At 71.2% G+C, this 57,671-nt stretch carries 44 protein-coding genes, 6 tRNA genes, 2 pseudogenes and 1 riboswitch (1 of these 53 running past the window's edge); of the genes and pseudogenes, 24 read left to right on the forward strand and 28 right to left on the reverse strand.

Annotated elements, in window-relative coordinates:
• Nucleotides 1-414 precede the first annotated feature (414 nt).
• Nucleotides 415-981 (reverse strand): MarR family winged helix-turn-helix transcriptional regulator, encoded by a 567-nt coding sequence (locus ACIOJD_RS33300; RefSeq protein WP_401920072.1) that lies wholly within the window; start codon nt 979-981, stop codon nt 415-417.
• Nucleotides 982-1,136: 155 nt separating this feature from the next.
• Between ACIOJD_RS33300 and ACIOJD_RS33305 the strand changes: the two genes are divergently transcribed.
• Nucleotides 1,137-2,450 carry an MFS transporter gene (locus tag ACIOJD_RS33305; RefSeq protein ID WP_401920168.1) on the forward strand — a complete coding sequence of 438 codons (1,314 nt, stop codon included), beginning with the start codon at nt 1,137-1,139 and terminating at the stop codon, nt 2,448-2,450.
• Between the two features lie 21 nt (nt 2,451-2,471).
• Here the strand turns inward: ACIOJD_RS33305 and ACIOJD_RS33310 are convergent, their stop codons facing one another.
• On the reverse strand, nt 2,472-4,166 hold the full coding sequence (locus ACIOJD_RS33310; RefSeq protein ID WP_401920074.1) for a SpoIIE family protein phosphatase: 1,695 nt from the start codon (nt 4,164-4,166) through the stop codon (nt 2,472-2,474).
• Nucleotides 4,167-4,503: 337 nt separating this feature from the next.
• Nucleotides 4,504-5,883, reverse strand: a complete 1,380-nt coding sequence (locus tag ACIOJD_RS33315; protein WP_401920076.1) for an NAD(P)/FAD-dependent oxidoreductase — start codon at nt 5,881-5,883, stop codon at nt 4,504-4,506.
• A gap of 340 nt (nt 5,884-6,223) precedes the next feature.
• Here ACIOJD_RS33315 and ACIOJD_RS33320 point away from each other — a divergent pair, with 340 nt between their 5' ends.
• Nucleotides 6,224-7,084, forward strand: coding sequence for a TetR/AcrR family transcriptional regulator (locus tag ACIOJD_RS33320; RefSeq protein ID WP_401920077.1), 861 nt, complete (start codon nt 6,224-6,226; stop codon nt 7,082-7,084).
• Between the two features lie 254 nt (nt 7,085-7,338).
• Nucleotides 7,339-9,561 (forward strand): sigma-70 family RNA polymerase sigma factor, encoded by a 2,223-nt coding sequence (locus ACIOJD_RS33325; protein WP_401920080.1) that lies wholly within the window; start codon nt 7,339-7,341, stop codon nt 9,559-9,561.
• 111 nt (nt 9,562-9,672) lie between these two features.
• On the opposite strand, the gene ACIOJD_RS33330 is transcribed toward ACIOJD_RS33325, so the two are convergent.
• Nucleotides 9,673-11,802: an asparagine synthase-related protein gene (locus ACIOJD_RS33330; RefSeq protein ID WP_401920082.1), complete on the reverse strand. Its 2,130-nt coding sequence runs from the start codon at nt 11,800-11,802 to the stop codon at nt 9,673-9,675.
• Between the two features lie 583 nt (nt 11,803-12,385).
• Here ACIOJD_RS33330 and ACIOJD_RS33335 point away from each other — a divergent pair.
• The 8 genes and pseudogenes from ACIOJD_RS33335 to ACIOJD_RS33370 all read left to right on the forward strand — a co-directional run bounded on the left by ACIOJD_RS33335 (nt 12,386) and on the right by ACIOJD_RS33370 (nt 21,832).
• Entirely contained in the window at nt 12,386-13,900 is a 1,515-nt protein-coding gene (locus tag ACIOJD_RS33335; RefSeq protein WP_401920084.1) for an MFS transporter, read from the forward strand.
• A gap of 415 nt (nt 13,901-14,315) precedes the next feature.
• Nucleotides 14,316-15,533, forward strand: coding sequence for an L-2-hydroxyglutarate oxidase (gene lhgO, locus ACIOJD_RS33340; RefSeq protein WP_401920087.1), 1,218 nt, complete (start codon nt 14,316-14,318; stop codon nt 15,531-15,533).
• Nucleotides 15,534-16,206: 673 nt separating this feature from the next.
• Nucleotides 16,207-16,944, forward strand: coding sequence for a tRNA (guanosine(46)-N7)-methyltransferase TrmB (gene trmB / locus ACIOJD_RS33345; RefSeq protein WP_401920171.1), 738 nt, complete (start codon nt 16,207-16,209; stop codon nt 16,942-16,944).
• A 112-nt stretch (nt 16,945-17,056) separates the two neighbouring features.
• Nucleotides 17,057-18,400 (forward strand): PrsW family intramembrane metalloprotease, encoded by a 1,344-nt coding sequence (locus tag ACIOJD_RS33350; protein ID WP_401920089.1) that lies wholly within the window; start codon nt 17,057-17,059, stop codon nt 18,398-18,400.
• Between the two features lie 129 nt (nt 18,401-18,529).
• Nucleotides 18,530-18,813, forward strand: a pseudogene (locus tag ACIOJD_RS33355) (CopG family transcriptional regulator).
• Nucleotides 18,771-18,940, forward strand: a pseudogene (locus tag ACIOJD_RS33360) (VapC toxin family PIN domain ribonuclease); the annotation flags it as partial. The pseudogenes ACIOJD_RS33355 and ACIOJD_RS33360, both read left to right, overlap by 43 nt.
• Nucleotides 18,941-19,421: 481 nt before the next feature.
• Nucleotides 19,422-19,820 (forward strand): hypothetical protein, encoded by a 399-nt coding sequence (locus ACIOJD_RS33365; protein ID WP_401920091.1) that lies wholly within the window; start codon nt 19,422-19,424, stop codon nt 19,818-19,820.
• The gene (locus ACIOJD_RS33370; protein WP_401920093.1) at nt 19,817-21,832 is read left to right on the forward strand and encodes a tetratricopeptide repeat protein; all 2,016 of its coding nucleotides are present in this window, start codon (nt 19,817-19,819) and stop codon (nt 21,830-21,832) included. The genes ACIOJD_RS33365 and ACIOJD_RS33370 overlap by 4 nt, the downstream gene beginning before the upstream one ends.
• Before the next feature lie 58 nt (nt 21,833-21,890).
• On the opposite strand, the gene ACIOJD_RS33375 is transcribed toward ACIOJD_RS33370, so the two are convergent.
• From ACIOJD_RS33375 to ACIOJD_RS33390, 4 genes are all read right to left on the reverse strand, one after another.
• A complete protein-coding gene (locus tag ACIOJD_RS33375) occupies nt 21,891-22,922 on the reverse strand; it encodes a M23 family metallopeptidase (RefSeq protein WP_401920096.1) in 1,032 nt (343 codons plus the stop codon).
• Between the two features lie 11 nt (nt 22,923-22,933).
• Nucleotides 22,934-23,088: riboswitch (cyclic di-AMP (ydaO/yuaA leader) on the reverse strand.
• Nucleotides 23,089-23,436: 348 nt separating this feature from the next.
• On the reverse strand, nt 23,437-24,582 hold the full coding sequence (locus ACIOJD_RS33380) for a PP2C family protein-serine/threonine phosphatase (RefSeq protein ID WP_401920173.1): 1,146 nt from the start codon (nt 24,580-24,582) through the stop codon (nt 23,437-23,439).
• Nucleotides 24,583-24,947: 365 nt separating this feature from the next.
• Nucleotides 24,948-25,021, reverse strand: a tRNA-Met gene (locus tag ACIOJD_RS33385).
• Nucleotides 25,022-25,083: 62 nt separating this feature from the next.
• Nucleotides 25,084-25,275: a hypothetical protein gene (locus tag ACIOJD_RS33390; protein WP_401920098.1), complete on the reverse strand. Its 192-nt coding sequence runs from the start codon at nt 25,273-25,275 to the stop codon at nt 25,084-25,086.
• A 65-nt stretch (nt 25,276-25,340) separates the two neighbouring features.
• Here ACIOJD_RS33390 and ACIOJD_RS33395 point away from each other — a divergent pair, with 65 nt between their 5' ends.
• Nucleotides 25,341-26,087 carry an HAD family hydrolase gene (locus tag ACIOJD_RS33395; protein ID WP_401920176.1) on the forward strand — a complete coding sequence of 249 codons (747 nt, stop codon included), beginning with the start codon at nt 25,341-25,343 and terminating at the stop codon, nt 26,085-26,087.
• A 164-nt stretch (nt 26,088-26,251) separates the two neighbouring features.
• On the opposite strand, the gene ACIOJD_RS33400 is transcribed toward ACIOJD_RS33395, so the two are convergent.
• The 3 genes from ACIOJD_RS33400 to ACIOJD_RS33410 form a co-directional block, all read right to left on the reverse strand.
• On the reverse strand, nt 26,252-26,464 hold the full coding sequence (locus tag ACIOJD_RS33400) for a hypothetical protein (RefSeq protein ID WP_401890309.1): 213 nt from the start codon (nt 26,462-26,464) through the stop codon (nt 26,252-26,254).
• Nucleotides 26,465-26,561: 97 nt separating this feature from the next.
• Complete coding sequence (locus ACIOJD_RS33405; protein ID WP_401920101.1) at nt 26,562-29,636, reverse strand: SpoIIE family protein phosphatase; 3,075 nt, start codon at nt 29,634-29,636, stop codon at nt 26,562-26,564.
• Nucleotides 29,637-30,319: 683 nt separating this feature from the next.
• Nucleotides 30,320-30,928 (reverse strand): hypothetical protein, encoded by a 609-nt coding sequence (locus ACIOJD_RS33410; RefSeq protein ID WP_401920104.1) that lies wholly within the window; start codon nt 30,926-30,928, stop codon nt 30,320-30,322.
• A gap of 318 nt (nt 30,929-31,246) precedes the next feature.
• Here ACIOJD_RS33410 and ACIOJD_RS33415 point away from each other — a divergent pair, with 318 nt between their 5' ends.
• Together ACIOJD_RS33415 and ACIOJD_RS33420 are read left to right on the forward strand one after the other, a co-directional pair.
• On the forward strand, nt 31,247-32,077 hold the full coding sequence (locus ACIOJD_RS33415) for a hypothetical protein (RefSeq protein ID WP_401920106.1): 831 nt from the start codon (nt 31,247-31,249) through the stop codon (nt 32,075-32,077).
• Complete coding sequence (locus ACIOJD_RS33420) at nt 32,043-32,486, forward strand: GNAT family N-acetyltransferase (RefSeq protein ID WP_401920108.1); 444 nt, start codon at nt 32,043-32,045, stop codon at nt 32,484-32,486. Before ACIOJD_RS33415 ends, ACIOJD_RS33420 begins: the two co-directional genes overlap by 35 nt.
• A 138-nt stretch (nt 32,487-32,624) precedes the next feature.
• On the opposite strand, the gene ACIOJD_RS33425 is transcribed toward ACIOJD_RS33420, so the two are convergent.
• From ACIOJD_RS33425 to ACIOJD_RS33445, 5 genes are all read right to left on the reverse strand, one after another.
• A tRNA-Lys gene (locus tag ACIOJD_RS33425) sits at nt 32,625-32,697 on the reverse strand.
• 235 nt (nt 32,698-32,932) lie between these two features.
• A complete protein-coding gene (locus tag ACIOJD_RS33430; RefSeq protein ID WP_401920111.1) occupies nt 32,933-35,059 on the reverse strand; it encodes a DEAD/DEAH box helicase in 2,127 nt (708 codons plus the stop codon).
• Nucleotides 35,060-35,347: 288 nt separating this feature from the next.
• On the reverse strand, nt 35,348-35,932 hold the full coding sequence (locus tag ACIOJD_RS33435; RefSeq protein WP_401920113.1) for a hypothetical protein: 585 nt from the start codon (nt 35,930-35,932) through the stop codon (nt 35,348-35,350).
• Between the two features lie 177 nt (nt 35,933-36,109).
• Nucleotides 36,110-36,472 carry a fluoride efflux transporter CrcB gene (crcB, locus tag ACIOJD_RS33440; protein WP_401920116.1) on the reverse strand — a complete coding sequence of 121 codons (363 nt, stop codon included), beginning with the start codon at nt 36,470-36,472 and terminating at the stop codon, nt 36,110-36,112.
• Nucleotides 36,469-37,020: a fluoride efflux transporter FluC gene (locus ACIOJD_RS33445; protein WP_401920118.1), complete on the reverse strand. Its 552-nt coding sequence runs from the start codon at nt 37,018-37,020 to the stop codon at nt 36,469-36,471. Before ACIOJD_RS33445 ends, crcB begins: the two co-directional genes overlap by 4 nt.
• Nucleotides 37,021-37,130: 110 nt before the next feature.
• On the opposite strand from ACIOJD_RS33445, the gene ACIOJD_RS33450 reads away from it, so the two are divergent.
• From ACIOJD_RS33450 to ACIOJD_RS33470, 5 genes are all read left to right on the forward strand, one after another.
• The gene (locus ACIOJD_RS33450) at nt 37,131-37,481 is read left to right on the forward strand and encodes a metallopeptidase family protein (RefSeq protein ID WP_401890358.1); all 351 of its coding nucleotides are present in this window, start codon (nt 37,131-37,133) and stop codon (nt 37,479-37,481) included.
• Between the two features lie 142 nt (nt 37,482-37,623).
• The gene (locus ACIOJD_RS33455; protein WP_401920121.1) at nt 37,624-39,234 is read left to right on the forward strand and encodes a metallophosphoesterase; all 1,611 of its coding nucleotides are present in this window, start codon (nt 37,624-37,626) and stop codon (nt 39,232-39,234) included.
• Nucleotides 39,235-39,314: 80 nt separating this feature from the next.
• A tRNA-Glu gene (locus ACIOJD_RS33460) sits at nt 39,315-39,387 on the forward strand.
• Nucleotides 39,388-39,426: 39 nt separating this feature from the next.
• Nucleotides 39,427-39,501 (forward strand) — tRNA-Asp (locus ACIOJD_RS33465).
• Nucleotides 39,502-39,522: 21 nt separating this feature from the next.
• Nucleotides 39,523-39,599: transfer RNA gene (locus ACIOJD_RS33470), tRNA-Phe, on the forward strand.
• Nucleotides 39,600-39,650: 51 nt separating this feature from the next.
• On the opposite strand, the gene ACIOJD_RS33475 is transcribed toward ACIOJD_RS33470, so the two are convergent.
• The 3 genes from ACIOJD_RS33475 to ACIOJD_RS33485 form a co-directional block, all read right to left on the reverse strand.
• Entirely contained in the window at nt 39,651-40,565 is a 915-nt protein-coding gene (locus ACIOJD_RS33475; protein ID WP_401920124.1) for a cytochrome c biogenesis CcdA family protein, read from the reverse strand.
• Nucleotides 40,562-41,452 (reverse strand): DsbA family protein, encoded by an 891-nt coding sequence (locus ACIOJD_RS33480; protein ID WP_401920127.1) that lies wholly within the window; start codon nt 41,450-41,452, stop codon nt 40,562-40,564. The genes ACIOJD_RS33475 and ACIOJD_RS33480 overlap by 4 nt, the downstream gene beginning before the upstream one ends.
• Nucleotides 41,453-41,515: 63 nt before the next feature.
• Nucleotides 41,516-41,890, reverse strand: coding sequence for a hypothetical protein (locus ACIOJD_RS33485; RefSeq protein WP_401920129.1), 375 nt, complete (start codon nt 41,888-41,890; stop codon nt 41,516-41,518).
• 244 nt (nt 41,891-42,134) lie between these two features.
• Between ACIOJD_RS33485 and hrpA the strand changes: the two genes are divergently transcribed.
• The 3 genes from hrpA (at nt 42,135) to ACIOJD_RS33500 (ending at nt 46,883) form a co-directional block, all read left to right on the forward strand.
• Nucleotides 42,135-46,172 carry an ATP-dependent RNA helicase HrpA gene (gene hrpA, locus ACIOJD_RS33490; protein WP_401920131.1) on the forward strand — a complete coding sequence of 1,346 codons (4,038 nt, stop codon included), beginning with the start codon at nt 42,135-42,137 and terminating at the stop codon, nt 46,170-46,172.
• A 115-nt stretch (nt 46,173-46,287) separates the two neighbouring features.
• Nucleotides 46,288-46,362: transfer RNA gene (locus tag ACIOJD_RS33495), tRNA-Asp, on the forward strand.
• Between the two features lie 320 nt (nt 46,363-46,682).
• The gene (locus ACIOJD_RS33500; RefSeq protein ID WP_401920134.1) at nt 46,683-46,883 is read left to right on the forward strand and encodes a DUF6274 family protein; all 201 of its coding nucleotides are present in this window, start codon (nt 46,683-46,685) and stop codon (nt 46,881-46,883) included.
• Between the two features lie 489 nt (nt 46,884-47,372).
• On the opposite strand, the gene bldC is transcribed toward ACIOJD_RS33500, so the two are convergent.
• Both bldC and ACIOJD_RS33510 read right to left on the reverse strand, forming a co-directional pair.
• Nucleotides 47,373-47,579: a developmental transcriptional regulator BldC gene (gene bldC / locus ACIOJD_RS33505; protein ID WP_030743960.1), complete on the reverse strand. Its 207-nt coding sequence runs from the start codon at nt 47,577-47,579 to the stop codon at nt 47,373-47,375.
• A gap of 587 nt (nt 47,580-48,166) precedes the next feature.
• Nucleotides 48,167-49,045 carry a hypothetical protein gene (locus tag ACIOJD_RS33510; protein ID WP_401920137.1) on the reverse strand — a complete coding sequence of 293 codons (879 nt, stop codon included), beginning with the start codon at nt 49,043-49,045 and terminating at the stop codon, nt 48,167-48,169.
• A gap of 175 nt (nt 49,046-49,220) precedes the next feature.
• Here ACIOJD_RS33510 and ACIOJD_RS33515 point away from each other — a divergent pair, with 175 nt between their 5' ends.
• Nucleotides 49,221-50,303: a Leu/Phe/Val dehydrogenase gene (locus ACIOJD_RS33515; protein WP_401920140.1), complete on the forward strand. Its 1,083-nt coding sequence runs from the start codon at nt 49,221-49,223 to the stop codon at nt 50,301-50,303.
• Between the two features lie 420 nt (nt 50,304-50,723).
• The gene (locus ACIOJD_RS33520) at nt 50,724-50,978 is read left to right on the forward strand and encodes a DUF3073 domain-containing protein (protein WP_401890385.1); all 255 of its coding nucleotides are present in this window, start codon (nt 50,724-50,726) and stop codon (nt 50,976-50,978) included.
• A gap of 211 nt (nt 50,979-51,189) precedes the next feature.
• On the opposite strand, the gene purM is transcribed toward ACIOJD_RS33520, so the two are convergent.
• The 7 genes from purM to purL form a co-directional block, all read right to left on the reverse strand.
• Nucleotides 51,190-52,260, reverse strand: coding sequence for a phosphoribosylformylglycinamidine cyclo-ligase (gene purM / locus ACIOJD_RS33525; RefSeq protein ID WP_401920142.1), 1,071 nt, complete (start codon nt 52,258-52,260; stop codon nt 51,190-51,192).
• 163 nt (nt 52,261-52,423) lie between these two features.
• Nucleotides 52,424-53,947 carry an amidophosphoribosyltransferase gene (gene purF, locus ACIOJD_RS33530; RefSeq protein ID WP_401920144.1) on the reverse strand — a complete coding sequence of 508 codons (1,524 nt, stop codon included), beginning with the start codon at nt 53,945-53,947 and terminating at the stop codon, nt 52,424-52,426.
• A 155-nt stretch (nt 53,948-54,102) separates the two neighbouring features.
• On the reverse strand, nt 54,103-55,005 hold the full coding sequence (locus ACIOJD_RS33535; protein ID WP_401920146.1) for an META domain-containing protein: 903 nt from the start codon (nt 55,003-55,005) through the stop codon (nt 54,103-54,105).
• 79 nt (nt 55,006-55,084) lie between these two features.
• Nucleotides 55,085-55,900 carry a sterol carrier family protein gene (locus tag ACIOJD_RS33540; protein WP_401920147.1) on the reverse strand — a complete coding sequence of 272 codons (816 nt, stop codon included), beginning with the start codon at nt 55,898-55,900 and terminating at the stop codon, nt 55,085-55,087.
• Between the two features lie 54 nt (nt 55,901-55,954).
• Nucleotides 55,955-56,863, reverse strand: coding sequence for a M23 family metallopeptidase (locus tag ACIOJD_RS33545; protein WP_401920149.1), 909 nt, complete (start codon nt 56,861-56,863; stop codon nt 55,955-55,957).
• Nucleotides 56,864-56,925: 62 nt separating this feature from the next.
• Nucleotides 56,926-57,453 carry an ArsR/SmtB family transcription factor gene (locus tag ACIOJD_RS33550; protein WP_401920152.1) on the reverse strand — a complete coding sequence of 176 codons (528 nt, stop codon included), beginning with the start codon at nt 57,451-57,453 and terminating at the stop codon, nt 56,926-56,928.
• 137 nt (nt 57,454-57,590) lie between these two features.
• Nucleotides 57,591-57,671: the end of a phosphoribosylformylglycinamidine synthase subunit PurL gene (gene purL, locus ACIOJD_RS33555; protein ID WP_401920154.1), read on the reverse strand. 2,178 nt of this gene lie beyond the right edge of the window; 81 of the gene's 2,259 nt are visible here — the last part of the coding sequence; its start codon lies off the right edge, out of view — the gene reads right to left on this strand; its stop codon occupies nt 57,591-57,593.

Consider the following 57,671-nt stretch of genomic DNA (forward strand, 5'->3'; position numbering starts at 1 on the left):
GTCTTGCGTTTCCGACTCTATCAGACTCTTTCGTGTCCGATTCCCCGTCGGAGCGGGGCTTGCTTTCCAGTTCTTCGCTTTCGCGTTTCCCTTTCTAGCGGTTCCGACTCTATCAGATCCTTTCGGGCCTGATTCCCAGTCAGCGGGCGGGTGTCTTCCCGGCTGTTGGGCCGTTCCGACGTTCCAAACTCTAGCGGATTCCGCAGGTGACTCATAATCGAGTCTTCGAAATGAATTTCGGCATGCGAAATTCTTCCCGACTGGGAGTCGTGCTGAGTTTTGGGTGCCGCTGCTGCGGCGTGAGTGGTTGTCGCTGAACCGTACCGGCCCCGTGACAACTCGAAGAACCTTACGGATCGGCCGGGGGTGTGTCAAACGAACCGTAAGAGGTCCCCAAGCCCCGCCCGGACTCCCCTAGTTCAGGTCGGTCAGGCGTCCGCCGGCGTCCGGCTGGGCGTGTTCCACGCGGCGCAGGAGGCGGATCAGCATCTCGCCGAGCACTCCTCGTTCCTCCTCGGAGAGGTCCTGGAGCAGCTCCTCCTCGAAGTCCGAGGCCATCGTCATCGCCGCCAGCCATTTCGTACGGCCCTCGTCCGTCAGCTCCACGATGACGCGCACCCGGTTGTTCTCGTCACGGTCCCGTGTGACGAGGCCTTCGCCCGCCATGCGGTCGATGCGGTGGGTCATGGCGGCCGGGGTGAGTCCGAGGCGCTTGGCGAGTTCGCCGGGGCCCAGGCGGTAGGGGGCTCCTGAGAGGACGAGGGTCTTGAGGACCTCCCACTCGGTGTTGCTGATGCCGAGGTCGGCGACCTGGCGGCCGTACGCGACGTTCATACGGCGGTTCAGCCGGCCGAGTGCCGAGACGACCTGCTCGACCTGGGGGTCGAGATCGCGGAACTCGCGCTGATACGCGGCGATCTGCTCGTCGAGGCTCGGCTCCTGGAGTCCCCGGTGGGTGGGTTTCTCGGGGGTGTCGGACATCGGGGCAGTATGCCACGCAGGCCACATGGCGTTGAAGTCCTTCCATGTGTATTGTTCAACTTCTAACTTTAGCTTTGAAGTCTTCAGGCTTGAGTTCTTCTTGAGCTGTTCGGTCTTCCTTCGATCTTCTGAGGCAGGTGAGTGTGACCAGGGCGATGGGCGCGGCGATGCGCCGGATCCAGGCAGGGAACGCGCTGAGTGCGTTCGGACTCGGGTTCACGGTTCCGTATCTCTATGTGTATGTGGCCCAGGTGCGGGACCTGGGCGCGGGTACGGCCGGTGCCGTGCTGGCGGTCTTCGCCATGGCCGCGCTGTTCGTGCTGCCGTTCACCGGACGGGCCATCGACCGGCGTGGTCCGCTGCCCGTGCTGGTGGGGAGCTCCGCGCTGGCATCCGTCGGGGCGCTCTTCATGGGGCTGGCCGGGAACGTCCCGGCGGTCGTGGTGTCCGCCGCGCTGCTCGGCGCCGGGACCGCCGTGCTTCAGCCGGCGCTGGGCACGCTGATCGTCTGGTGCTCGACGCCGTCGACCCGCACCCGGGCGTTCGCGACGCAGTTCTTCCTGGCGAACCTCGGACTCGGCGTCGGCGGGCTGATCGGCGGGCAGATCGTCGACGAGAGCCGGCCGGGCAGCTTCACGTTGCTGTTCTCCGTCGAGGCCGTGATGTTCCTCGTCCTGGCGGGCGTGGCCGTCACCATCCGGTTGCCCCGGCCCGCGGCGCTCACCACCGGACTCGACCTGCCCCAGGACACCGGCGCCCGGAGCGGCGGCGGGCCGCGGGCGCTGCTCGGCCATCGGGCCATGGTGCAGCTGTGCGTGCTGGGGTTCGTGGTGTTCTTCGCCTGCTACGGGCAGTTCGAGTCGGGGCTGGCGGCGTACGGCACGGAGGCCGCGGGCATCGGCCCGGCGACGCTCGGGATGGCGCTGGCCGCCAATACGGCGATGATCGTGATCGCGCAGTTCGCGGTGTTGCGACTGGTCGAGCGGCGTCGGCGCAGCCGGGTGATCGCGGCGGTCGGGCTGATCTGGACCGTCGCCTGGCTCGTCGCGGGGTACGCGGGGCTGGGGCACGGCAGCGAGACGATGGCGACGGCCGCGTTCATCTCGACGTACGCCCTGTTCGGGCTCGGTGAGTCGATGCTGTCACCGACCGTCGCGCCGCTGGTGGCCGATCTGGCGCCGCCGTCGATGATCGGTCAGTACAACTCCGTGTTCGCCCTGGTCAAGCAGCTCGCGCTGGCGGTCGGCCCGGCTGTGGGCGGGCCGATGGGGGCCGCGCTGCACGGCCCGTACATCGTGACGTTCGTCCTGTTCTCGCTGGGCGTGAGCGTTCTGGCGCTGCGGCTGGGCAGGCAGCTCACTCCCGTACAGGACCGGCCGGCGCTTCTGCCGGCCTCCCGGGTGGTCGTCCAGCACATGCCCGAGGAGTCCGAGGAATCGGATGTGCCGGAGCGGAAGTCCGTCGGCTGAAGCGGCCGGTGTCCTCCCTGCTCAGTTGGGCAGCGCGAATTCGCACCACACGGCCTTGCCTCCGCCCGGTGTGCGGCGGGATCCCCAGGACGAGGCGATCGTCGCGATGATCGAGATACCGCGGCCCGCCTCGTCCACCGGTTCGGCGCGGCGGCGGCGCGGCAGGTGGTCGTCGCCGTCCGTCACCTCGATGATCAGCCGGCGGTCGGTGCGGCGGAGTCTGAGGCGCATGGGCGGGGTGCCGTGCTGGAGGGAGTTCGCCACCAGTTCGCTGGTGGCGAGCACGCCCAGGTCGCGCAGTTCGACAGGGAAGCGCCAGGAGGCGAGCACCCCCGTCGCGAACGCGCGGGCGCGCGGGGCGGCCTCGATACCGCCGAGCAGGTCGAGCGCGGCGTTGTGGAACAGCTCCGCGTCCGGTCCCGTACGGGAAGGGTGCTGGAGGACGAGCACCGCGACGTCGTCATCGTGGTCGGCGGCGATACCGAGGGAGCGGATCAGCCGGTCGCAGACGACCTGGGGTGAGCCCTGGGCGCCGGAGAGGGCTCGCTCCAGGGAGGCGACACCTTCGTCGATGTCCTCGCCGCGGCGCTCGACCAGGCCGTCCGTATAGAGGACGGCGGTGGAGCCGGGCGGCAGCGGGATCGAGCCCGAGGTGTGGAGCCAGCCGCCGGTGCCGAGCGGCGGGCCCGTCGGGTCCTCGGCGCGCTGGACCGTACCGTCCTCGGCGCGCACCAGGATCGGCAGATGGCCGGCGGAGGCGTAGATCAGCCGGCCCTCGTTGGGGTCGTGGACGGCGTAGGCGCAGGTGGCGATCTGGCTGGCGTCGATCTCGGCGGCGAGGCCGTCGAGCAGCTGGAGGACTTCGTGCGGCGGCAGGTCGAGCCGGGCGTAGGCGCGCACGGCGGTGCGCAGCTGGCCCATGACGGCGGCGGCACGCACGCCCCGGCCCATGACATCGCCGATGACCAGGGCCGTACGCCCGGCGCCGAGCGTGATCACGTCGTACCAGTCCCCGCCGACCGCCGCGTCCCCTCCGCCGGGCTGGTAGGTGGCGGCGACCCGTAGGTCGTCGGGCTGCTCCAGCTCCTGCGGGAGGAGGGAACGCTGGAGGGTGACGGCGGTCTGGCGGTGTCTGCGTTCGCTGGTGCGCAGGCGCTCGGCCGCTTCGGCGTGGTCGGTGACATCGGCGGCGAAGACGAGAACGCCGCCGGTGCCCCGGCAGTCGACGGGGGTGCAGGTGATCGTGTACGAGCGTTCGCCGCGCGGGGCCGGGCCCGGGGGCGTCGCGCTCTTCTGGTCCGCGGTGGTCTCCTCCGTCTCCCGCTGTGCGTCCGGGGTCTCGACCTTGCGGGACTTGACCGTACGGGGCTTGCCGCTGCGCAGCACCTGGTCCAGCAGCGGGAGCAGACCCAGCTCGGCCAGCTCCGGGCAGCTCTCGGCCGCGGTGGCGCCGACGGGACGCGGGCCGAACGTGGTGGCGTACGCCTCGTTGACGTAGGCGACGCGGTGCTCGGGGCCGTACACGAGAGCGGCCAGGGCGGGCAGAGCGCCGAGGATTTCCCGTACGGAGAGGTCTTCGAGGGCGGGGATGTCCGTCACGGGGTCGGGCTGCTGCTCGTACTCACCACGGGCCGCGGGCACGGACCCGCGGTCGGAGCGCGCGGCGGCGCGGCGCTGTGTTCCGGGGAGCCGGGCGCTCCAACGCGTGAAATTCACGGATTCTCAGGCCTCATGGTGTCGTGTCGCTGTTCGTCTTGGCCGGGCCGGCCCGACTCTTCGGGCCGGGTATGTCGGACTGGTCGGAACGGGCTGGTCGGGCCGGGCGGGTCGTCGGGGCCGGGTGCGCCGAGCTGGCCGGATCACTCTGTGCAGATGTGAGTCCACCTATGGTCACACGTCCAGTGTGACCGACCGCGCTGACAGGACATCGGTTGTCCACAGGCTGTGCGTCCCGCACGGGCCGCGCGTGGAGCGGCGGCCTCGGCCGGTCCTGTGGCTGGTGGGCTCATATGTCGCGTGGGTGGTGGGCTCGAGTGTCCGGTGAGCAGTGGACTCAGGGCTTCTTGGGGCGTTCGGCTCCCGCGGCGAACTCGAATTCGGCGCGCGGGTGTTCCAGCGATCCGAGGGAGACGATCTCTCGTTTGAAGAGTCCGGAAAGGGTCCATTCCGCGAGGACGCGGGCCTTCCTGTTGAAGGTGGGGACACGGCTGAGGTGGTACACGCGGTGCATCAGCCAGGCCGGGTAGCCCTTGAGCTTCCGGCCGTAGACATGCGCGACACCCTTGTGGAGGCCGAGCGAGGCGACCGAACCGGCATATGCGTGACGGTAGTCCTGAAGGGGCTCACCGCGCAGGGAAGCCAGGATGTTTTCGGCCAGAACTCTTGCTTGCCTTACGGCGTGCTGGGCGTTGGGCGCGCATTCCTTGCCGGGCTCGCCTGCGGTCACATCGGGTACGGCCGCCGCGTCGCCGGCCGCCCAGGCGTGCTCGGCGCCGTCGACGGAGAGCTTCGTCGTACAGCGCAGACGCCCTCGTCCGTCGAGGGGAAGGTCGCTGGCGGCGAGGACCGGATGCGGCTTGACGCCGGCGGTCCAGACGACCGTGCGCGTGGGGAAGCGGGTGCCGTCGCTCAGTACGGCGACCCGGTCCTCGCAGGAGTCCAGGCGGGTGTCGAGCCGTACGTCGATATTGCGGGCGCGCAGCTCACGCACCGCGTACCTGCCCATCTCCTCCCCGACCTCGGGGAGGATCCGCCCGGTGGCCTCGACGAGGATCCATTTCAGGTCGTCGGCCTTGATGTTGTGGTAGTAGCGCGAGGCGTAGCGGGCCATGTCCTCCAGTTCGGCGAGCGCTTCGACGCCCGCGAAGCCGCCGCCGACGAAGACGAAGGTCAGCGCGGCGTCCCGGATCGCCGGGTCGCGGGTGGAGGAGGCGATGTCCATCTGCTCGATGACATGGTTGCGCAGGCCGATGGCCTCCTCGACGCTCTTGAAGCCGACGCCGTGTTCGGCCAGACCGGGGACGGGGAGCGTGCGGGAGACGGAGCCCGGGGCGAGGACGAGTTCGTCGTAGGTGAGATCGACGGTGCCCGTTCCCTCCTCCTCGGAGCCGAGGGTCCGGAGGGTGGCGGTGCGCGTGGCGTGGTCGATGGCCGTGGCCTCACCGATGAGGATCTTGCAGCCGGGCAGCACGCGGCGGAGCGGGACCACGACATGGCGGGGCGAGATGTTCCCGGCGGCCGCCTCCGGCAGGAACGGCTGATAGGTCATGTACGGGTCGGGTGATACCACGACGACCTCGCCCTCACCGCTCTTCAGCTTCCGCTGGAGGCGCAGCGCGGTGTACATGCCGACGTAGCCACCGCCGACGACGAGAATGCGCGGACCGGACGTGGGTGCGGGGGTCGTCTCCCCGGGGATCTCAGCCTTCACCATCCCATGACGCATCGGGCCCCGGTGTTTGTCCACAGCCGCGACAGATTGTGTGACCGGAGGCCGTCAGCGGCCCCGGGTGTGCAAAAGTGCGGGAATCGACGGAGGGACGCAGGTCAGCGGGTACGTGGAGGAGGGGGGCCCGGAGGCGAATCGGGCACGTTCCGGTCCTTGCTCCGATCGGGGGACGCGCCGGGCGGAACTACCCCCTTCTGAATTGACCCGGGCTCAACTATGTTCGTACTCCGTCGCAGTGTCGGCCAGGGGCTGGCCCGTGCACTCGGCTGTCAGGGCTCAGGGTGGGGAGTCTCCGGGGGGAGACATCATTTCCGGGGGAACAGTTATGCACATTCACGGTTTACAGGGGCAAGCTGCCGTCGGCGCGGAGAGCGACGGACGGACAGGTCCGGGGGGTACGCCGGGTATCGCGGGCGCCGCGGGTGCGAGTGCCGCGGGGACGATCGGTGCCGGCGCGCTCGGTGCGGGAGGTACCGGCGGGGCCGGGCGTCCGGCGCCGCTCCGGGTGGACGCACAGCGCAATCTGGAGCACGTACTGCGCGCGGCTCGCGAGGTCTTCGGCGAGCTGGGGTACGGAGCGCCGATGGAGGACGTGGCGCGGCGCGCCCGGGTCGGGGTGGGCACGGTCTACCGCCGGTTCCCGAGCAAGGACGTGCTCGTACGGCGAATAGCCGAGGAGGAGACGTCCCGGCTGACCGCCCAGGCGCGTACGGCGCTGGGGCAGGAGGACGAGCCGTGGTCGGCGCTCTCGCGGTTCCTGCGCACCTCGGTGGCGTCGGGTGCGGGACGGCTGCTGCCTCCGCAGGTGCTGCGCGTGGGTGTGGACGACGACGTGACATCGGCGTCCGCGGCCTCGGTGTCCACGTCGGTGGCGCGCGGCGGGCAGGACGAGGCGCGGGTACCGCAGCAGCGGCAGGCCGGGCAGCCGGATCTGCGGGTGGTCGTACAGCGGCCGCCGGACGAGGACCTGGACACGCCGGGCGCCATCGAGCTGCTGGAGGTCGTCGGACAGCTGGTGGAGCGGGCGCGGGCGGCGGGTGAGCTGCGGCGTGATGTGACCGTGGCCGATGTCCTGCTGGTGATCGCCACGGCCGCGCCTTCGCTGCCGGACGCGGTGCAGCAGGCGGCGGCTTCCGCGCGGCTGCTGGACATCCTTCTGGAAGGGCTGCGGTCGCGGCCGTTGTGAGCGACTGCCCGTCGCCACGGCTCCTGTAGTGCCTTTCGCTACGGCTCCTGTCACAGCCGCCGGCACGGATTGCGTCGAACTGGCTTACTCCTGAACGGCGTTGATCCTTCCCCGAACGAGTGAAGGTTATGACCGCACTCCGGGAAACGTGCCCGGATGAGTGGTTGACGGGCCGGAAGGTCCGGGCGGCGTGGCGCGCTGTGACACTCTGACCCGGTGTTTCGGGTCAGAGGGTGCGTACGGGGGCTTCCGCGATGAGCGGCGACGGACGGGACAGGCCGCTCGGCGGCGGCACGGACGGCAGGACGGGCGGCGGTGCGGGACCCGGCGGGTTGTCTTCCCCGCAGGTCCCGAGTCAGGGCGGGCCCGGTGGCTCGGGGAGGCCGGGCGGTGACGGCGGGTCCGGTGTGTCCGATGGATCCGGAGCGCCCGGTGGACCGGGCACATCCCGTGGCGCCGGCACGCCCGGTGGAGCCGGCGGCTCCGGCGGTTCGCGGGCGCCGCGCCGCTCGGCCGCCGGTGCGGCCGGCCGGTCGGCGGACGCGGACGGCAGCGTACCGACGCAGCGTGTGAGCGGGACCGCGAGTGGGACTGGGTTCGGCACCAACTCCGGGAAGAGCGGCGGGGACGGGAACAGCGGCGGGCCTTTCGGCGAGCCGTCGGCGGACGAGGCGCCGCTGTCCGCACCGTCCACGCCGGACGTCGATCTGATCCAGCGGATGCGGGGCGGCGACAACAGCGCGTACGAGGAGCTGTTCCGCAGGCACTCGGACGCGGTGCGCCGTTACGCCCGTACCTGCTGCCGCGACGCGCACACCGCCGACGACCTGACGGCCGAGGTGTTCGCCCGTACGTTGCAGGCGGTACGCGGCGGCGCCGGGCCCGAGCACGCGGTGCGGGCGTACCTGCTGACGACCGTACGACGAGTCGCCGCCACCTGGACGAAGTCCGCGAAACGGGAGCAACTGGTCGAGGATTTCGCGGTGTTCGCGGCGCAGGCCGTGCACACCTCCGAGGTCTCCGAAGCACAGACCCTCGATCTCGGCGCGGACGTCCTGGCGATGCACGAGGCCGAACAGTCCATGGCCATGCAGGCCTTCCGCAGCCTGCCCGAGCGCTGGCAGGCGGTGCTCTGGCACACCACGGTCGAGGAGGAGTCGCCGAGCGAGGTCGCGCCGCTCTTCGGCCTGTCCGCCAACGCCACGGCGGTACTGGCCCGTCGGGCGCGCGAAGGGCTCAAGCAGGCCTATTTGCAGGCCCATGTGAACGCCGCGCTCACCTCGGGCGGTGACTGCGCCCGGTATGCCGACCGGTTGGGGGCGTACGCCCGCGGAGGGCTGCGGATGCGCGCCGAGCGCGGGCTGCGCAAACACCTGGAGGAGTGCGCCGAGTGCCGTCGCGCGGCGGGCGAACTGGCGCAGGTCAACAACGGGATCCCGGCCCTGGTTCCGGTCGCGGTCATCGGCTGGTTCGCCGCCGGTTTTTCGCTCAAGGCGGCCGGGATCGTGGCGGGCGGCGCGGCGGGAGCGGCCGGAGCGGGTGCCGCCGCGGCGGCGACCGGTGCGACCGGTGCGACCGGTGGCGCCACGGGCGGGGCCTCCGGCGGCGGTTCGGTCGGCGCGGCCGCCGCGTCCGAGGGAGCCGCCGCCCCGGTGAAGGCCGGGATCGCGGCGCTGGTGGCCATCGCGGCGACCGCCGGTCTGGTGTACGCGCTCGTACGTGACTCCCAGCCCGAGCCGAAGCCCGAGGCGAAACCGCCGGCCGCACAGCCCGTCGTACCGCGGGCCCCGGCCCCTTCGCCCGAGCCCCCGGCACCGCCCGCGCCGAAGCCGTCGCCTCCGGAGAAGTCCGCGCCGGCCGCGACTCCCCCCGCGAAGCCGGAGCGCACTCCGGCGCGCACGCCCAAGCCCACACCCAGTTCGGCGCCCGCGAAGCCCGAACCGCCGGCGCCGCCCGCGCCGAAGCCGACACCGAGCCCGACGCCGAGCCCGACGCCTCCTCCGGAGCCGAGCCCCAGCCCCGAGCCGCCGACTGTCCCGGCCGTCTATCAGGTGAACGAGTTGCCGTACGACGTGCCCGGCGACGGTCCCGACTCCGGGCCGGAAGTACGGCTCGGCGGCAGCAATTGGCTCTGGCAGCGTTCGTCGATGTCGATCGGCGGCACCCACTACGGCCACGGCGTGAGCACACACGCCTCGTCCTCGGTGACCATCGACCTCAACCGCGACTGCTCCAGCTACGCGGCCATGGCCGGGGTGGACGACATGACGCTCGGCCTGGGTGCCGTGCGCTTCTCCGTGTACGGCGACGGGGGGCGGCTCTGGCGCTCGCCGGTGGTGCACGGTGGCGACGCGGCCGTACCCGTACAGGTGGGGATCGCCGGGCAGCGGACGATCCGGCTGGTGGTGGAGCCGCATACGCCGTTCGGCCGGGTGGCGCTCGCCGACTGGGCGCGGTCGCGGATCAGCTGCGGCTGACGCGGCTGACGACGCCCTTGGGGCGGGCGGCTGTTACGGATGTCCGGCGCGTGACGGCGCCCGCGCCTTGTGCTCCGGCGCGTAGCGCACGGCGCCTGCGCCCGCGCCCTGCTACTTCTGAAGCGTCCGCCTGCCGGACGGGACCACGCCGCCCGCCACCGCCCGCTGCCTCGGTGCCGCCGTCCCCGTCCAGCAGGTGCCCCGGCGGGAGAGCAGCCGCCGCAGCCACAACTCCGTGGAGACCAGATCCGCGAGACCGTCCAGCGGTACCGGCTCGCCCTCGGCCGCCGCGCGCAGGGCCTTGCGTACGACACGGGCCTCCACCAGGCCCGCGTCGGCCAGCAGGGGCGCGTCGAAGAGGGTGATCAGCTCGCCGACGGCCGCGCGCAGACCCACGCGGGTGGCGGCGGCCGAGCCGGCCCGGGACGTCGCGCCCCAGCCCGGCGGAAGGTCGTGGGCCCCGGCCCCCGCGAGGACGGTACGGAGCACCTCCGCGCGGGCACCCGGCTGCACCCGCAGCGCCTCGGGGAGCTCGCGGCAGGCCCGTACGACCTGGTTGTCGAGAAAGGGGGCGTGCAGCCGCTGGCTGCGGATCTCGGCGGCCTGTTCGAAGACGCGGTGGTCCGCCGCGTAGCGGGCGAGGGCGGCGCGGGCGCGGGCCTCGCCGGGGCGCTGGACGGAGGTGGGCCGGGTCGCCGCGCCCAGCAGCCGAACCGATACTTCGGCGAGCGCCTCCCCGGTGAGCCAGCGCGCGGCGGGCCCGGGTCTGGACCAGGTGAGGGCGGCGAGTGAGGCGCTCAGCGGGCTGTTCGGCGCGGCGGACGGCGTGGCCCGGCCCGCCCGGTTGGCCCGGTTGGCCTCGGGGAGAAGCGCTGCGGCCTGTTCGAGGCCGGTGCGGTACGGCGTACGGGCCAGGCGGCGGGCGGCCCGGTACACGGTCAGCGGGATGAACAGCGAGGACGGCGAGGGGCCTTCGGCCCTGGCGAGCGCGGTGACCGGGTGCAGCAGGTGGCGTCTGCGCCGGTCGAGCAGAAGGTCGGCCAGGCGCGCCGGATGCGCGTCGAGCACCTCGCGCGCCCCCGCGCCGGTGAAGTGGTCGGCGCTGCCGGCGGCGAGTCTGCGGCGGTGCCGTTCGGCCGTGACGAGGGACGGGCCCGGCTCGTCGGTGAGCGGGCCCTCCAACTCGGCGTACGGCAGGGCCTCTTCGCCCGCCGCGACGACGACATGGTGCAGCCGGGGGTTGGCGGCGATGGCGCGGGCCCGTTCCAGTTCGGCCTCGTCGCGGCCGCCGGCGGACAGGTCGTTGAAGGTGACGGCCAGCAGCCGCTCCCCCGCGCCGGTGCCGTGCCCGAGGACCGTGCCGGGCGCCCCCGGCAGCCCCGCGGCGAGCAGCGCGAGGGTGCCGGACGCGCTGCCGCCCGACAGGTCGGCGCCGATCCCGGGGACCGGCGCCCCGCGGGCGGCGCGTCGCTCGGCGGGCCCCATGCCGGGGACCGGGCCCGGGTCGGGCGGCAGGGTCTCGGGGGCGTGGCGCGGGGCCAGCAGTCGCGCGCGTACGGATTCGACGAGTGCGTCCCGTATGCCCTCGACGGCCCGCTCAGGGTCCTTCTGGGGGCCGGCGACGGCGAGGGAGGCGACCGGTTCGTACCCGGTGATCTCCCGCGATCCCTCGCGCAGGACCAGCGCGTGGCCGGGCGGGATGCGTTTGACGCCGTCGTACGGAGTGGAGTCGCGCAGCGCCTCCGGGGTCTCGGGGCAGGCGAGGAGCGCGGCCAGGTGCCCGATGTCCAGCTGGGCCTCGATGAGGTCGGCGAGGGGCAGGGCGGCGGTGGCGTACGCCGTACCGCTCGCCCAGGGCGTGTAGAAGACGGGGCGCGCCCCGGCCAGATCGCCGGCGACGGTGATCCGGCGGCCGATCTGGGCGACGGCCGTGTAACTGCCTGGCCAGGCGGTGAGATGGCGCAGGGCGCCGCCGCGCGCGGCGAACAGCCCGACCCGCAGTTCGTCGTCGGTGGCCCCGCAGCAGCCGAGCACGGCGAGCCGGGTGAAGGGGTCGACGGTCACGACGCGGACCTCGTCGGGCCGCCAGTCGCCGACGGCCCAGAGCGGATCCGGGTCGCCCCACAGGAGTTGGGAGCCGACGGGGTGCACGCTGCCGCCGTCGGAGTCGCCGACGGGCCCGACGGCACCGGCCGTGCCGAAACGCGCGGCGATACTGCTCCAACCCACCAACCAGCGCATCGCCGCCTCCACAGCCTGTGGACAAGTTGAGCCACGATCAAACCGAAGCTCGAACCGAAGCCGTTCGGGGACATGCTGCCATGACAACAGCGCACAGGAGGGTCCGCGGAAGCGCGAGCGGGAAGACGAATGCGCCCCTGGCATTCGCCATTTGGCGAAGATGCGGCCTTTCGCGGATAGGCAGCATTCAGCCAATCTCCGGACCGGGTACGGCTCTTCGGTACCGGCTCGCGTTCAGTCCGGGAGGCGGAAAACGCCTCCCGGACTGATCCACCGCCCGCGGGGATTGGGGCGGCGGTATCCCCCAGCCCACTGGTTCCAGTACGCAGCGGGCCGACCCACGCAGGACTCATGGAAGCGCTCCCGCTTCCGCGGGGCCAAGAGCGCACGGCCGGGCGCACGGCCACACGGGTGGAGCACGGCCGACCGCCCGGGACCCGCGGAGCCCTTCCCCGCACGGACAACAATCCCGCCATACGGAAGTCCGCCCCTTAACGGTCGGGATGTGTCGAACTACGCTGGGTTTACGAATGCCGCGCGCCTATGCCGCGACGCGGCGGCCGTCTGTGTCGAGGGGTGGCGCATGTCCAGAGAGCTACGCGGGCCGAACGAGAAGCTCGGCACCGTTCTCGCCCTCGCGGGAATCAGCAACGCCGGTCTCGCCCGGCGGGTCAACGACCTCGGGGCGCAGCGTGGTCTGACACTTCGCTACGACAAAACCTCGGTGGCGCGATGGGTGTCCAAGGGGATGGTTCCGCAGGGTGCGGCGCCCCATCTCATCGCCTCCGCCATCGGGGCCAAGCTGGGACGCCCGGTCCCGCTGCACGAGATCGGTCTGGCGGACGCGGATCCGGCCCCCGAGGTCGGGCTCGCCTTCCCGCGCGACGTGGGTGCGGCGGTGCACGCGGCGACGGAGTTGTACCGGCTGGACCTGGCGGGCCGCCGGGCGGGCAGCGGGGGCATCTGGCAGTCGCTGGCCGGATCTTTCGCAGTGAGCGCTTACGCGACCCCCGCGTCCCGGTGGCTGATAACACCCGCCGACTCCTCGGTCGCCCGTGACGCGGCGGTCGCGGAGGCGGCGCAGGGAGCGCACGGAGGGGGCGGACAGGGATCCGGGCCGGCCGGAGCCGCGGGCTCTCCGACCGGTGGCCAGGGGACGGACGGCACCGGGGAGATATCCCTGCGCGTGGGCCACAGCGACGTGGCCAAGCTGCGGGAGGCCGCGTCCGACGCCCGGCGCTGGGACTCCAAGTACGGCGGCGGGGACTGGCGTTCATCGATGGTGCCGGAGTGTCTGCGGGTCGACGCGGCACCGCTGCTCCTCGGCGCGTACAGCGACGAGGTGGGCCGGGGGCTCTTCGGAGCGACCGCCGAACTGACCCGGCTGGCCGGCTGGATGGCCTTCGACACCGGGCAGCAGGAGGCCGCTCAGCGCTACTACATCCAGGCGCTGCGGCTGGCCCGCGCGGCGGCCGACGTACCGCTCGGCGGCTATGTCCTGGCCTCCATGTCGCTCCAGGCGATCTACCGGGGCTTCGCGGACGAGGGGGTGGACCTCGCGCAGGCGGCGCTGGAGCGCAATCGCGGGCTCGCCACCGCCCGCACGATGAGTTTCTTCCGGCTGGTGGAGGCGCGGGCGCACGCGAAGGCGGGCGACGGGGTGGCGGCCGGGGCGGCGCTGAAGGCGGCGGAGGGGTGGCTGGAGCGCTCGCGCGACGGCGACGCCGATCCGTCGTGGCTGGGCTTCTACTCGTACGACCGGTTCGCGGCCGACGCGGCCGAGTGCTACCGCGACCTGAAGGCACCGCGGCAGGCACGGCAGTTCACGGAGCAGGCGCTGTCGAAGCCGACGGAGGAGTTCGTACGCTCGCACGGCCTGCGGCTGGTGGTGAGCGCGGTAGCCGAGCTGGAGTCGGGCAATCTGGACGCGGCATGCGCGGCGGGCACGCGCGCGGTGGAGGTCGCCGGGCGGATCTCGTCGGCGCGGACGACCGAGTACGTACGGGATCTGCTGCACCGCCTGGAGCCGTACGGCGACGAGCCGCGCGTGATGGAACTGCGGGAGCGGGCGCGACCGCTGCTGGTGGCGCAGGCGTAGCCGGGGGCAGGGGCCGGGGCGGGTACTGGGGCTGGTACTGGCTCGGGCGGCTTCGGGGGCTGGTCCTGCTCGGGCGGCTTCGGGGGCTGGTCCTGCTCGGGCGGCTTCGGGGGCTGGTCCGGCTCGAAGACCTTCGTACGGCGCTCGACGGTCGGCGCCCGGAGCGCGGAGCGCGGCGCCCAAGGCGCGGTGGAGTGCGCCGGTCGCGCAGGAGACCACCGGTCCGCGTCGCGATGCGCCGGTCCGCGCCGCGCGTCCGGAGTCCGCCGGTCCGCGTCGCAAATGCGCCGGTCCGCGTCGGAGTGCACCGGCCCGCGTGCGCGTGCGCCGGAGTCTGCCGGTCCGTTGTTCGGTGCTCGGGTTTAAGCGCGTTGTCAGCGGGCCAGTGCACTATCGGGGTGGGAGGTGAGACGCGATGCGCGGACGCGCTGGATTCGACTGCGATGTGCTGGTGATCGGCGGCGGGATCGTCGGTCTGTCGACGGCGTACGCGATCACGCGCACCGCCCCCGGCACCCGGGTGGTGGTGCTGGAGAAGGAGCCGGGCCCCGCGCGCCACCAGACGGGCCGCAACAGCGGCGTGATCCACAGCGGGGTCTACTACCGCCCTGGTTCGCTCAAGGCGCGGTTCGCGGTGCGCGGAGCCGCCGAGATGGTCAAGTTCTGCGCGGAGTACGGCATCGCGCACCGGGTCACCGGCAAGCTGATCGTCGCGACGCGACGGGACGAGCTGCCCCGGCTGCACGCCCTGGTCCAGCGCGGCAGGGAGAACGGCATTCCGGTGCGGGAGCTGGGCCCGGCGCAGATCACGGAGTACGAACCGATGGCGCGGGGCCTGGCGGCGATCCACGTCGGTACGACCGGGGTGTGCGACTTCTCCGCCGTCGCCGGGCAGCTCGCCGAGTCGGCGACCGCCGCGGGGGCGTCCCTCCGGTACGGAGCGGAGGTCACCGCCGTCGACCGCCGCGCCTGGGGCGTCGCGGTCCGTACGGCGTCCGGGGAGACCGTCAGGGCGCGGACGCTGGTGAACTGCGCCGGTCTGCACTGCGACCGGGTGGCACGGCTGGCGGGCGACGACCCGGGCATGCGGATCGTGCCCTTCCGGGGGGAGTACTACGAACTGGCCCGGCCCGGTCTCGTACGGGGGCTGATCTATCCGGTCCCCGACCCGGCGTTCCCGTTCCTCGGGGTGCATCTGACCCGGGGCATCGACGGCGGGGTCCATGTCGGGCCCAATGCCGTCCTGGCGCTGGCCCGTGAGGGGTACGCGTGGTCGGACGTACGCCTCGCCGAGCTGGCCGGCACCCTCGGCTGGCCGGGCTCCTGGCGGACCGCGCGCGAGCACTGGCGGTACGGCGCCGGTGAGCTGCACCGCTCCCTGTCGAAGCGCGCCTTCGCGACGGCGGTACGGCGGCTGCTCCCCGCGGTCACGGACGCGGACCTGCGCCCGGCACCGTCCGGCGTACGGGCCCAGGCGGTGCTGCGGGACGGCACGCTGGCCGACGACTTCCTGATCCGGCAGACCTCCCGCACGGTCCATGTGCTGAACGCCCCGTCCCCGGCGGCGACCGCGTCCCTGCCCATCGGCCGGGAGATCGCGAGACGGGCGCTGGCGGTGCTGGCGGAGGACTAGGGCCTCTCGTTTGGATCTTGCCGGGCTCGCGTGCCCCGGCACCGCGCCTCGCCGCGTTGCCGTCACTCCACGACTCCCCCACTGCCTCAAGGGCGTGGGAGGTGCCCCCGCCGCGTCGCCTCACTCCTCCGCCTTGCGATCCACGGCACCAGACCCCGCTCCCTGATCCGGCCTGATCCAAACGAAAGACCCCAGGCCCCGTCCGCGATCTTCGCCGGGCCCGGAACGCCCCAGCGACATCAGCCGCCACCGCGGCGGGCGCCACATCGCCGCATTGCCGAAACGCCCGCAGGAAACCACCCTGCGGGCGCCCCGGCGCCTTGCGAACCACGGCGCCGGACGCCCCGGGCCGATCCGACAAGATCGACCGGACAGGACCTAAGGCCCGGTCCGGGCACCGAAAACGGGGGGCGCGGCCCGGCTCCGTAGAATCGGAGCCATTGTGGCCGAGCGCGAGAAGACCGAGATGACCGAGATGGCCGAGATCACCGACGTGGGCACGACAGTCGGAACAGCCGGGATAGCCGGAACAGCCGTGACGGCAGTGACGGCCAGGACCACCGACACGGCTGATACGACTGACGCGGCCGAGGCGGCCGACGCGGCGGCCGAGACCGCCACCGGGCCGGGCGACCGCACCGCGCCCGTGTCGGGGGCCCGCACCGCGAGCCGGATGTTCCCGGACGGCACCGGCCCCGCCGCCGACCCCGCCGGATCCCACTTCGAGCGGCGCATCCGCAGCTTCCAGCCCCGCCGGAGCCGGGTGACCATCGGCCAGGGCGACGCCCTGCGGCGGCTGTGGCCCGACTGGGGTCTGGACATCGACGGCCAACGCGTCATCGACCTGGACGAGATGTTCGGCGGCCTTCCGGTCGTCCTGGAGATCGGGTTCGGGATGGGCGAGGCCACCGCGCGGATGGCCGCCGACGATCCCGCCACCGGAATCCTCGCCGTCGACGTGCACACCCCGGGCCAGGGCAATCTGCTCCGCCTCGCGGAGGCGGACGGCCTGTCCAACATCCGGGTGGCCAATGGCGACGCGATCATCCTGCTCCGGGAGATGCTGCCGTCCGGCTCCCTCGCCGGGCTGCGGGTCTACTTCCCCGACCCCTGGCCCAAGAAGCGGCATCACAAGCGGCGGCTGATCCAGCCGGAGTTCCTCACGCTGGCGGCACAGAGGCTGAGGCCCGGGGCCGTACTGCACTGCGCGACGGACTGGGAGCCGTACGCCGAGCAGATGCTGGCGGAGCTGACCGCGCACCCCGGATTCGAGAACACCCAGCGCGATGGCGGCTATGCGCCACGGCCGGCCTTCCGTCCGCTGACCCGGTTCGAGGGACAGGGGCTGGACAAGGGGCATGTCGTGCATGACCTGCTGTTCGGCCGCGTACGAGAACCGCTCCCCGTCTAGGGCGAGTCACGACCGAGCTTCCCGCGTACACGGCCGGCGGGCGCGACTGCCGTACCCACAGTCACGCACAGGCACCATCGCCAGTGTCAGTGGCCCTCGTTAGGGTCAATGCGTGTCAGAACCGCGCCCGCAACGCCTCGATCCGAGTCCGGCGATCCCCGTCTACGAGCAGCAGGAGCGGCTCGGCGACCTGTGGACCGCCGTGCCGGAGCCTGCCCGCAGGCGCTACCGCCCGCGCCGCGCGTTCTGGCGTCACCGGGCGCTCCGGGCCGGGGCCGTGTTCACGCTGCTCGCGCTCTGCGGCCTGGTGATCCTCGCGCTCGTCCGGGACCAGACCGGCACCCAGGGCTTCCTGGTCGGCCTCGGTCTGGCCGTCCTGCCGGTGCCGCTCCTCATGGCGGCCTTCCGCTGGCTGGACCGGGTCGAGCCGGGCCCCTGGGCGAATCTGTGGTTCTCCTTCGCGTGGGGCGCCTGTGCGGCCGCCCTCGTCGCGATCATCGCGAACTCCTTCGCGACCGAGTGGCTGGCCACCGCGACCGCCGACCCGGCGAGCGCGGAATCCCTGGGTGCCACGGTCATAGCGCCGGTCGTCGAGGAGAGCGCCAAGGCCACGGCGATCCTGCTGATCTTCCTCTTCCGCAGACGGGACTTCACCGGTCTGGTCGACGGTGTCGTGGTCGCGGGCTTCACCGCCACCGGCTTCGCGTTCACCGAGAACATCCTGTATCTCGGCAGCGCGTTCGGTGAGGACCAGAACATGGGCAGCTCCGGCTTCGCCTCCGTCACGGCCGCGACCTTCTTCGTACGGATCGTCATGTCGCCGTTCGCGCATCCGCTGTTCACCGTACTGACGGGCATCGGCTTCGGCCTGGCCGCGATGGCGCCCCGGCGCCACCGGATCCGCCGGTTCCTCTACCCGCTGCTCGGCCTGGCCCTGTCGATGGGCATGCACGCGCTGTGGAACGGCTCGTCGGCGCTCTTCGGCCCGTACGGCTTCTACGTGGTGTACGCGGCGTTCATGGTCCCGCTCTTCGCCCTGCTGACCTGGCTGGCGATATGGACCCGGCAGCGCGAACTGCGCACGATCTCGGCCGAGCTGCCCGCGTACGCCGAGGCGGGCTGGCTGACCCCGGCCGCGCCGCAGGCGCTCTCCTCGATGCGGGCGCGCACGATGGCGCGCCATTTCGCGGGTCGTACGTTCGGATCGGGGGCGGCCAGATCGGTCGGAGAGTACGAGGCGTTCGCGACGTCCCTGGCATTCCTGCGCCACCGGGCCCACCGCGACCCGGTGGGCCCGGACTTCATCGAGCGCGAGCGGGAACTGCTGCATCACCTGTGGCAGCGCAAGGACATAGCGGGGCCCGCGCTGACATTCGCGGCGCGGGCCACCGGCCGGGTGCGGGTGCCGCCGCCGTACGTCGACTACGACGGCTACAACCCGTACCGGCAGTACTGAGTGTCCTGACTCCGCACGAGGAGAGCGTTTCCGGATCCTTCCCTCCTGGTGTCGGTCGGGCACTGGCTCGGCCGCCGAGGGTGGCTCTACGGACGTACGTCATTCCGATACATGGACCATCCTCGGCACATGTCCATGAAGCGCATCAATGTCTACGTCGCCCGGAGGACCTGGCGATCATCAAGGAGGCCGCCAGGCGTCGTGGGACAAGCGAGGCCGAGATCATCCGGAAGGGGATCCACCTCGCGGCGATGGCGAACCGTATCCGGGACGAGCCGTTGTTCTCACGCACCTTCGAAGGGCCGGGCCGTACGCCGCCCAAGCCGGAGGTCCGCGACACGGTCTCGGACGCTGTCCGCCGCGCCCCGGACTCCGCTACGGCGCGCTCGACCTGGACCTCGCCGACGCGGTGAATGTGGCACTCGCCGCCGACTACGACACCGAGGCGCGATCCTCACCTTCGACCGACGCGACTTCCGGGCCGTACGCCCGTTGGGTCGGCACAAGGCGTTCCGGGTACTGCCCGACGACCTCCCGCTCCGACCCGAGATGTGCTGCGGCCAAACGCCTCCGCCCGCAAGCGACTTGGCCCCTTCCGTTCGCGACATGCGGTGCGTGTCCCGCACCGTGCGGGATGGGCGGGCCGAGTGCGCTCACCGCGCGATCCTGCCGATGGCTGAGGTGAAGTCACAGGCCTGCGCCGTGCTGCGAATCGTCCCATTCCTCGAAGTGGGGCCGCGTGAGCCGGTCATGTCCGGTACGGAGCAGCACGGCTACGGACAGCGAGGCCGCTTCCGGGGCGCGGGCCGCCAAGATCGGTGATGCGCTCCATCACGACTCCCTGAGCCTCCTGGATGGACCGGACCCGCACGCTTGATTCACCCACGGCCACCGTGCAGCCGCTCATCGCGCTCACGCTACCGTTGCTCCGCTCCGCATCGATTCCGGCCCTCCCACCAACCGGACCACCGGGCCGGGACGGCAGTGGCATGCTCGGGTGAGCCGACAGAGGGGGAAAACCGTGGACGCCTTGACCGTCGCCAACGAGGTGGCGCCGTACGTCACTGCCGCCGTCACCGCCTACGGGACGGCCGTGGTCACCCGGACCGCCGAAACGGCCGTCGACGCGACGGCCGGTCTGGGCCAGCGCATCGTGCAACGGCTGTGGAGCCGGGAGGAGAACCGGGACGGGCTGGAGCAGGCCATCGAGGAGGTGGCCGAGGACCCGCGGGACGCCGACGCCCAGGCCGCCCTGCGTGTCCAGGTGCGCCGCATCCTGCGGCAGGACGCCGAGCTGGTCGCGGAACTGGCCCGGCTCCTGCCCGCCCGCGCCTTCACCGCCTCGGGTGATGGCGCCGTCGCGGTCGAGACGAACAGCGGCGTCATCAGCACCGGCGACGGCGCCACGATCCAGCGGTGAGCGAGAGGCCCCGCATCGAGGCCTCCGGCGAGCAGGCGGTGGCCGTCGGCACCAACAGCGGTGTCGTCTCGACCGGCGACCACGCCACGATCGACGCCCGCACGGTCCACCTGCCGGCCGACGCCGTCCGACAACCCGCGCAAGTGCAGGCCCCTCGGGGGACCAGCAACCTGCCCGCGCCGGCCAACCCCGACTTCGTCGACCGCGTCGAACCGCTGGCCCGCTTGGAGGCCGTACTGGACGCCGCCTGTCCGACGTTGCCGCCGGTCGTGCACGGCCTGGGCGGGACAGGCAAGAGTGCCTTGGCTCTCCAGGTCGCACACCGGCACCGGCACCGGTTCAACCCGGTGTGGTGGCTCAGCGCGGACTCCGCCTCCAGCCTCACCCACGGGCTCGCCGACCTTGCCACCCGGTTGGCTCCCCATCAGCACCTGGCCACCGCGACCAGCACCGAGCGCGCCGAGTGGGCCCTGAGCTGGCTGCAGACTCACCAGGACTGGCTCCTCGTGCTGGATGACGCCGCCTCCCCGCATGACCTGGCCCCTGTGCTGGGCATGACCACAGGGCGGCACATCATCACCAGTCGGCGGACCACCGGCTGGCGCCGCTTGGCCCAGCCTCTGCCGCTGCAATCCCTGCCGTCCGACGCCGCGGTGGAGCTGCTCATGCGCATCGTCGAGCCGGAGGGGCCCGACGACGAGCGGGTCCTTGTCCGCCTCGCCGACGAACTGGGACATCTCCCCCTGGCCCTGGAGCAGGCCGCCGCCTACATCGAGTCGACCGCCATCAGTCCGGCCGCCTACCTCGACCGTCTCCGTCGCTATCCGGGCCGCATGTTCGCCGCCGTGGCAAGCGGTCAGGAGGCCGACAACCAGCGCACCATCGCCCGGATCTGGCGACTGTCCCTCCAGGCGATCACCAACCGGCAGCCGTTGGCGGGGGATCTGCTGCGGCTGTTCGCCTGGTTCGCTCCCGCTCCGCTGCCGCGCGACATCCTCGAAGGCCTTCACGAGAGCCTGGGAGAGGACCCGTTCGCCGTCGATGAGGCCCTGGCCCTCCTCCACGGCTACAGCATGATCACGCTGACCCGGCAGACCGTGGAGGTCCACCGCCTGGTCCAGGGCGTGGCACGCGTCGCCGACCCCGCCGACCCCCATCGCAGCGTCCAGGCCATCGCGACCGCCCGCGAACGAGCCACCCTGCTACTGGAGCAGGTACTGCCGGAGAACCCGCTGTTCAACGTCCCCGGGTGGCCCCGGTGGCGCGAACTCCTGCCGCACCTGCTGGCCCTGACCGACCGGACTCCGGCGGAGGAGGACCTGCACACCGCCGGCCTGCTCATGGCCGCCTCCGGATACCTTCAGGGCGACGGTCACACCAGCACGGCCATAGCCTGCGCGCGGCGCGCGGTGGAGATCAACACCCGGCTCCAGGGCTCCGGCCATCCGGCCACCTTCGCCGCCCGCAGCTTCCTCGCCAGTGCCCACCGGGCCGCCGGCGACCTTGAGACAGCCACCCCTCTGCACCAGCAGAACCTGGCCGACCACGAGCGCGTACACGGCGCCGATCACCCCGACACCCTCGTCGCCCGCGCCAATCTCGCCTACCTCTACGCCCTGCGAGGCGAGCCGGCGCGAGCGCGGGACCTGCACCAGCGGAACCTGACGGACATGCGGCGCCTTCACGGACCCGACCATCCGCACACCATCAACGCCCTTGCCAACCTGGCCAGTTCCTACCGCGACATGGGCGACCTGGAGAGGGCCATCGACCTCCACCGCAGCGCCCTTGCCGACTACGAACGGGTCCACGGGCCGGACCACTCCGAGACCGTCACCGCCCGCAGCAACCTCGCCTACGCCCACAAGCTCGCCGGCGACGTCGACGCGGCCACCGCCCTCTTCGAGAGGGTGCTTGCCGACCGCGAACGCCTCTACGGCCCCGACCATCCCCTCACCGAACTCGCCCACCAGTTCCTTGAAGACACCCGCGAGGCTCACGGCCGGGAATAGAGACTCACGGCCACGCATGGGCGGACGGAAGGGCGAGCGCCGACGAGGACCGCAGCCGTCAGGGGTTGATGCCGTTGCCGCGCAGCCAGCTCATCGGGTCGATGCCCGAGCCGCCCGGCGTGTGGACTTCGAGGTGCAGGTGCGCGCCGGTCACGTTGCCGGTCGCGCCGACCCGGCCGATGACCTCGCCGCTGCTGACCTTCTGGCCGGCGCTCACGGTCATCGAGGACTGGTGGGCGTACCAGATCTCCGTACCGTCATCCAGCTCCAGCACCGTGCGGTAGCCGTACGAGCCCGACCAGCCGGCCGACTTGATGGTGCCGCTGTGCACGGCCTTGACCGGCGTACCCGTCGGGGCGGCGAAGTCCAGGCCGGTGTGCTGGCCGGAGGACCACAGGGAACCGGCCTCACCGTAGGTGGAGGTGAGTGTGTACGAGGAGGTGGGGAGGGAGTAGCTGGCGGCAAGCTTGGCGAGGCGCTCCGCCTCCGCCTTGGCCTTGGCCTCCGCCTCGGCCTTCTTCTTCGCCGCCTCGATCTTCTTCTCGGCGTCGGTCTGCCGGGCCTTGGCCTGCGAGGCGGCCTTCTCGGCCGCCGCCGTCTCCGTGGCCGCCTTCTGCACGGCGTCGGCGGCGCCCTGCTGCTGCTCCGCCTGCTGGAGGATGCGGGCGCGGAGGGCCTCGCCCGCGTTGGCGCCCTGTTCGGTGTCCGCGACCGTGAGACCGGCGGAGGTGAGCGGAGCGCTGGCCAGGACGTCCGTCTCGGAGTCGTCCGATGCCAGGGAGCCCATACCGGGCAGCGACTTGGAGTCCGGAAGGTTGTCCGCGACCACGTCGGGCAGGGATATGGAGACCGCGGGCTTGTCCTGCGCGGTGGCGATGCCGCCCGCGCCGACGGCGGCGATGACGCCGACACCGAGGACCGTGGAGCTGCGGGCCAGCCCGTTGTTGCGCTTGGCGGCCACGCGGTGTCTGCCGCGTACGGGGCGGACGGACTCCTCGGTGGGATTCCATTCTCCCCAGCCCGGTTCCGGCTCCTTGCCGTAGGAGAGAGTTTCGAAGGGGGCTGCCGGGGCAGGCTTGTTGGACGCCACGGGGGCGCGCTCCTTTCCTTCCTTCTCGCCTACCGGGTTAGCTGACGGGTTCGGAGCAGGAAGGTCTCCTACGGGCGCTTCTGCCGCACGGAGGCAGCAAAGAACGTCCGATTCACCCCAATTGGTGGTTCCCCGGTTCCCTCGCGGAATTCGGCGCTGCGCACGGTGCCATCTCTGGCGACGGCTGGGACGACCGCGCTGCGTTATCGAACGTTAATAGAGAGCAGGGCCTTATTCCAAGCTGTTCCTGATGATCGTTAACAACTTCGCAACGGACACATCAGGGCACACGTGAGCGCAATGGGGCGAGTTGACAGCGATTCAGGGTGCCCGTCGATTCTGACGGTACGTCAATTGCTATGCGGAGGGGCACCTGTTGACTACCCACAGTGGCCGACGCCGGTGAAGGCACCGTGAAGGGCTCCATGAAGGCTCCACGAGGACCCGCCGACGGGCTCCGAGGGGCCGCACAGGCCTCGCGCTCCGACAGGCCGGGAGGGCCCCGGGGGCGGCGTCACGGAACGGCCGGCGTGCCCCTGCGCCGTTCCGGCTCCCCCTCCGCGGGCCGGTTGACCGCCAGCAGCGCCATGTCGTCCTGGCTCCCGCCGCCCGTATGCACCCGTACGTCGTCGATCAGCGCCTGGAGCAGCTCGTCGGGCCCCTGGAAGATCCGCCCGTCGAGCCGTTCGCGCGGAAGGTAGAAGACCCCCCGGCCGTCGCGCGCCTCGGTGAGCCCGTCCGTGTAGAAGAGCAGCGTCGCGCCGGCGGGGTACGCGGACTGCTCGGCGCGGTCCGGCCACGCGCCCAGCTCGCTCATCCCCAGCGGCAGCGCGGGGTCGCTGGGAGCCAGCATCCGTACGGCGCCGTCGCCGTTCATCAGCAGCGGCTCGGGATGCCCCCGGTTGACCAGCCGCACCACGTTCTCCCCGTGCGGGATCTCGGCGAGCACGGCCGTCGTGAACCCCTCGAAGGTGTCGAGCCCGCCCCGCCGCGTGCCCTCCCGCGTCAGGGCGCGCTCCAGCCGCTGTGCGACCGCCTCCAGCGAGCTCTCCTGCTCGGCGGCCTCCCGGAACGACCCGATGATCACCGCCACCGCTTCGACCGCGTCGAGCCCCTTCCCCCGTACGTCCCCGACCACCAGACGCACCCCGTACGGCGTGTCCTGTACGGCGAACAGGTCCCCGCCGATGTACGCGCCCTCCTGCGCCGCCTCGTACCGCGCCGCGACACGCAGCCCGCCGATCCGCTCCGCGGGTCTGGGCAGCACGGCGCGCTGGGCGGTCTCGGCGATGATGCGGGCGGAGGCAAGCCGTTGACCGCTGCGGCGCACGACCGCGTTGATGTACAGCGCGAGCAGGGAGACGACCACCACCGTCAGCAGCTCACTGCTCGCCTCGACCGTGAACAGCGATTCGCTGCTCAGGCGCAGCGCCAGCTCGGCGGCCAGCGAGGCGAGGGCGACCAGGGACGTGCCGAGCATCGAGTAGAACGGGGCGGCGACCAGGGGGGCCGCCGCGAAGAGGGGGCCGGAGGTGACGCGCGCGGGCGTCGTGAGGTCGAGTATCACCCCGACCACGATGACCAGGGAGGGCAGATAGCGCACCATCCGGCGTCCGGTACGGACACCCCGGCCGGTCCGCCGGGCGTGGCCGCCCACCATCCGCGGGGCATCGCCGACCACCCAGAACCCCCGCCCGTCACCGGGGAGAGCGTCCCGAGCGGCCCGGCGACGCCTGCCGCCGATGCGCTCCGTGAGCTTCCTCAGCTTGCCCACCAGTGGTCTCCTGCCCGGTCAGCCCGCGGCGGCGGACCGTACGGCGCCCCGCCTACCCAGGCTGGCCGCTGTCGGGCCGGGTGGCGAGTCAGCCGTCCGCCGAGTGGGCTACGCGTCCGAGGGGTGGACCAGTCGGACGAACCCCACGCGGTACGGCAGACCAACACCACGTGGTGCGGCAAAGCGGAGGCGGCGGCAAGCACGACGAAGGCCCGGATTCACAAGGAATCCGGGCCTTCGTTTTCTTCCAGTAGCGGGGACAGGATTTGAACCTGCGACCTCTGGGTTATGAGCCCAGCGAGCTACCGAGCTGCTCCACCCCGCGCCGTTGAATGCAACTCTACGCCATTCGGAGCAAGATCAAAACCACCTGCCCCACGGAGCGGATCAGGCCGCCTCGACCACATCGGCCCGCACCGCCGCGGCCCACTCCACCAGAAGCCGCTGGTAACGCTCCTGCTCAGCGGGGGAGAGCGTGCTCCCGGCCCGCCCCCAGAGGGCACGGATCTCGGAATTGACGACAGCGGCGGACCGAACGGAACCACGGGCACCGGAAGATTCGGGCGAGGAAGCGAACATAAGCCCAAGGCTACGGCCAGCCACTGACAATCGGCAGAGCGTGTCCCCCTACGCTTGGACCGGTGATCGAAACCATCGTGTTCGACGTCGGGGAGACCCTCGTCCGCGACGACCGTTACTGGGCCTCCTGGGCCGATTGGCTGGGGATTCCCCGCCACACCATTTCCGCTCTCGTCGGCGCCGCCACCGTCCAGAACCGGGACAACGCCGACGCCCTCCGCCTGATCAAGCCCGGCATGGACGTCGGCGAGGCCTACCGGGCCAGAGAGGCCGCCGGGCGCGGCGAACACCTCGACGAGTCCGACCTCTATCCCGACGTCCGGCCCGCCCTGGCCGGCCTCCGGGCGCTCGGCCTGCGTGTCGTCATCGCGGGCAACCAGACCGTCAAGGCCGGTGAACTGCTGCGCGGCCTCGACCTGCCCGCCGATCTCGTCGCCACCTCCGGCGAGTGGGGCACCGCCAAGCCGTCCCCCGAGTTCTTCGCCCACGTCGTCGAGGCGGCGCGGACCACGCCCGAGCGGACGGTGTACGTCGGCGACCATCCCGCGTACGACCTGTTCCCCGCCCGGGAGGCGGGCCTGCGCACGATCCATCTGCGGCGCGGGCCCTGGGGCTATCTGTGGGCGGACGACCCGGATGTGGCCGAGGCGGCGGACTGGCGGATCGACAGACTCACGCAGCTCGCGTCGATCGCGGCGGAGTGGACGGCGGCGAGCACGGACGTACGGGACGAGGAGGCGGGCGTACGGGACGAGGAGGCGGGCGTACGGGACGAGGAGGCGGGCGTACGGGACGAGGCCATACAGGACTGAGACGTACGCCACCGCGACAGACGTGGCCGACGGCACCGGGACCGGCGCAGGGGGCAGGGGAGCCCCCGGGGGGGACCCAGGACCCGACGCGACCCGACGGCCCCCGGCCGGACACGCCCCACTCACACCCCGCCCCACGGCTCACTCGTACCGCCGCCCCTCCCTCACACCACCCCGTACTCGTGCGCGGGACCGCCCTGCCACTCCACCCAGTTCGGGTCGTCCAGCAGATCCCAGGCATCGGGCAGACCGGCCAGGCGCAGGAACTCGATCAGATGGTCGTCGCTGTGCGCGAGGCCCATGATCCGTCCGCGGACGGTGACTCGCCGCCCGCCCGTCCCGGACGCCCGGTGTACGACGATCGGTACATCACTCATACGCTCAAGCGTGCGACCTTCCCGCCCGGTCCGCAGCCTCTGGTACGTGTGTCTCTTCTCCCGCGGTCCGCCTCGGGCGCGCCCCCGGCGCGCCGCCTCAGCGCTGGGCGCCCGCGCCCGGCAGGTCCTCCTCCGTGAAGGGAAGCGCGTCCAGGTCACCGTCGAACTTCCCGAGACCCAGCGCCGTCAGCTCCGCCTGATCGGACGGCGGACCGTGACCGCCCGTACCGTCCGGGCCGGGCAGCGCCTGCTCGGTCCAGATGCATTTTCCGGTCGACGTGAAGCGGGTGCCCCACCGCTGGGAGAGCGCGGTGACGAGTTGCAGCCCCCGCCCGCCCTCGTCCGTCTCCAGCGCACGGCGTATACGCGGCGTGGTGAGACTGCCGTCGGAGACCTCGCAGACCAGATCCGCGCTGTGCAGCAGCCGCAGCCGTACCGGGCCCTTCGCGTGCCGCACGACGTTCCCGACCAGCTCGCTGGCCAGCAGTTCCGTGGTGGTCGCCAGGTCGTCCAGGCCCCAGGTGGAGAGCTGCTCCCGGACGTGCCTGCGCGCCTCGCCGGCGGCCTGCGGATTCTCGGGGAGCGGCCAGGAGGCCATCTGGTCGGCGGTCAGCGCGTGGAGGCGGGCGACGAGGAGGGCGGCGTCGTCGGTGGTCTGCTGCTCGGCGGGAAGCAGACGGGCCGTGAGGGAGTCGCAGAGCGGCCCCAAGTCCTCCTCGCTTTCCGCATGTTCACGCTCTTTCCCGCTGCCGCCCGCTCCACCGTCCGCCCGGCCGTAGCCGACGGCGGTACGCAGGAGCCGCGCGAGGTCCGCCATGCCCGCGTCGATCTCGCGCGTGGCCGACTCGACCAGGCCGTCGGTGTACATCACGAGAAGGCTCTCCGCGGGCACCTCCAACTCGACGGTTTCGAACGGCGGTTCCGCCGCGCCCAGCGGCGGGTCCGGGACCTGGTCCGGGAAGTACACCGTGCCGTCGGGGTGGACCACGGCCGGTGGCGGATGCCCGGCGCGTGCGACGGCGCAGACGCCGGTGGTGGAGTCGTACAGCGCGTACAGGCAGGTGGCGTACGAGTCCTCCCCCAGGCCGCCGACGATCTCGTTGAGGTGGCTCATGATCTCGTCGGGAGGCAGTTCGAGGTGGGCCAGGGTGTGGACGGCGGTACGCAGCCGCCCCATGGTCGCCGCCTCGGACAGGCCGTGCCCCATCACGTCCCCGATGACGAGCGCGACCCGGCCGGCGGAGAGCGGGATGATGTCGTACCAGTCCCCGCCCACGTCCATCCCCTGCCCGGCGGGGAGGTAGCGGGCGGCGGCCGTGCACGCGGGCACCTCGGGCAGCCCGCGCGGGAGCAGGCCGCGCTGCAACTCTCGGGAGCGGTCGTACTCGGCGTCGTAGAGCCGGGCCCGTTCCAGCGCGTGCGCGAAGAGCGCGCTGATCGCCGTCAGGAGGGTGCGCTCCTCGCCGGTGAGCCGGCGCGGCCGGTCGAAGGCGATGACGCACACACCGAAGGTGTGCCCGGAGGCGGTCAACGGCAGAAACGCCCAGGCCGACTTGCCGGCCGCCGCGGGCCGGTCGGCCAGATCCGGGTAGCGCGCCGCGTACTTCTCCCTCGACGGGATGAACAGCGGTGCCCCGGTCCGGATCGCGTCCCAGAGCGGGTCGCGTGCCCTGCGCAGCTGGCCGTCGAGGGTTTCGAGGAAGCCGGGCGGGTATCCGACGGCCCCGACGTTGTACGCGCGGTCGCCCTCGATGGCCTGCACCACCAGACCGGTGGCGCCGAACGGCGGCAGCACCCGCCGTGCGACCGCGTCCACCACGTCCTGTGAGGTCGTCGCCGCGGCGAGCGCCTCGGTCAGCTCCGCGATCCGCGCGGCCCGCTCGGAATCGGCCCGAGCGGCGGCGGCCCGCTCGGCCTCGTGCCGCCGCCGCTCCGTGACGTCGGTGAAGTAGAGGATCACACCGTCGGGGACGGGAACGAACCGCAGGTGGTAGCCGCGCCCGGTGTCCGGCATCCACACGTCGAAGCCGACGGGGGCGTCCTCGGCGGCGGCCTCCCGGCAGCGGGCCTCCAGGTCGGGAACCTGCCGTACGGAGGACAGCTCCCACAGGACGCGGCCGAACAGCTCCTCCTCGGAGGAGCCCAGCATGCGCTCGGCCTCCAGGTTGACGAACGTGATCCGCCAGTGGTCGTCCACCGAGAGGAAGGCGTCGCTCATGTGCCGCAGGGCGCGGCTGAGGGCGTCGCGGGCGGAGCGGGACTCGTTGCTGTCCCACCCCATGCCGACCATCCTGAGCGGGTCGCCGTTCTCGTCGAGCACCACCTTGCCGCGCGCCTGCGTCCAGCCGTACGTACCGTCCAGGCGCCGCACCCGGTACTCGGCCTCGAACAGGCTCCGGTCCCGGATCGCCCGCTCGGCCGCGGCCAGCGTCCACGCCAGGTCGTCGGGGTGGACGATCTTCATCCAGCTCGCGATCACGGGCACGAAGTCGGCGGGTTCGGTGCCGTAGAGCGCCATGGCGTCCTCGTCCCAGTCCAGCGCGCCGGTCTGGATGTTCCAGTCCCACGAGCCGACCTGGACCTCTTTCAGCGCCTGCCGCAGCCGGCCGCCGCCGAACTCCTTCTGGGCCGGCGCGGCGGGCGGCGGCGCCTGACTCATCCGCTCCTCGGCCCAGGTGACCACGGCCCGCAGAAAGTCCCACTGCTCCTGGGCCGGCTCGCCCCGGTCGCCCATCAGCACGGTGAGCGCGCCAATCGTACGGTCCCCACTGGACACGGGCACGGACGCCAGCCCGGTCCCGGGCCACGCGACGACGGGGGGCAGGGCGGGGTCCCGCGACGGGGGCGGAGCGGGGTACGGGAAAGGCGGCGGGCGCTCGCTCCCCGCCGGGCCGGGGCCGGCTTCAAGGCCCACCCACACGCCACTCCCCTGCCGCACGGCGCGGGCCGGGGCCAACGGCCCGTCCTGGTCGACGATCTCCCAGGTCCGGCTGAGCGCGGGAGGCAGCCCGGTCGCCGACACCAGACGCAGCGCGGACATGGGCCCACGCAGATGCACCATTCCCCCCAGGCCGCCCAGCTCTCCGACGGCATGCTGGAGGGCCAGCCGGAACACTTCGCTCTCCGTGACGCCCTGTTCCACTGTGTCGAGCAAAGCCAACCGTACGTTCACCATGCAATCGTACATTTCCCCCATATCTGGCGGGCTTCCGCAAGCTCCACAGGCATGACAACGAAGGCGTGACAGCGCCTCGGGGCGAGCGCGAGGGCGCGTGAATCCCAGGCCGCCTACGACGTGCCGCTCACGGATACCCGCGGAGAGCCCATCCCGCATACCGTTCCGATTCCGGCGCTGCGCGCCTGCACCCAGCCCACGAACACGCTCGGCGCGAGCAGCTGGTCGTCCGCGCCCTGCCGCTGGTACTGCGAAGCCCATCGGAGAAGGCACGCGCCACCCGGCGACGATTCGCGGAACGGGGGCGCACGGCTGGAGGCTCTCACACTCCGTCCGGTCTGTCGGGGAGAGGTATCCGGCCGGGGCAGATCAGGGAGGAGCCCCGGCCGGCGTCGACGAGGGACGACGGCCGACCGGAGCGGTCGCACCCGCCCGCCGCTGTGCGACAGCGACGAGCGGGGGTCGGAGGCGTGGTTCCACGAGTACGAGCCCGAGACTGTCGGAGGGGTGCTCGGCCAGGGGCAGGAGGCGGCGCGCTGTACGGCATGGCGGGCAGGCGCGCATGGTTCGTCCGGGGCCGCTCGCCGAGTGGACGACTCCGACGACGATGAGCGTGTCGTGGGCGTGCCCGCAGTAGTCGCACAGAGGCGACGGGATCAGAGCGGCGGCCCGGACACTGTTCACTGGCGGGCCTCTCGCTCCGCTTTACGCAGCCGCGTGCCGACGGCGCAGGGCGAGGTGGCCGTGGCGCACGCAGTGCACTCTTCCGTGTGCTCCAGGACAGCGACGTACGCCGCCGAGTGGCCCCCGCCAGCTGCCCCTTCACATCGCTCGCGTCCAACGCGCAGCAACTCGCTCACGGCCGCCGGCGTGCACAACCGGTCGATCCGCTCCACAGGCACGGCCCAGTAGGGATCGACCGGCGCGGGCTCCGTACGGTCCACCCTCGGGATCGCGAGCCACCCGCCCCGGCCACGAGCCGCAGCCACCGGGGACCGCCACACCTCACACGTCCCGGGCGGCACCAACGCGTAGTACCAATGCCCCGGGTGACACACCACGGGGCCGTCGAGCACCTCGGCCAGCGCGCCGCTCACGACGTCCGGCACAGTGCTCCACACTGCGGCGTGGACCAGCTCCATGGGCATGCGGACGGCGTCGTAGATGATGCCGGTGCGGAAGATGGCCGGGCGCCCGGCCGCCCAGTCCTGCTCGGCGATGTCGGGATGTCGGGTGGTGGACACCAGCCATCGGGAGACGGCGTCGGTCCGGGCGTGGGTGGTGCTCACAGGTTTCTCCCTGTCGCTGACTACGACGAGTGCCAGGAGTAGCGTTTCCGATCTGGAGAACGGGAAGCGGCCCCCGTCGGCAGCCGTCGCGGCCGCGCTCGACCAGGCGCTCGACGCTCGTGGGGAGCTGATCGCGCTCGCCGACATCCGGCCCGGTCAGGATCCGCTGGCACAGGCCGATCTCCTCCGGCGAGGGCTCCACGAGACGCTCACCGCCGGGCCACTGACAGACGCCAGTCTGAACGAAGTCGAGTACACGGTGACCCGCCACGGAGGGCTACCCGGTACCGGTCTGAGACGGAGCTGCTCCCGGAACTGTTGGCCGACTTCGGCGACCTGCGAGTGATGATGGCCGCGCGCCAATCCGCTCCGGCCCGTAGGCGGCTGATGATCGCGGTGGCCCGCATGGCCGGCCTGATGGCACTCACCTTGCTGAAGATGGGAGACGAACGGTCGCGATCCTGGTGGCGTACGGGCCGTCAGGCAGCGGCAGAAGCGGACGACCGGGCGACTCTCAGCTGGATGTACGCGCAGGAGGCATACCAGCTTTATTACGGCGGAGACATGGAGGGCGCGGTCGAACTGGCCCGCCGTTCCCAGCAACTCGCCGGCGGCCTGCCGTGCGTAGGACCCGCGCTCGCCGCGCCGCTGGAAGCGCGGGCGCACGCACAGCTCGGCCAGTCCGCGGCGGCCTCCGAGGCTCTCGCGTCCGCCGAGGTCGCGCTGGAACGGCTGCCCGCCGAGGAGCGGCTCGGGTCGGCGTTCGGCTACTCGGAGAGCCGGCTGCGTTTCCACTCGGGGAACGCGCTGACACACCTTGGCGAGACGAGCCGGGCACGCGAGCAGCAAGCCCGAGCCCTCTACCTGTACCCGGCGTCCGACCACACAGACCGCTCCCTGATCCGTCTGGATCAAGCGATGTGCCTGGCCCTCGACGGCGATCCCGCCGCAGCTGCGTCGCACGCTACGGAGACCGTCGTGGATCTCTCACCGGAACACCGGTCCGCTCTGATCATCTTCCGCGCTCGCGACGTCGCCGCTAAGGTGCCCGAGACACGAGAGGTGCGGGTGCTGCGCGACGTGCTGGCGTTACCCGCCGGCGAGGGGGACAGCGGTGCAGATCAGCCCGGCGACCGAGGCAGACACTGAGACGATCTCCGAGATCCTTGGCGAGATCGAGGCGTACTACGGTGGCGCGGACACGCCTGGCGATCAGGCCGCGGTCCGTGCCGCGCTATACGGCGAGCGCCCAGCGGCTACCGTCCTTCTCGCGCGCGACGGGAATCGGATCCTCGGGATGGCGAGTTACACGTTCCTCTGGCCGGCGTGCGGAGCGGACACATCCCTGTACTTGAAGGAGCTGTACGTACGGGAAACCGTCCGGCGTCGCGGTGTTGCGCGTGCGTTCATGGTGGAACTGGAGGCGGTAGCGGCTGCGGCTGGGTGCTCGCGAATCGAGTGGACGGCCGACGCGGACAACCCGCCGGCCCTTCGCTTTTACGAGGCGCTCGGTGCCGAACCACGGGGTGGGAAGGTCTTCTACCGCCTCGAACGGTGAGCCGAGCAGTAGACCGGTGACGTCACGGCTCAGTTCCGGATACGACGAAGCGCCCCTCTCCGGCGCACCCGCTCACGCAGCAGAGCCCGGAATGAGAACAGCCCCAGGCCGGATACTTCCTGACCTGGGGCTGGGCGGTAGGCCGTGTGGGACTCGAACCCACAACCAACGGATTAAAAGTCCGCTGCTCTGCCAATTGAGCTAACGGCCCTCGGCACAACACCCACGAGCATAGCCCTCCGGGGACAGTGCGCCGATCGGGTATCCCCCCATGGGGTGTCACGCGCCCGCGAAGAGGCTGCGAGGGGACCGCGACGCGGGCGCGTGACGGACGGCGACGCGGGCGCCGCGGTCCCTGGAGGGGGTTACGACGCAGGGCCCGTGGTCCACCTGGTAGGTGGACCACGGGCCCTGATGAAGCGTCAGGTTCTCAGGTCCGCGGACCGTCAGCCGTTGCGCTTCCAGCGCGGCTTGTCGTCGCGGCGGCCGAAGGAGCCGGTGCCGGTGCCCGTGGAGCCGCCCCGGTGGTCGTCACGGCGGGTGGACGGGCGGTCGTGGCCGCCCGAGCGGAAGCCGCCCGAGGGACGGTCGTCGCGGCGGTCGCGGTTGAACGGACGGTCGCTGCCGCCACGGCGCTCGAAGGGGCGGGCGCCACGGTCGTCACGGCGCTCGCCACCGCGGTCGTCGCGGCGGTCGCGGTTGAAGCCGCCCCGCTCGCCACCGCGGTCGTCACGGCGCTGGAAACCACCGCGGTCACCGCCACGGTCGTCACGGCGCTGGAAGCCGCCACGGTCACCGCCGCGGTCGTTGTCCTTGCGGTCGTCCCGGCGGAAACCAGGACGGTCGTCGCGACGCTGGAAGCCACCACGGTCACCACCGCGGTCACCGCCACGGTCGCCACCGCCGTCACGCGGCGTGTAGCCACGCGCGCCGCCCCGGCCACTGCGCTCGCCGCGGTCGTCGCGACGGCCGTAGTTCCCGCGCTCGTCGCGGCTGTCCCTGCGCTCCTCGCGCTGCGCCGGTACGGCGGCGGCAGCAGCGGCAGCCGCCGCCTCCACCGCGCGCTCGGCCTCGGCGGCCACCTCGGCCACCGCCGCCTCCGGGTCGTCGCCCCGCTCGCGCGCCGCGCGGGCGACCAGGCGGTCGGCCTCTTCACGGAGCTCGGCGGCACGGCGCTGCGCGCGCTCCAGCTGCTTGGTCAGGTCGGCGGCCTCGCGCTCGGCCTGCTTGGCCGCGTTGTTCGCGGAGTCGGCCTGCACCTCGGTGAGCGAACGGGCGCCGGTGATCTCGGCGACCTCCGGGTCGAACGCACCGGCTCCACCGACCATGTGGCGCGTGGCGTCGACGCCCGCGTCCTCCATCAGCCGGAAGATCTGGCGACGCTGGTGCGGCAGCGCCAGCGAGACGACGACACCGGACTTGCCGGCCCGCGCCGTACGGCCCGAGCGGTGCAGGTAGTCCTTGTGGTCCCCGGCCGGGTCCACGTTCAGTACGAGGTCGATGCCGTCGACGTGGATACCGCGGGCGGCGACGTCGGTGGCGACCAGCGCGTTGACGTAACCGTCCTTGAAGTCGGCCAGCGTCCGGGTGCGCGCGCCCTGCGTCATACCGCCGTGCAGCGCGTCGGCCTTCACGCCCGAGTCGCGCAGCTGCTCGGCGATACGGTCGGCGCCCAGCTGCGTCCGTACGAAGATGATCGTGCGGCCCTTGCGGGCGGCGATCGCCGCGGTGACCGGGGCCTTGTCCTTGGGCTTCACGACGAGCACGTGGTGCGTCATGGTCGTGACGTTGCCCTGGGCGCTGTCGACCTCGTGGCTCACCGGGTTGGACAGGTAACGCTTGACCAGCGTGCTGATCTCGTTCTCCATGGTGGCGGAGAAGAGCATGCGCTGACCGCCGGAGGGCACCAGGTCGAGCAGCTCGGTGACCTCGGGCATGAAGCCCAGGTCGGACATCTGGTCGGCCTCGTCGAGGATCGCGATCTGGATCTGGTCCAGCGAGCAGGCGCCGCGGTTGATGATGTCGCGCAGCCGGCCCGGGGTGGCGACGAGGACGTCGACACCGCGCTCCAGGGCGTAGATCTGGTTGCCCATCGACGTACCGCCGCAGACGACCTTCATCTTCAGGCCGAGCACGTCGCCGTACGGCTGGAGGGCGTCCGCGACCTGCATCGCCAGCTCACGGGTCGGGGTGAGGATGACACCGCGGGGCTTCTTCTTCTCGGTGTGGCCGCCGGCCAGCGTGGCCAGCAGCGGGAGACCGAAGGAGAGGGTCTTGCCGGAGCCGGTACGGCCGCGGCCCAGGATGTCCTTGCCGGCCAGGGCGTCCGGGATGGTCGCGGCCTGGATCGGGAAGGGGGCGGTGACACCGTTCTGCGCGAGCTTGCGGACGATGCCGTCCGGCAGGCCCAGGTCGCCGAACGTGAGGCCGGGGGCCTCGTCGGCCTCGACCTCGGACTCGACGGTGTCCCCGGCCTCGGTGGCCGCTACGGCCTCCGCGCTCACCAGGGCCTCCACCGTTTCGATGGAGTCGTTCTCGGGCATGACGGCGTGGTCAGTGCTGGAAATGGACATGCGAAATGCGAAACCTTCCGGAGTCTCGGCACGCGCCCAAACTCCGTGAAATTCGCAAATCGACCGCCTCAATGCGGTCAGCCACGGCAAGGGAGAGTACGCGCCACGCGGCGCTCTTCTGTGTCGGCGCCGGGCGATGATCAAACGATCTACTACCATACGCACCTCCCCCGTCCAAGGCAAACCGCCCTCGCGATTCCGGTACGCCCGGGGCCCGGAACGGGGCACCGCACCGGTGTCAGCGCCGCCGCTCGCGTCCGCCCCGGCCGCCGCCCGCGTCGCCGCCGGTTACGCCGGCCCCAGCTGCGGTGACGCCTCCAGCTCCTTCCGCATGCCCATCCCGTCCGCCGGCACCATCCCGCTCGCCCGCACCTCCGAAGGCGGCGTCTCGGACGGCTGCGCGGACGGCTTCGTCGGCTCCGGTTCCGGCTCGGGCGTCGGGCTCTGGGCCGGTGGCGCGGTGGTGGGCAGCTGTACGGAGCGCGTGGGCTCGCTGGGCGGTTCGGGCTCACCGCGCGGCGGAGCCGGCCTGCCGGGCTGCGGACGCACCCCCGTCGAGGGCTCCGGCGAGGGCGTGGCCGACGAACTCACGCTCGGCGAGGCACCGTTGGCCCTTTCCTCGCCCTTGGCGTCCGGGTGGGCGTGTCCCGTACCGCCCCTGGCCGTACGGTCGTGCAACGCGTGCGGCTCCTCGGCGCTCGTACCCGTGCCGCCGTCGGGCCGGGCCCCGGCATCGGGGCTGTCCGCCGAACGCGAGGGCGCCGGCCGTTCTCCGTCGTCACCGACGCTCATGCAGCCCGCGGAGGCAGCGACCGCCAGGGACGTGGCGATCCAGACGGCGATACGACGGCCTGGGGCGGACAACTGGCGCACGAGTGGCACCTCCGGGGCGAGGGGGTCTCCCCGCCGACGGCGGGGGCGGAATCGCACTGCTCAACTTCCATTTCCCCGCCGGGGACACGCCCGGACCCGGCCCGTTCCCCGTCCGGCCCCTTCCGGCACGCTCCCCCGCGCCCGCCCGACGCCCGCCCACGGAACCAGGAGCGCGCCTCAGCCCGTCACGGCCCGCGCCAGTTCCGCGCCCAGGAACACCGCGCCCAGCCCGATCAGCACCGACGCCGTCACATTCACCGCCGCGAGCGCCCCCCGTCCGCGCTCGGCCAGCCGCAGCGTCTCGTACGAGAAGGTCGAATACGTCGTCAGCGCCCCGCACAGCCCCGTACCGAGCAGGGCGTACGTCCCCGAGGAGACCGCCGCCCCGGACAACGCGCCCAGCACCAGGCTGCCGGCCGCGTTCACCGTGAAAGTCCCCCACGGGAAGAGCGAGTCGTGCCGGGCCTGGACCGCACGGTCCGTCAGATACCGCAGCGGGGCGCCCACCGCCCCGCCCACGATCACCAGCAGCCAGTTCACCGGCCCGTCACCGCCCCTCGGCGTACCGCCGGGCGGCCCGCCAGCCGCCGGGTCACCGTCGCCGCGGCCCAGACCGCGCCCAGCGCCCCGACGGCCGTCCCGGCCAGATACCCGAGCGCGGTGCCCGTCTCGCCGCGCCGCAGCAGCTCCGAGATGTCCAGGGCGTACGTCGAGAAGGTCGTGAACCCGCCGAGCACGCCGACGCCGAGGAACGGCCGTACGAGCGGATGTACGGGCGGTTCCGCCCCGCTGACCAGCACCATCAGCACACCGATCAGCAGACAGCCCAGCGCGTTGACCCCGAGGGTGGTCCAGGGAAAGGCCCCCTCGGCCGTGGGCCACAGCAGGGACGCGCCGTACCGCGCCGAGGAGCCCGCCGCACCGCCCGCCGCGATGACGGCGAGCACCACCCATTTGTGCGCTCCGGCGGTCTCCGCGCGCTGGGCGGGCACCAGCAGATCGACATCCGGGTCGATCGCGTCGGCCGACGTCTCGGTCTCCGGTTCCGTTTCCGGTTCCGGCGAAGCACCGGAATCACCCGCACTCATCACGCGAACCATTCTCGCGCGCCCCGCGTCACCACTTGCGGACGCGCCCCCGGAAGGGCCCATGGAGCCGTGCCCCGGAACGGCTTGTGGATCTGCTGGACAATGGGCCTGTGCTGGAGATGACACGCGAGGCGTTCGAAGAGCTGGTGAGCCAGGCCCTGGATCAGGTCCCTCCGGAGCTGACACGGGTCATGGACAACGTGGCCGTCTTCGTGGAGGACGAACCCGACCCCTCCGACCCCGAACTGCTGGGGCTGTACGAGGGGACCCCGCTCACGGACCGCGGCGAGTGGTACGCCGGGGTCCTGCCCGACCGCATCTCGATCTACATGGGCCCGACGCTGCGCTACTGCGAAACCCCGGAGGACGTGGTGCACGAGGTCTCCGTGACCGTGGTCCACGAGATCGCGCACCACTTCGGCATCGGCGACGAGCGGCTGCACGAACTGGGCTGGGGCTGACACAAGGCCCCGAAAAGGGCCGGGAAACAAGCCAGGAAGGGGCCACGGAAGGACCGGGAAGCGGGCCAGGAGGCGCCGAGGGGCCGTGCCCGCCTGGCCCAGTCCAGGCATGGCGGCTCGCCGCGTTGGGCATAGGCGCCCAATGGCCCGTGAAGTACGCCGCTTCCCCGTCCACCCCTTACTCGCCCGTCTCCAGGGCCATGTCCGATCCCGCGGCGCCGCCCCCACCAGCACCCTCGTCAGCTCCCCGCACCCGTACACCCGCGCGCTCGGCCTGATCACCGTCGTCCTGTTCGGCGCCTGGCTCGGGCTGCTGGTCGTCGGCAGCGTGCGGACGCCGGTCGGCCCGATGGACACCCGGATGACCCTGCGGCCGTCCGTCACCGGCGGCACGAAGATCAATGTCTCGCCGCTGGGCGCGCTGGAGATGAACACGCACACCGCCCCGCTCCGCCTCGACGTGGACGTCGACCAGCTGGACCCGGTTCGCTCCCAGGCACTGGTCGAGCACCCCGAACGGCTCTCCGGCCTCCAGGGCGAGGTCACCCACGACGTCCGGGACGGCACCACGGAACTGGCCGTACGCTCCGTCGTCGCCGTCGTCTCCGGCGCGACCGCCCTCGGCCTCGCCGTCTACCGCCGGCCCCGCCGCGCCCTCGCCGCCGGCGGGCTCGCGCTCACGCTCCTGGCCGCCTCCGGCATCGGCGCGTACGCCACCTGGAACCCGAAGTCGGTCCTGGAGCCCAAGTTCTCCGGGCTGCTCTCCTCCGCCCCGCAGGTGGTCGGCAACGCCCGCTCGATCGTGACCGACTTCGACGTCTACCAGAAGGAACTGGCCCGGCTCGTCACCAATGTGACCAAGCTGTACGACGCGACCTCGACGCTCCCCACGTACCAGCCGGACCCCGCCACCCTCCGGGTCCTGCACGTCTCCGACATCCATCTCAACCCGGCGGCCTGGCACATCATCGCCTCGCTCGTGGAGCAGTACGGGATCGACGTCATCATCGATTCCGGCGACAGCATGGACCACGGCACCGCCGCCGAGAACACCTTCCTCGACCCGATCGCCGACCTCGGCGTCCCCTATGTATGGGTACGCGGCAATCACGACTCGGAGACCACCCAGCGGTACCTGCGGCGGATGAGGAATGTCCGGGTCCTGGACGACGGCCGGGCCGTCACCGTGGCCGGGCTGCGCGTGGCGGGCACGGGCGATCCCCAGTTCACGCCCGACCGCTCACTGGAGGCACAGGGCGATCCGGCCGAACGCATGGCGGGCATCCGGCTCGCCTCGGCCCTGCGCGACCAGGACGCGGCCGGCACCCCCGTGGACATCGCGGTCGCCCACAACCCGGTGGCGGCCCGGCAGACCGACGGCCTGGTCCCGCTCGCCCTGGCGGGCCATGTCCACCACCGCGGGACCGAGGTCCTGCCCTTCGGTACGCGGCTGAAGATCGAGGGCTCGACGGGCGGCGGCGGTCTGCGCGCCGTGCAGAACGACAAGCCGGAGAAGGTCCGCGCCTCCGTGCTCTATCTGGACCGGACGACCAGACGGCTCCAGGCATGGGACGAGATCACGCTGGGCGGCCTGGGCCTGACGACGGCCGAGGTCAGCCGGCACCTTCCCAAGGAGGCGGGCATCCCGGGGACCGGGCCGTCCCCGAGCGACTCCCCGGACGGCAGCACGAGCCCGGCCCCCACCGGACCGGATTCCACGCCCCCGCCGAACGTCCCCGCACCCTCCCCGTAAACCGTTTTGGCGATAGCTCCCCGCATCCCATATGCTTCTCACGTCCCCGACGCGCTGCAAAGCGCCCAGGTGGGCCCTTAGCCCTCATCGTCTAGTGGCCCAGGACGCCGCCCTTTCAAGGCGGTAGCACGGGTTCGAATCCCGTTGGGGGCACGCAACACTGTGTGCGAGACTTGTTCTCGCACATTGCTTGGTCCTGTGGAGCAGTTTGGAGTGCTCGCCACCCTGTCAAGGTGGAGGCCGCGGGTTCAAATCCCGTCAGGACCGCTTGCAGCCGTCAGGTTGCGTGGCTGGGTAGCTCAGTTGGTACGAGCGATCGCCTGAAAAGCGATAGGTCGCCGGTTCGATCCCGGCCCCAGCCACCACAGCCCGCAAGGGCAGAAGCCCCCCACCGAGATTCTCGGCAGGGGGCTTTCTCATGTGCCCGCTTCGGTACGGCTCTCCTCTTCCGGTACGTCGTGTGTGTCGCGCACATCACGTCCGCCGCCGCTCTCGCCGCCGCCCTCGCGACCGCTTCCGCTTCCGCGTACCCAGCGCAGCAGCGTGACCGACGCCGCCACCAGCGCCACCCCACCCAGCAGCGCCCAGTCCGGCACGGCCCCGCCGACCCCGCGCGCCCACTGCTCGACCTGGAACGAATCGTCGACCGAGAGCAGCCCCGGCAGAGCCGTCGTCCCGTCGAAGACGAGGAAGAGCACACCCAGGACGATGAAGAAGAGGCCCGACAGCAGCGAGGTCGTGTGGAGTTCGAAACGGCCGAGCCGGAAGGCCCGGCCCCGCAGCCACCGCCGCCTCCCGAGCCCGAACCGCTCCCAGAACAGGGCCAGTACGAACAGCGGCACGGCCATGCCGAGCGCGTACACCGCGAGCAGCAGTCCGCCGTAGAGCGGACTGCCGCTCAGCGCCGCCACCGTCAGCACGCTGCCGAGGATCGGACCCGCGCAGAATCCCGCGAGCCCGTAGACCAGGCCGAGCGCGTACACGGACAGCGCGGTCGTCGGCCGGATCCGGCCGGACAGTTCGGCGATCCGTCGCGGCGCGAAGCCCATGCCGAGAATCTGCGCGAGGCCGAGTACGACGATCAGCCAGCCGCCGAGGGCGACCAGCAGATCGCGGTGCCCGTAGAAGAGCCGCCCGGCGAAGGAGCCGGCCGCGCCCATCGGGACGAGGGTGGTCGCCAGGCCCAGATAGAAGATGCCGGTCCGGGCGAGGAGGCGGCCGGCCGAGTCGATGGAGTAGGCGAAGAACGCGGGCAGCAGCAGGGCGCTGCACGGGCTGAGCAGGGCGAGCAGTCCGCCGAGCAGCGCGACCGGATAGCCGATGTCCGTCACTCGTCGCCCCCGTCGCCCTGGGCGGCCCCGTCGCCGGTGACGCCGCCCTCGCGCCGGGCACCCTTGTCCCCCTTGGTGCCCTTGTCCCCCTTGGTGCTCTCATCCCCCTTGGTGCCCTTGTCCCCCTTGGCGTCCCGGCCCGCCGCGGCCTTCGCCGACTCGATGGCCCGGGTGAAGGTCTCCATCGGCTGGGCGCCCGCGATGGGGCGGCCGTTGACGAGGAAGGACGGGGTGGACGTGGCGCCGAGCCCGTACGCCTCCTCCTGGTCCTTCCGTACGGCCGCCGAGGCCTGCTCCCCGTCCCGGTCGCTCCGGAACCGGCCGAGGTCCTTCACCCCGGCCTCCCGGGCGAGGGCTTCGAGCCGGTCCGCCCCGAAGCCCTTCTCCTTGGACCCGTCGGCATACGCGGCCGAGTGGAACTCCCAGAAACGGCCCTGCCGTCCGGCCGCCCAGGCGGCGCGCGCGGCGGCCTCCGACTCCTTGCCGAAGATCGGGTAGTTGCGCCACTCGATCCGGAGGGTGCCGTTGTCGACGTACTTCTCGATCAGTTCCGGTTCGCTGTCGCGGGCGAACTTCCCGCAGTAGCCGCACTTGAAGTCGGCGTACTCGATCATGACGACCGGCGCGTCCGCGCGACCGACGGCCAGCGGGTCCCCGGCCTCGCGCCGGGCCAGCCCGGCCAGTTCGGGATAGACGCCTTCCTCGGATCCGACGGAGACCTCGGTGGCGGGACGGTCCGCCGAGGACGTGTCCGGCTTGGTGGCGGTGTACGAGACGAGTCCGAGCAGCGCGGCCGCGACGACGACACCGGCGCCGATCGCGATCGCACGCCCTGAAGGTCGTGAGGGGTGGGAGGAGCCGGAAGGGCGAGGGGTGTTGGCAGGCATGGGTGCGCGATTCTCCAGAACAAAGGGAGCAAAAGGGGCGGATCGGGGAGAGTTGTCCGGTCCCTATACGCGCAGTACGGAGAGATCAACAGGCGAAGGCGCGGCGAGCGGAGGCGATCCGCGCGTGGGGGCGACAGCGAGAACGACCTGCGCGTCGCCCCATGTCCCGGAAACGCCACGGAGATCGTGCAGGCCGGGCAGCAGTTCATGAACGGAACCGCCCCGCGAGGGGGTGACGGGCCGGATCCCCCCGTCGCCCTCGCCACTCCCGCACCCGGGGGCCTGGCCGTGCCCGGCACCGACGGCGACCTCGACCCCGGCGGGCACGGACCGCGCGCCCGCCACGGCCGGCGAGTGGAAACAGAAGAGCAGGGAGAGGAGCACCCCGAGCAGCAAAGCGCCGGCCCCGACGAAACGGCGGCTGCCGACGTGGGTCATGGGGCTGGGCCTCTCGGGGTCCGGGGTCCGGGATCTGGGGTGCGGGTCCGGCTCCGGGGCCGGGGGTACGTGCCTGGAATCGTAAGGGTTCCAGGCTCCGATCAGGCAATACGCACCGCCCGGCCCGCAGCCCGGCGGGCAGACGCCCCCGCCGGACGGCGGCACCGCCCCGTGAAACGGGTTCGCCGCCCGAGGCGAAATGGGTTCGCCACTCCAGAGCCGCGGGTGAGATCCTGGTTTCGGTATGTCTACTTCCTTCGCCGACCTCCAGACCCTGCTGGCCGACGTCTCGCTGCGCGACGCGCAGCGGCTCGGCCGCCGTCTCGAAGGCGCACGGCGCATCCGTAAACCCGACGCGCGGCAGGCCGTGCTGGACGAGATCGCCGGTGAGGCCGAGAAGGCCGCCGAGCGGACGCAGCGGCGGCGCGGGCGGGTGCCCAAGGTCTCGTACCCCGAGCAACTGCCCGTCAGCCAGAAGAAGGACACGATCCTGGAGGCGATACGCGACCACCAGGTCGTGATCGTCGCGGGCGAGACCGGGTCCGGCAAGACGACGCAGATCCCGAAGATCTGTCTGGAGCTGGGGCGCGGCGTCCGCGGGATGATCGGGCACACGCAGCCCCGCAGGATCGCCGCCCGTACCGTCGCCGAGCGGGTCGCGGAGGAACTGGACACGCCCCTGGGCGAGGCGGTCGGCTGGAAGGTCCGGTTCACCGACCAGGTGAACCAGGACGCGACCTTCGTGAAGCTGATGACGGACGGCATCCTGCTCGCCGAGATCCAGACGGACCGCGAACTGCTCGCGTACGACACGATCATCATCGACGAGGCCCACGAGCGAAGCCTCAACATCGACTTCCTGCTCGGCTACCTCGCCCAGCTGCTCCCCAGACGACCGGACCTCAAGGTCGTGGTCACCTCGGCGACCATCGACCCGGAGCGCTTCGCCCGGCACTTCGGCCGCTTCGCCTCGGTAGGCGCCACCGCGGGCGCCACCACAGGTACGGATGACGGCGAGCGCACCGCCCCCATCGTGGAGGTCTCGGGGCGCACGTATCCGGTGGACGTCCGCTACCGCCCGCTCCTGGAGGAGGACGGCGAGGAGGGCGACCGCGACCAGATCACCGCGATCTCCGACGCCGTGGACGAACTCCAGTCGGAGGGCCCCGGTGACATCCTCGTCTTCCTCTCCGGCGAGCGGGAGATCCGCGACACCGCCGACGCCCTGGAGAAGCGGGGGCTCCGGGGCACCGAGGTGCTGCCGCTCTACGCCCGGCTCTCGCACGCCGAGCAGCACCGCGTCTTCCAGCGCCACAGTGGCCGGCGGATCGTTCTGGCGACGAATGTCGCCGAGACCTCGCTGACCGTCCCGGGCATCAAGTACGTCATCGACCCGGGCACCGCCCGTATCTCCCGCTACAGCCACCGCACCAAGGTCCAGCGCCTGCCGATCGAGCCGATCTCGCAGGCCAGCGCCAATCAGCGCAAGGGCCGTTGCGGCCGGACGTCCGACGGCATCTGCGTACGGCTGTACTCCGAGGACGACTTCGAGTCCCGCCCGGAGTTCACGGACGCCGAGATCCTCCGTACGAATCTGGCGTCCGTCATCCTGCAGATGACCGCGGCCGGCCTCGGCGACATCGAGAAGTTCCCCTTCATCGACCCGCCGGACCACCGCAACATCCGTGACGGTGTGCAACTGCTCCAGGAACTGGGCGCGTTCGACGCCGAACAGAAGACCCCCGGGGACGCGAACACCCAGCAGACGACCGCCCGCGGCGGGAAGAAGGGCCAGCGGCTCACGCCCCTCGGCCGCAAGCTCTCCCAGCTCCCCGTGGATCCGCGCCTGGCGCGCATGGTCATCGAGGCCGACCGCAACGGCTGCGTACGGGAAGTGATGGTGATCGCCGCCGCGCTCTCCATCCAGGACCCGCGCGAACGCCCCGCCGAGAAGCAGGCCCAGGCGGACCAGCAGCATGCCCGTTTCAAGGACGAGACGTCGGACTTCCTGGCGTTCATCAATCTCTGGCGGTACGTCAGGGAGCAGCAGAAGACGCTGTCGTCCTCCGCCTTCCGCCGGATGTGCAAGTCGGAGTATCTGAACTTCCTGCGGATCCGGGAATGGCAGGACATCTACTCCCAGCTCCGTACGGTCGCCAAGCAGATGGGCATCCATCTCAACGAGGAGGACGCGGCGGATCAGGCCGTCCACGTGTCCCTCCTCGCCGGTTTGCTTTCGCACATTGGCATGAAGGATGTGAAGGACGGCGCGAAGAACGAGTATCTGGGGGCGCGCAGCGCGAAGTTCGCGGTGTTCCCGGGCTCGGCGCTGTTCAAGAAGCCGCCGCGCTTCGTCATGTCCGCCGAACTGGTGGAGACCTCCCGGCTCTGGGCGCGCGTCAACGCGAAGATCGAGCCCGAGTGGATCGAGCCGCTCGCCGGCCACCTCCTGAAGCGCACCTACAGCGAGCCGCACTGGGAGAAGGACATGGCGGCCGTGATGGCGTACGAGAAGGTGACGCTGTACGGCGTGCCGATCGTCGCCCACCGGAAGGTCAACTTCGGGCGGATCGACCCCGAGGCGTCCCGCGAGCTGTTCATCCGCAACGCGCTGGTCGAGGGCGACTGGCGTACGCACCACCAGTTCTTCCACGACAACCGCAAACTGCTCGGCGAGGTCGAGGAGTTGGAGCACCGCGCCCGGCGCCGCGACATCCTGGTGGACGACGAGACGCTGTACGACTTCTACGACCAGCGGGTGCCGGAGAACGTGGTCTCCGGGGCGCACTTCGACTCCTGGTGGAAGGCCAAGCGCCGGGACGAGCCCGAACTGCTCGACTTCGAGCGGTCGATGCTGATCAACGAGAAGGCCGGGTCCGTCACCAAGGACGACTATCCGGACTCCTGGCGGCAGGGGCAGCTGAAGTTCCGGGTGACGTACCAGTTCGAGCCGGGTACGGACGCGGACGGCGTGACCGTGCACGTACCGCTCCAGGTGCTCAACCAGGTCACCTCCGAGGGCTTCGACTGGCAGATCCCGGGCCTGCGCGAGGATGTGGTCATGGAGCTGATCCGCTCCCTGCCCAAGCCGGTCCGCCGGCACTACGTCCCCGCGCCGAACTACGCCAAGGCGTTCCTGGAGCGCGCCGTGCCTCTTCAGGAGGCGCTGCCGGTCACCCTGGCGCGCGAGCTCCAGCGGATGGTCGGAGTGCCGGTCACGGGCGACGACTTCGACCTGTCCCGGATGCCCGATCACCTCCGGATCACGTTCCGGATCGTGGACGAACGGCGCCGCAAGATCGCCGAGGACAAGGATCTGGACGCGCTGAAGCTGAAGCTGCGTCCCAAGGCCCGTCAGGCGCTCTCCCAGGCCGCCGCGGCCACCGCCGAGCGTGCGGGCGGGGAGGCGATCGAACGTACGGGCCTGACGGACTGGACTGTCGGCACGCTCTCCCGCGTCTTCGAGACCCGCCGGGCGGGCCAGCCGGTCAAGGCGTACCCGGCGCTGGTCGACCGGGGCGAGAGCGTGGCCGTACGGCTCTTCGACACGGAGGCCGAGCAGCGGCAGGCGATGTGGGCCGGAACACGTCGGCTGATCCTGCTGAACATCCCGGTCAACCCGGCCAAGTTCGCCTCGGACAAGCTCACCAACCAGCACAAGCTGGCGCTGTCCCGTAATCCGCACGGCTCGATCCAGGCGCTCTTCGACGACTGCGCGACGGCCGCCGCCGACAAGCTGATCGCGGACCACGGGGGTCCGGCCTGGGACGAGGAATCGTTCCGGAAGCTGTACGAGAAGGTCCGCGCCGATCTGGTCGACGCGACCGTACGGACCATCGACCAGGTGCAGCAGATCCTGGCCGCCTGGCAGGCCTGTGAGCGCCGTCTGAAGGCCACGAACAGCCTGACCCTGGTGAACAACGTCCAGGACGTCAGGAGCCAGCTGGCGGCCCTCGTACCGGCCGGCTTCGTCACCCGCACCGGCCTGCGCCGGCTGCCGGACCTGATGCGCTATCTCGTCGCCGTGGACCGGCGGTTGCAGCAGATGCCGACGGCCGTGCAGCGTGACACCACGCGGATGGAGAAGGTCCACGAGATGCAGGACGAGTACGCCTGGCTGCTCGAACAGCTGCCGCAGGGCCGCCCGGTCCCGCAGCAGGTCCTGGACATCCGCTGGATGATCGAGGAACTGCGGGTGAGCTACTTCGCGCACGCGCTGGGCACGGCCCGGCCCGTCTCGGACAAGCGCATCATGAAGGCCATCGACGCGGCGGCGCCGTAGGGCGCGTCCGCCCGCCCGGCCCGGCTCCGGCCCGGTCCCGGCTCAGTTCGACCGCACCCTCTGAGCTGCTGTACAGTCTGTTTCCGCGGCCGAGAAAAACAAGGCCGCGAAACCTGGTCCTGTGGAGCAGTTTGGAGTGCTCGCCACCCTGTCAAGGTGGAGGCCGCGGGTTCAAATCCCGTCAGGACCGCAGTAAAGCCGGAGCCCGTATCCCCTCGGATGCGGGCTCTTTCGCTGCCGTCACCAGCCCGCGACGGCCGCCCGTCATCCGGGTCCTGTCCGGCCGGCGATCGCAGCCGTGATCCCCGGTTCGCAGTAGACGCGCGTACGGAACAGACCCCATTGCATACGGCAAGTACCGTCGACGGCGCGGTAACGCGGCAGTAATGGCACGCCCAAATCCGTGGGACCAGGCCTTCTTCACCTTGACGGCGCCACCGGGCGGGGGTACTTAAACATCAGGGCCCTACGCGTCATCGCATCCCAGGGGCCGCACCGGGGGTGGTGTGCGTGACGACATCGACGACGAAGCACGAGACCGGCGCTCTCCTGCGCGCCCATCTGGGCGCCGCATCCCGCCTGGCGGCCGCGTCCGGCCGACCGCACCGCACCGGGTACTGCCCGATCTGCCATCGCCTCCAGCGGCTCGCCATGGAGCCCTCGCCGGACGAAGACGGCCTGTACGACGACGAGTTACCCGGCAGCCGGTAGGCCCCGGCCCGGCACTCCGTGCCGCGCATCGCGCTCCACATCGCGCACCACGCCCCACACCCGGCCCGGCGGCCGGCGATCACAGGCTGTCCGGTCATGATCCATTAGGCGTTACATCCATCCTTGGCAAGAGCCGCGCCGTGTGACGGGCATCACCGAACGAGTTTCCAGAATGGGGTCGCTTACACCCTTCCTACAACAGACCAATTTAATATGTGCAATTGCACCCTCTTTTCGGGCCCTGCGAAACCACCCGCAACACCCTCCCCATACCTACTCAGCAGGGGCAAGACACCACCGCCACAGCGCACAAAAAAGACCGCACTGGACCCGGCGGAGTCCAGTGCGGCCGACGACTTACCCGTGTTGCGAGGGCATGGGCCCTGTTGGGGCAGGAGCCCGTCGTGTTGAGCTATGGGTTGGGAACAACCGAGTTGGGGGAACTGGTAGTGCCCTGTAGCGGGCCCCGAAGAGCCCTAGTTGGGGGTTTCAGGCCTCGCTGCGCTGCTGCGGAATACCCGCAAGCAGTGCGCGGACCTCTGCCTCGCGATACCGGCGATGCCCACCGAGCGTGCGGATGGACGTGAGCTTGCCGGCCTTTGCCCAGCGAGTGACCGTCTTCGGGTCCACGCGGAACATGGTGGCAACCTCAGCCGGAGTCAGCAGCGCCTCGGCTTCAGGGGTGCGAGCGGTCATGAGCGGCCTCCTCGGGAGAACCGAACAATCTCGGTTCTTTCCTCTAAATTCTGCACCTTGACCCACGTTGCCCGAAATGGCAGACGCAGGCCGAGTCGGTTATAGGACGAACGGCTTGTCCTCGGCACTACAACTACACCATCCGTCCAGCCACGTCGGCCAAACCGATGGAATTGCCCTCTGAGGTGTTCATCAGTGGCGGAAGCCGATGGACCATGCCATAGCGGACAGTCACGTCACAGATACGATCAGTCACAGAGTGATCAGGAGTCACGGGACCCCCATATAGAGTGCAATGCTGAGCGTTCCGCCCACACTTGGGCGGAAGGAACCCTCCCCGGACTCCTTGTCCTATTTTGACACGAGGGTGGGTGATGGGCGCAAGAGCCCCGTTAGTGCGGTCCGTCACGCTTGAGACAAAGGCCCGGATCGGGACCTACGCCCCGGCGCCCGCTTCGCGTGCACTCCGTGCCCGTTCCACGTCCACCACCCCCCGAAGCGGGGTCCGAACGGGCACGGACCCGACCGGTGGCAGTGAGTCACCCGAGTCACCGCCGGTGCCCCTGGCTGCTTCTCAGCGTACGGGCTCAGTTGGCGAACTGCCGGTCCCTGACCGCCCGCCACCGCTCCATGAGCCGTCCGTAGGCCGCTCCGGCGCCCTCGTCGTCCCCGTCCCGCAGCGCCGTGATCGCGGCCGCCACATCGGCCGCCGAGCGGTCCTCGGCCAGCTGGGCGCCGGGCAGGGCGTGCACGAGACCGCCGTAGTCCAGTTCGACGAGGGAGCGCGGGTGGAACTCCTCCAGCCACCGCCCCACATCCACCAGGCCGTCGATCAACGGCCCGTCGTCCACCGTGTCCCGCAGGGTCTTCAAAGCGCGAGCGAGCCGCCGACGGGCCTCCACCATCGGGGTCCGGTAGCGCATCAGCGGCGCCTCGGGCCCGTCGGCTCCCACCGGGCCGGTCCCGCCCGCCTCGGCCCCTCCCGCTTCATACAGCCGCTCGTCGTCCGAGAAGAGCACGAACCAGCGCACCGGGACCTGCCACACCGCCGTCCTGATCCAGGGCCGCGCGTCCGGGTTGCGCTCCCGCCAGCGCTCGTAGTCCACGGCCGCCTGCCCGCGCACCACCGGCGGCAGCACCGCGTCCAGCAGCGGCAGCGGCAGCAGGTCGCCCAGTTCCTCCAGGGCCAGCCAGCCGCGCAGCCGGGTCCGCCACGGACAGACGCACACGACGCCGTCCACCTCGACGACAAAGGCGTCCCCGCTCTCGTGCACCGGTACGGGGATCGGCGGGGTGGGCAGCAAGTCGGCCAGGGAGCGCCGTAGTTCGTCCTGTGCGGTCGGCGTACGGTCCCGCGTGGCGTATCGGCGCCAGTGCCCCCTCTCGGGCTCCGGGAAGGCCGCCAATGGCTCGTAGACCCGCAGGTAGGACGAGTAAGGGACGAGGAGGGAAGTCACCGCCGGCATGCGGCGCATCGTCCCATGCCCGTACTCCTCCAGGGGGTGATCCTCAGTACTGAGGCTGATCCACGCCCCCGTAGGACTTACCCTCTTGCTTGTCCCGGAACCGTTCCCTCCCCCACCCCTGGAGGGACAATTCCGGGCCTTCCCCACCGCCGCTTCGTACTTGGGAGTCACCACCGTGACCGATGTGACCGACGGCGTCCTGCACACCCTGTTCCGTACGGAGCAGGGGGGTCATGAGCAAGTCGTGCTCTGCCAGGACCGTGACAGCGGCCTCAAGGCCGTCATCGCCCTCCACTCGACCGCCCTGGGCCCCGGCCTCGGCGGCACCCGCTTCTATCCGTACGCGTCCGACGAGGAGGCCGTCGCCGACGCGCTGAACCTCTCGCGGGGCATGTCGTACAAGAACGCCCTGGCCGGACTCGACCACGGCGGCGGCAAGGCCGTGATCATCGGGGACCCCGAACAGATCAAGACCGAGGAACTGCTGCTGGCCTACGGCCGCTTCGTCGCCTCGCTCGGCGGCCGGTACGTCACCGCCTGCGATGTCGGCACCTATGTCGCGGACATGGACGTCGTGGCGCGCGAGTGCCGGTGGACCACCGGGCGGTCCCCCGAGAACGGCGGCGCGGGCGACTCGTCGGTGCTGACCGCCTTCGGGGTCTTCCAGGGCATGCGGGCCAGCGCCCAGCACCAGTGGGGCGACCCGTCGCTGCACGGCCGTACGGTCGGTGTCGCGGGCGTCGGCAAGGTCGGCCGCCATCTCGTGGACCACCTGCTCCAGGACGGCGCGAACGTCGTGATCACGGATGTACGGGACGAGTCGGTACGGGCGATCACCGACCGGTATCCACAGGTCGCCGCCGTCGCCGACAGCGAGAGACTGATCCGCACCGAGGGCCTGGACATCTACGCCCCGTGCGCGCTCGGCGGCGCGCTGGACGACACGACCGTTCCCGTCCTCACCGCCTCGGTGGTGTGCGGGGCGGCCAACAACCAGCTCGCCCACCCGGGCGTCGAGAAGGACCTCGCGGACCGCGGGATCCTCTACGCGCCCGACTATGTGGTGAACGCCGGCGGGGTGATCCAGGTCGCCGACGAACTGCACGGTTTCGACTTCGAGCGGTGCCGCGCGAAGGCCGCGAAGATCTTCGACACGACGTTCGCAATATTCGCACGTGCGAAGGAAGACGGGATTCCGCCGGCCGCCGCTGCCGACCGGATCGCCGAGCACAGGATGGCCGAAGCTCGCCGTCCCTGACCCTGCGCGGAGCCCCGGAAGGCTCCGAAAGAGAGCCCGGAGACGGCCGGGAGACGGTCCCGAGCCGGGGGCGAGAGTGCCGGATGCGTGCCGGAGGGCGGCTCCGGACGGCCCGGACGGGCCGGATCGGCCCCGGGGACGCGCCGGAGGCGGGCGGGGCGGCATCCGGGAGACGAGACTCACGCCGGTCGGCGGGTCGTCCCGCCAAGAAGAGGTTAAAATCGCAGCTGACCAGCGAGGACAGGGCGCCTCGTTGGCCCTGCACCGGGGCGCGTCATGCGGGCGGCGTACCGTATGGCCGCGGAAGCAGGTACCGTTGAAGCCCTACGGACGGGTCTCTCCGCGGAGAGCTCGTTCTGATTCATGAACGCGTGTCAAGACTCTGGGGCCGTCGAGCCCCGTCACCGAGGGGGTCGAGCCATGGGGCGCGGCCGGGCCAAGGCCAAGCAGACAAAGGTCGCCCGCCAGCTGAAGTACAACAGCGGCGGGACTGACCTGTCGCGTCTGGCCAACGAGCTGGGCGCGTCGACCTCGAACCAACCGCCGAACAGCGAACCGTTCGAGGACGACGACGACGAGGAAGACGACCCGTACGCACAGTACGCGGATCGTTACAACGACGACGAGGACGAGGGCGACGAGTCCGGATCCTCGGCGCGGCGCCGCGGCGCTTGACGTCCATATCGTCGCTGACACCTCGCGCAGTACCTCACTGACCCGGGTCAGGACTTCCAGTCCTGAACCCGGGTTCTGTGCTGCCCGCGGTCGGTGTGCCGGTGTCCGGCCCGCCCGTGGGTGACCTGATTCCCTCAGGTCACCCACTGCCGATCGATTCGAACCGGATCCGCTCGCATGCGATCGGGTCAACTTCTCGTAGGCGATCGGATCAGCTCGAATAGTCACCGGTCAGCGTCGCGCCCGTGGTGTGGTCGCCCCGTTCGGTGATCTCGCCGGCGACCCAGGAGTCCACGCCCCGGTCCGCCAGCGTGGTGAGCGCCGCGTCGACGGACTCCGCCGGGACGACGGCCATCATGCCGACGCCCATGTTCAGCGTCTTCTCCAGCTCCAGCCGCTCCACCCGGCCGGCCGCGCCGACGACGTCGAAGACCGCGCCGGGCGTCCAGGTCGAGCGGTCCACCGTGGCGTGCAGCCCGTCCGGGATCACCCGGGCCAGGTTTGCGGCCAGACCGCCGCCGGTGATGTGACTGAACGCGTGCACCTCGGTGGTCCTGGTCAGCGCCAGGCAGTCCAGCGAGTAGATCTTGGTGGGCTCCAGCAGTTCCTCGCCCAGGGTGCGGCCGAACTCCGCGACCTCGCGGTCCAGCGTCCAGCCGGCCCGGTCGAAGACCACATGCCGGACGAGTGAGTACCCGTTCGAGTGAAGACCGGAGGACGCCATGGCGATCACCGCGTCACCCGTACGGATACGATCCGCGCCGAGCAGCCGGTCCGCCTCGACCACGCCCGTACCGGCTCCGGCGACATCGAAGTCGTCCTCGCCCAGCAGTCCGGGGTGCTCGGCGGTCTCGCCGCCGACCAGGGCGCAGCCGGCCAGCACACAGCCCTCGGCGATGCCCTTGACGATGGCGGCGACCCGCTCGGGGTGGACCTTGCCGACGCAGATGTAGTCGGTCATGAAGAGCGGCTCGGCGCCGCAGACGACCAGGTCGTCGACGACCATGCCGACGAGGTCGTGGCCGATCGTGTCGTACACGCCCATCTTGCGCGCGAGGTCGACCTTCGTACCGACACCGTCGGTGGCGGAGGCCAGGAGCGGGCGCTCGTAGCGCTTGAGGGCGGAGGCGTCGAAGAGGCCGGCGAAGCCGCCGAGGCCGCCGAGGACCTCGGGGCGACGGGTCTTCTTCACCCATTCCTTCATCAGCTCGACCGCGCGGTCACCGGCTTCGATGTCGACGCCCGCGGCGGCATAGCTGGCACCTGTAGTCGTTTCGGACATGGCGGGGTACTTCCTGTCGGCATTTCGGTCAGTATTCGGTCGCCGTTCATCGGCATCCGGTCATCAGACGTCATTGGCGGTCTGATGACCGGTGCTCCGCCGTCGAACGGGCTGGTGCGGGCCTTGCGGGCCCGTTGCGAGCCGCAACGGGCCTCGCGAGCCGTTACGGGCGCCGGAGCGCGTCGGTGGCCGCCGAGGCCGGGCCCGCTGCCAGCTCGGTCTCCAGCAGCTGCTTGCCGAGCAGCTCGGGATCGGGAAGATCCATCGGGTACACGCCGTCGAAGCAGGCACGGCAGAGGTTCGGCTTGGCGATGGTGGTCGCCTCGATCATCCCGTCGATGGAGATGTACGAGAGCGAATCGGCGCCCATGGAGAGGCCGATCTCCTCGACCGTCATGCCGTTGGCGATCAGCTCGGCGCGGGTGGCGAAATCGATGCCGAAGAAGCACGGCCACTTCACCGGCGGCGACGAGATCCGTACGTGGACCTCGGCGGCGCCCGCCTCACGGAGCATCTTGACCAGGGCACGCTGCGTGTTGCCGCGGACGATCGAGTCGTCCACGACCACCAGGCGCTTGCCCCGGATGACCTCCTTGAGCGGATTCAGCTTCAGCCGGATACCCAGCTGGCGGATCGTCTGGGACGGCTGGATGAAGGTCCGGCCGACATAGGCGTTCTTGACCAGGCCCGAGCCGTACGGAATGCCGCTGGCCTCCGCGTACCCGATCGCGGCGGGGGTGCCGGACTCGGGAGTGGCGATGACCAGGTCGGCCTCGGCCGGTGCTTCCTCGGCGAGCTTCCGGCCCATTTCGACCCGGGACAGGTAGACGTTCCGCCCGGCGATGTCCGTGTCGGGACGGGCCAGGTAGACGTACTCGAAAACACAGCCCTTGGGCTTCGCTTCCGCGAATCGCTGCGTACGGAGACCGTTCTCGTCGATGGCGATCAGCTCACCGGGCTCGATCTCACGGACGTACGCGGCGCCGCAGATGTCGAGAGCGGCGCTCTCGGAGGCGACCACCCAGCCGCGCTCCAGCCTGCCGAGGACCAGCGGGCGGATGCCCTGCGGGTCGCGGGCGGCGTAGAGCGTGTGCTCGTCCATGTAGACGAGCGAGAAGGCGCCCTTCACATCGGGAAGGATCCTGACGGCGGCTTCCTCAAGGGTGAGGGGCTTGCCGTCGTCGTCCGTCTGACCGGCCAGAAGAGCCGTGATCAGATCGGTGTCGTTGGTCGCGGCGACCTGCGTGGACCGGCCGTTCTCCTTGGGGAGGTCGGCGACCATCTCGGCGAGCCGGCCCGTATTGACCAGATTTCCGTTGTGGCCGAGCGCTATGGAGCCGTGGGCCGTGGCCCGGAAGGTCGGCTGCGCGTTCTCCCACACCGAGGCTCCGGTGGTGGAGTAGCGGGCATGACCCACCGCGATATGGCCCTGGAGAGAGCCGAGCGACGTTTCGTCGAAGACCTGTGAGACCAGCCCCATATCCTTGAAAACCAGGATCTGGGACCCGTTACTCACTGCGATGCCCGCGGACTCCTGTCCACGGTGCTGCAGGGCATACAGTCCGAAATAGGTGAGCTTGGCGACCTCTTCACCCGGAGCCCAGACCCCGAAGACGCCGCAAGCGTCCTGAGGGCCCTTCTCGCCGGGAAGCAGGTCGTGGTTGAGTCGTCCATCACCACGAGGCACGCCACCGAGTGTAGGCGAGATCGACCACTGGTCCGAATTGGGGATACGCACCGGCCGCTTCGACCGCGTCGCCCGGATCTCCCGCCGACGGCGCACGGGCCTCCCGCGAACCTCGCGCGGGAGGCCCTTACGAAGGCGTCGCCACAGGGGCTCCGCTACTTCCCCGAAGGGGCCGCGGCGGCGCTCAGGCCCTGGCCGTCGGCGGCCTTGAGAGTGAGCGTCCGGTGGTGCAGCTCATATGTGACCTTGCCCTCCAGCACCTTCTGGACCTGGCGTTCCACGGTCATCTCCGGCCCCGGGCAGAGCTTGCGGGTGGAGGTGACGCGGCCGAAGGTGACGGTGGACCCGGAGATCTTGGCGGGGGCGCTGAAGGAGTTGCAGCCGAGGTTGCCCTTCACGGAACCCTCCGTGGTGGCCTTGTCGCTCCCCTTGCCGGTCTCCTTGCCGGCCACCTTCTCGTCCTTACTGAACGTGAAGCGCGCCTTGCCGTCGGTGCCCTTGGGCAGCGCGGTGGCGGTGGAGTCCTCGGTCAGCGCGTCGACGGTCCACTCGGTGCCGGTGAGGGGCGCGGGCGCCTCGGAGGTCAGGGCGATCGCGTCGCCGTCGGCGGTGGTGAGCGTGAGCCGTTTGTCCGCGAGCTTCGCCTTGAGCTTTCCGGAGAACGCGCCGCTCAGAGCCTTCTCGAAGCTCTGAAGATCCTTCGCGCAACCCATTTCCGTGGTGCTCTTTTCGCCGACGGTGATGGTGTCGCCGTCGACGGTGACCTTCGCGCCCAGGGAGTTGCAGCCCGTGCGCGCGCTGGCCTGGCCCTTGGAGTCGATCTCCACGCTGGCTCCGGTGGGCGCGGCGGTCTTCTTGCCGCCGACGGTGACGCTGTCCACGTGCCAGCGGACATCGGTGAGAGGCAGTTCGCCCTTCACCTTTCCCGAGCCCGAGTCCGCGCCTGCGGCGCCTCCGGTTCCGGACTCCGTACCGCAGGCAGCCAGCGTGAGCAGTGCGACGGTAGTGACGGAAGTGACTTTGGTGATGAGGGTGATCCGCTGCTTCGGCATGTCCATGAGACGAGGCGGGGGAGGCTCCGGTTCCGTCTCTGTTCCGTCGTCCGCGGACTGTCACCCCGTGGTCATCGCCTGACCGTCAGCTCATGAGCGGAAGCAGCCCGGAGAGATCCGCGCGTTCCCCACTGGCGCTGACCTGCGCCGAGTCGGTCGCCTCGGGCCAGGTCGTACGGCCGGTGGCGAGCCGGATCCAGGTGAGCGGGTCGGTCTCCACGACATTGGGCGGGGTGCCACGCGTATGACGGGGACCTGCCACGCACTGCACCACGGCGTACGGCGGGATCCGCACCTCGGTCGACGCCCCGGGCGCCTTCACCGCGAGGGCGTCGGCGAGCAGCCGCGTACAGGCGGCCAGCGCCTGCCGGTCGTACGGAACGCTCAGCCCGGCCGCCCGGTTCAGGTCGTCGGTGTGGACGACCAGCTCGACGGTCCGGGTGACGAGGTAGTCCCCCAGCCGCATCACCCCGATCCGCGCCCCGAGCAGCCGGTCGTCGGACGCCCCGGGCAGGAACCCGGCGACGCGGTCGGCGGTGCGGTCGAAGAGTTCGGCGGGCGGGAGGGACGCGGCGAGAGCCGTGACGTCCTCGGCGATGGCTCCGGCGTGCGCGCCGGTCGCGAACGGCCAGTCCGGCAGAGCGATCACGTGACCCGCTGAAGGCGCCGCGGAGGGCACGGCGGGCTCGGGCGCTTCCAGGTACCGGTTCACGGACTCGACGGCCATGGCCAGATGCGCGGCCAGCTCGCGTACGGTCCAGTCGCCCAGCCCGGTGGGCAGGGCGAGTTGCTCGGGGGTCAGCCGGCCGACGGCCTCGCGTACGTTCCCGAACTGGGCCAGGACGGCGGAGCGGGTCTTGGCGGAGTCGTAGCTGCGGAGACGCTTCTTGGCCGGTGGCATGGCGGGAGCCTACGCGGGGTGACAGGGTGGGCGCGGTCACCCCGTCACCTGTGGTCAGCGGCCCAGATCCCCGAAGTCCATGGCCCTGGGCCCTTCTTGGCCGAGCCCGTCCCGCTCGGCCCGTTCCTCCCGCTCGGCCTCCCCCGCCTCGGGGCCGCTCTCGAAGCTCTCGCCGCCCGCCGGGACGCCGATGCCCTGCCAGCGGAACGGAATTCCCCGGGCCACATTCAGGTCCGGGTTGTCCATCAGCTGGAAATGCACGTGCGGTTCGCTGGAGTTGCCGGAATTCCCGCAGCGGGCCAGCTGCTGCCCCGCGCTCACCCGCTCTCCCGCGCGGACCGCGAGGGAGCCGCGCTGGAGGTGGGCGTACATCGCGTACGTACCGTCCCCGAGGTCGAGCACCAGGTGGTTCCCCACGATCCAGCGGGCCCCGCCCAGTTCGCGTACGAAGGCTTCGGCGATCAGCAGGTAGAGGAGGGACAGCAGGGAGTTCCGGCTGAGGTGGTCACGCTGCCGGTCGGAGGCGTGGACCACGGTGGCGTCGGCCACCGCGAGCAGCGGTTCGCCGTAAGCCGGAAAGGCACGGCTGCGGCGGACGACCGGCCACAGCCAGGAGAAGGACGGGCGGGCGCCGGGCCTCGGCTCGGCCACGATGTCGATGGCGTAGGCCTGGCCGTATCCGTACGTGCCATGGCTGGGCACCTTGTCGGCCGGGCTGTTCAGGGCGGACCAGCGGCCGGTGACGGGCGCGGCCACCTCGACCGCGGGCGGCCGCGGGCCCCCTTCCTCGGCGCGCGTCCTGCGGCTCAGGACGAGGCCGAGGGTGAGGGCGGCGACCGCGGGCACCCATATCAGCCACCAGTTGAAGGGCAGGCCGCCGGCGACCGCGTCCACGATCACCAGTGCGACGAAGACCGCCCAGCACAGGCGGTAGAGAATCATGATCAGTTTGCGGGCGGGCATCGGTTCGTGTTCCCCCTCGGTTGTGACAACGGCGTTGGTCGCGCAGGCAGTTGACGCGGTGGTCAGGGCCGGGCGGCCGAGAGCATCACCAGCAGCGGTACGACCCGGGGCCCCGGGATCTCGTACCGGCCCCGGCCGGCCGTGTGCAGCCAGCCCGCGCCGGTCAGTTGGCGCAGATGGTGGTAGATCTGGCCGGTCGTACCGATCTCGTCCAGCTCGGCCAGTTCGGCGGCGGTGCGGCGGCCGTCGAGGATCTCGCGCAGCAGCCGGAGCCGTACCGCGTGCCCCAGCGCCGCGAAGGACTCGGCGGAGAGCGACCAGTCGGCGTCGAGGAGGGCGTCGGTGAGCGTCCCGTACTGCCACTCGTACCGCTCCTCCGTCGGCAGCCGCACCGCGCCGGTGAAGAGCACTCCGCCGCTGGGCGATCCGGTCCGCTCCAGCTCCTTCTTCAGCCGCTGGAGCGCCCAGAAGTCGCCCACGTCCAGGCGCTCGGCGCCCCGGACCCGGCTCTCCTCGCCGGTTTCACCGCGTACGCCCTCCAGGGCCGCGAGCCTGCGCTCCAGCTCGGCCACGCGCTCCTCCAGCTCCATCCACGTCCTCCACATCTTCAATTTACGTAATTACGTAATTCTTGGCAAGGGGGCGACCAGGCCGACGGATCAGCGGACACACGACTGAGCCCCTGTCCGGCATACACCGGACAGGGGCTCGGGAGTGACGTGTTCCGCTACGCGAGCAGCGCCGGGATCGTCGCCTCGTGGGCGTCCTTCAGCTCGCTCAGCGCGATGCTGAACTCGCCCTGGATCTC

Origin of the sequence: Streptomyces sp. NPDC088116 (genome assembly GCF_044741745.1) — a bacterium.
Lineage (GTDB): Bacteria > Actinomycetota > Actinomycetes > Streptomycetales > Streptomycetaceae > Streptomyces.

What these genes read in the sequence shown, in the direction of transcription:
- ACIOJD_RS33485 (WP_401920129.1), bottom strand. Translation starts at nt 41,890, where the DNA reads ATGACCCACGTCGGCAGCCGCCGTTTCGTCGGGGCCGGCGCTTTGCTG.
- ACIOJD_RS33535 (WP_401920146.1), bottom strand. Translation starts at nt 55,005, where the DNA reads ATGGACATGCCGAAGCAGCGGATCACCCTCATCACCAAAGTCACTTCC.
- trmB (WP_401920171.1), top strand. Translation starts at nt 16,207, where the DNA reads ATGTTCCCGGACGGCACCGGCCCCGCCGCCGACCCCGCCGGATCCCAC.
- ACIOJD_RS33445 (WP_401920118.1), bottom strand. Translation starts at nt 37,020, where the DNA reads ATGAGTGCGGGTGATTCCGGTGCTTCGCCGGAACCGGAAACGGAACCG.
- ACIOJD_RS33315 (WP_401920076.1), bottom strand. Translation starts at nt 5,883, where the DNA reads ATGGTGAAGGCTGAGATCCCCGGGGAGACGACCCCCGCACCCACGTCC.
- hrpA (WP_401920131.1), top strand. Translation starts at nt 42,135, where the DNA reads ATGTCTACTTCCTTCGCCGACCTCCAGACCCTGCTGGCCGACGTCTCG.
- ACIOJD_RS33390 (WP_401920098.1), bottom strand. Translation starts at nt 25,275, where the DNA reads ATGTTCGCTTCCTCGCCCGAATCTTCCGGTGCCCGTGGTTCCGTTCGG.
- ACIOJD_RS33430 (WP_401920111.1), bottom strand. Translation starts at nt 35,059, where the DNA reads ATGTCCATTTCCAGCACTGACCACGCCGTCATGCCCGAGAACGACTCC.
- ACIOJD_RS33305 (WP_401920168.1), top strand. Translation starts at nt 1,137, where the DNA reads ATGGGCGCGGCGATGCGCCGGATCCAGGCAGGGAACGCGCTGAGTGCG.
- ACIOJD_RS33550 (WP_401920152.1), bottom strand. Translation starts at nt 57,453, where the DNA reads ATGGAGCTGGAGGAGCGCGTGGCCGAGCTGGAGCGCAGGCTCGCGGCC.
- ACIOJD_RS33455 (WP_401920121.1), top strand. Translation starts at nt 37,624, where the DNA reads ATGGCCCGTGAAGTACGCCGCTTCCCCGTCCACCCCTTACTCGCCCGT.
- purM (WP_401920142.1), bottom strand. Translation starts at nt 52,260, where the DNA reads ATGTCCGAAACGACTACAGGTGCCAGCTATGCCGCCGCGGGCGTCGAC.
- ACIOJD_RS33300 (WP_401920072.1), bottom strand. Translation starts at nt 981, where the DNA reads ATGTCCGACACCCCCGAGAAACCCACCCACCGGGGACTCCAGGAGCCG.
- ACIOJD_RS33510 (WP_401920137.1), bottom strand. Translation starts at nt 49,045, where the DNA reads ATGCCGGCGGTGACTTCCCTCCTCGTCCCTTACTCGTCCTACCTGCGG.
- lhgO (WP_401920087.1), top strand. Translation starts at nt 14,316, where the DNA reads ATGCGCGGACGCGCTGGATTCGACTGCGATGTGCTGGTGATCGGCGGC.
- ACIOJD_RS33325 (WP_401920080.1), top strand. Translation starts at nt 7,339, where the DNA reads ATGAGCGGCGACGGACGGGACAGGCCGCTCGGCGGCGGCACGGACGGC.
- ACIOJD_RS33335 (WP_401920084.1), top strand. Translation starts at nt 12,386, where the DNA reads ATGTCCAGAGAGCTACGCGGGCCGAACGAGAAGCTCGGCACCGTTCTC.
- ACIOJD_RS33400 (WP_401890309.1), bottom strand. Translation starts at nt 26,464, where the DNA reads ATGAGTGATGTACCGATCGTCGTACACCGGGCGTCCGGGACGGGCGGG.
- ACIOJD_RS33320 (WP_401920077.1), top strand. Translation starts at nt 6,224, where the DNA reads ATGCACATTCACGGTTTACAGGGGCAAGCTGCCGTCGGCGCGGAGAGC.
- ACIOJD_RS33480 (WP_401920127.1), bottom strand. Translation starts at nt 41,452, where the DNA reads ATGCCTGCCAACACCCCTCGCCCTTCCGGCTCCTCCCACCCCTCACGA.
- bldC (WP_030743960.1), bottom strand. Translation starts at nt 47,579, where the DNA reads ATGACCGCTCGCACCCCTGAAGCCGAGGCGCTGCTGACTCCGGCTGAG.
- ACIOJD_RS33540 (WP_401920147.1), bottom strand. Translation starts at nt 55,900, where the DNA reads ATGCCACCGGCCAAGAAGCGTCTCCGCAGCTACGACTCCGCCAAGACC.
- ACIOJD_RS33545 (WP_401920149.1), bottom strand. Translation starts at nt 56,863, where the DNA reads ATGCCCGCCCGCAAACTGATCATGATTCTCTACCGCCTGTGCTGGGCG.
- ACIOJD_RS33520 (WP_401890385.1), top strand. Translation starts at nt 50,724, where the DNA reads ATGGGGCGCGGCCGGGCCAAGGCCAAGCAGACAAAGGTCGCCCGCCAG.
- ACIOJD_RS33380 (WP_401920173.1), bottom strand. Translation starts at nt 24,582, where the DNA reads ATGGTGGGCGGCCACGCCCGGCGGACCGGCCGGGGTGTCCGTACCGGA.
- ACIOJD_RS33330 (WP_401920082.1), bottom strand. Translation starts at nt 11,802, where the DNA reads ATGCGCTGGTTGGTGGGTTGGAGCAGTATCGCCGCGCGTTTCGGCACG.